The 57,141-nt window shown below is 55.4% G+C and carries 53 protein-coding genes, 1 tRNA gene and 1 pseudogene (2 of these 55 running past the window's edge); 30 read left to right on the plus strand and 25 right to left on the minus strand.

Going from position 1 to position 57,141, the window contains the following annotated elements:
* On the minus strand, positions 1-483 hold the 5' end (the start) of the coding sequence (mtr, locus tag OCH02_RS01300; RefSeq protein WP_261429361.1) for a tryptophan permease. Its footprint begins 762 nt before the window's first position; 483 of the gene's 1,245 nt are visible here — the first part of the coding sequence; it begins with the start codon at positions 481-483; the stop codon falls past the left edge of the window.
* A 283-nt stretch (positions 484-766) separates the two neighbouring features.
* Here mtr and OCH02_RS01305 point away from each other — a divergent pair, with 283 nt between their 5' ends.
* Entirely contained in the window at positions 767-1,021 is a 255-nt protein-coding gene (locus OCH02_RS01305; protein ID WP_261094312.1) for a YkgJ family cysteine cluster protein, read from the plus strand.
* Between the two features lie 7 nt (positions 1,022-1,028).
* Here OCH02_RS01305 and OCH02_RS01310 read toward each other — a convergent pair whose 3' ends face one another.
* The 4 genes from OCH02_RS01310 to OCH02_RS01325 form a co-directional block, all read right to left on the minus strand.
* Positions 1,029-2,207, minus strand: a complete 1,179-nt coding sequence (locus OCH02_RS01310) for a sugar efflux transporter (protein ID WP_261429363.1) — start codon at positions 2,205-2,207, stop codon at positions 1,029-1,031.
* A gap of 223 nt (positions 2,208-2,430) precedes the next feature.
* Complete coding sequence (torA, locus tag OCH02_RS01315; RefSeq protein WP_012145949.1) at positions 2,431-4,911, minus strand: trimethylamine-N-oxide reductase TorA; 2,481 nt, start codon at positions 4,909-4,911, stop codon at positions 2,431-2,433.
* Positions 4,912-4,923: 12 nt separating this feature from the next.
* Positions 4,924-6,084, minus strand: coding sequence for a NapC/NirT family cytochrome c (locus OCH02_RS01320; RefSeq protein WP_261429364.1), 1,161 nt, complete (start codon positions 6,082-6,084; stop codon positions 4,924-4,926).
* Between the two features lie 258 nt (positions 6,085-6,342).
* Positions 6,343-6,765: a nucleotide triphosphate diphosphatase NUDT15 gene (locus OCH02_RS01325; protein WP_261429365.1), complete on the minus strand. Its 423-nt coding sequence runs from the start codon at positions 6,763-6,765 to the stop codon at positions 6,343-6,345.
* Between the two features lie 247 nt (positions 6,766-7,012).
* Between OCH02_RS01325 and fruB the strand changes: the two genes are divergently transcribed.
* The 5 genes from fruB (at position 7,013) to OCH02_RS01350 (ending at position 11,528) form a co-directional block, all read left to right on the plus strand.
* Positions 7,013-8,146, plus strand: coding sequence for a fused PTS fructose transporter subunit IIA/HPr protein (gene fruB, locus OCH02_RS01330; protein ID WP_261429367.1), 1,134 nt, complete (start codon positions 7,013-7,015; stop codon positions 8,144-8,146).
* Positions 8,143-9,084: a 1-phosphofructokinase gene (gene fruK / locus OCH02_RS01335; protein WP_135317278.1), complete on the plus strand. Its 942-nt coding sequence runs from the start codon at positions 8,143-8,145 to the stop codon at positions 9,082-9,084. The genes fruB and fruK overlap by 4 nt, the downstream gene beginning before the upstream one ends.
* A gap of 11 nt (positions 9,085-9,095) precedes the next feature.
* Entirely contained in the window at positions 9,096-10,787 is a 1,692-nt protein-coding gene (fruA, locus tag OCH02_RS01340) for a PTS fructose transporter subunit IIBC (RefSeq protein ID WP_261429368.1), read from the plus strand.
* A 125-nt stretch (positions 10,788-10,912) separates the two neighbouring features.
* Positions 10,913-11,248: a type II toxin-antitoxin system RelB/DinJ family antitoxin gene (locus OCH02_RS01345; RefSeq protein WP_261429369.1), complete on the plus strand. Its 336-nt coding sequence runs from the start codon at positions 10,913-10,915 to the stop codon at positions 11,246-11,248.
* 10 nt (positions 11,249-11,258) lie between these two features.
* Entirely contained in the window at positions 11,259-11,528 is a 270-nt protein-coding gene (locus OCH02_RS01350) for a type II toxin-antitoxin system YafQ family toxin (protein ID WP_261429370.1), read from the plus strand.
* A 78-nt stretch (positions 11,529-11,606) separates the two neighbouring features.
* Here OCH02_RS01350 and nfo read toward each other — a convergent pair whose 3' ends face one another.
* Together nfo and OCH02_RS01360 are read right to left on the minus strand one after the other, a co-directional pair.
* Positions 11,607-12,446, minus strand: a complete 840-nt coding sequence (nfo, locus tag OCH02_RS01355; protein ID WP_261108658.1) for a deoxyribonuclease IV — start codon at positions 12,444-12,446, stop codon at positions 11,607-11,609.
* Between the two features lie 117 nt (positions 12,447-12,563).
* Positions 12,564-13,652: a YeiH family putative sulfate export transporter gene (locus OCH02_RS01360; RefSeq protein WP_261429371.1), complete on the minus strand. Its 1,089-nt coding sequence runs from the start codon at positions 13,650-13,652 to the stop codon at positions 12,564-12,566.
* A 249-nt stretch (positions 13,653-13,901) separates the two neighbouring features.
* On the opposite strand from OCH02_RS01360, the gene yieE reads away from it, so the two are divergent.
* Positions 13,902-14,777: a DNA-binding transcriptional regulator YeiE gene (gene yieE / locus OCH02_RS01365; RefSeq protein WP_261429372.1), complete on the plus strand. Its 876-nt coding sequence runs from the start codon at positions 13,902-13,904 to the stop codon at positions 14,775-14,777.
* Positions 14,778-14,974: 197 nt separating this feature from the next.
* Positions 14,975-16,456 (plus strand): amino acid permease, encoded by a 1,482-nt coding sequence (locus OCH02_RS01370; protein WP_174353807.1) that lies wholly within the window; start codon positions 14,975-14,977, stop codon positions 16,454-16,456.
* Between the two features lie 59 nt (positions 16,457-16,515).
* Here OCH02_RS01370 and OCH02_RS01375 read toward each other — a convergent pair whose 3' ends face one another.
* A complete protein-coding gene (locus tag OCH02_RS01375) occupies positions 16,516-17,613 on the minus strand; it encodes a GGDEF domain-containing protein (protein ID WP_261429374.1) in 1,098 nt (365 codons plus the stop codon).
* A gap of 361 nt (positions 17,614-17,974) precedes the next feature.
* Here OCH02_RS01375 and OCH02_RS01380 point away from each other — a divergent pair, with 361 nt between their 5' ends.
* Together OCH02_RS01380 and OCH02_RS01385 are read left to right on the plus strand one after the other, a co-directional pair.
* On the plus strand, positions 17,975-19,057 hold the full coding sequence (locus tag OCH02_RS01380) for a FecCD family ABC transporter permease (protein WP_261429375.1): 1,083 nt from the start codon (positions 17,975-17,977) through the stop codon (positions 19,055-19,057).
* Positions 19,054-19,842, plus strand: coding sequence for an ABC transporter ATP-binding protein (locus OCH02_RS01385; protein ID WP_261429376.1), 789 nt, complete (start codon positions 19,054-19,056; stop codon positions 19,840-19,842). The genes OCH02_RS01380 and OCH02_RS01385 overlap by 4 nt, the downstream gene beginning before the upstream one ends.
* Before the next feature lie 50 nt (positions 19,843-19,892).
* Here OCH02_RS01385 and OCH02_RS01390 read toward each other — a convergent pair whose 3' ends face one another.
* The 4 genes from OCH02_RS01390 to puuR form a co-directional block, all read right to left on the minus strand.
* Positions 19,893-21,881: a ligand-gated channel protein gene (locus tag OCH02_RS01390; protein WP_261429378.1), complete on the minus strand. Its 1,989-nt coding sequence runs from the start codon at positions 21,879-21,881 to the stop codon at positions 19,893-19,895.
* Positions 21,882-22,135: 254 nt separating this feature from the next.
* Positions 22,136-23,131 carry an ABC transporter permease gene (locus OCH02_RS01395; protein ID WP_261429379.1) on the minus strand — a complete coding sequence of 332 codons (996 nt, stop codon included), beginning with the start codon at positions 23,129-23,131 and terminating at the stop codon, positions 22,136-22,138.
* A complete protein-coding gene (locus tag OCH02_RS01400) occupies positions 23,128-24,639 on the minus strand; it encodes a sugar ABC transporter ATP-binding protein (RefSeq protein ID WP_261429381.1) in 1,512 nt (503 codons plus the stop codon). Before OCH02_RS01400 ends, OCH02_RS01395 begins: the two co-directional genes overlap by 4 nt.
* A gap of 205 nt (positions 24,640-24,844) precedes the next feature.
* The gene (gene puuR, locus OCH02_RS01405; protein ID WP_012145933.1) at positions 24,845-25,402 is read right to left on the minus strand and encodes an HTH-type transcriptional regulator PuuR; all 558 of its coding nucleotides are present in this window, start codon (positions 25,400-25,402) and stop codon (positions 24,845-24,847) included.
* Between the two features lie 394 nt (positions 25,403-25,796).
* On the opposite strand from puuR, the gene OCH02_RS01410 reads away from it, so the two are divergent.
* Positions 25,797-27,215 carry a glutamine synthetase family protein gene (locus OCH02_RS01410; RefSeq protein ID WP_261429383.1) on the plus strand — a complete coding sequence of 473 codons (1,419 nt, stop codon included), beginning with the start codon at positions 25,797-25,799 and terminating at the stop codon, positions 27,213-27,215.
* Positions 27,216-27,748: 533 nt separating this feature from the next.
* Positions 27,749-29,116 carry an APC family permease gene (locus tag OCH02_RS01415; RefSeq protein WP_012145931.1) on the plus strand — a complete coding sequence of 456 codons (1,368 nt, stop codon included), beginning with the start codon at positions 27,749-27,751 and terminating at the stop codon, positions 29,114-29,116.
* A gap of 55 nt (positions 29,117-29,171) precedes the next feature.
* Here the strand turns inward: OCH02_RS01415 and sbcB are convergent, their stop codons facing one another.
* The 3 genes from sbcB to OCH02_RS01430 form a co-directional block, all read right to left on the minus strand.
* Positions 29,172-30,599, minus strand: a complete 1,428-nt coding sequence (gene sbcB, locus OCH02_RS01420; protein ID WP_261429384.1) for an exodeoxyribonuclease I — start codon at positions 30,597-30,599, stop codon at positions 29,172-29,174.
* A gap of 99 nt (positions 30,600-30,698) precedes the next feature.
* The gene (locus tag OCH02_RS01425) at positions 30,699-30,890 is read right to left on the minus strand and encodes a DNA polymerase III subunit theta (protein ID WP_261429385.1); all 192 of its coding nucleotides are present in this window, start codon (positions 30,888-30,890) and stop codon (positions 30,699-30,701) included.
* Between the two features lie 76 nt (positions 30,891-30,966).
* Positions 30,967-31,176, minus strand: a complete 210-nt coding sequence (locus tag OCH02_RS01430) for a hypothetical protein (RefSeq protein ID WP_261429387.1) — start codon at positions 31,174-31,176, stop codon at positions 30,967-30,969.
* Between the two features lie 258 nt (positions 31,177-31,434).
* Between OCH02_RS01430 and OCH02_RS01435 the strand changes: the two genes are divergently transcribed.
* Positions 31,435-32,544: an SDR family oxidoreductase gene (locus OCH02_RS01435; protein WP_261429388.1), complete on the plus strand. Its 1,110-nt coding sequence runs from the start codon at positions 31,435-31,437 to the stop codon at positions 32,542-32,544.
* 42 nt (positions 32,545-32,586) lie between these two features.
* Here the strand turns inward: OCH02_RS01435 and OCH02_RS01440 are convergent, their stop codons facing one another.
* Entirely contained in the window at positions 32,587-33,333 is a 747-nt protein-coding gene (locus tag OCH02_RS01440) for a helix-turn-helix transcriptional regulator (protein WP_261429390.1), read from the minus strand.
* Positions 33,334-33,550: 217 nt separating this feature from the next.
* Here OCH02_RS01440 and OCH02_RS01445 point away from each other — a divergent pair, with 217 nt between their 5' ends.
* The 3 genes from OCH02_RS01445 (at position 33,551) to tmaR (ending at position 35,963) form a co-directional block, all read left to right on the plus strand.
* Positions 33,551-34,318, plus strand: coding sequence for an N-acetylmuramoyl-L-alanine amidase (locus OCH02_RS01445; protein ID WP_261429391.1), 768 nt, complete (start codon positions 33,551-33,553; stop codon positions 34,316-34,318).
* Positions 34,319-34,416: 98 nt separating this feature from the next.
* Positions 34,417-35,484: an FUSC family protein gene (locus OCH02_RS01450; RefSeq protein ID WP_261094332.1), complete on the plus strand. Its 1,068-nt coding sequence runs from the start codon at positions 34,417-34,419 to the stop codon at positions 35,482-35,484.
* A gap of 161 nt (positions 35,485-35,645) precedes the next feature.
* Positions 35,646-35,963 (plus strand): PTS system regulator TmaR, encoded by a 318-nt coding sequence (gene tmaR, locus OCH02_RS01455; RefSeq protein ID WP_012145924.1) that lies wholly within the window; start codon positions 35,646-35,648, stop codon positions 35,961-35,963.
* Between the two features lie 51 nt (positions 35,964-36,014).
* Here the strand turns inward: tmaR and OCH02_RS01460 are convergent, their stop codons facing one another.
* Positions 36,015-36,803 carry an ABC transporter substrate-binding protein gene (locus OCH02_RS01460; protein WP_261429392.1) on the minus strand — a complete coding sequence of 263 codons (789 nt, stop codon included), beginning with the start codon at positions 36,801-36,803 and terminating at the stop codon, positions 36,015-36,017.
* Between the two features lie 36 nt (positions 36,804-36,839).
* Positions 36,840-38,009 carry a M20 aminoacylase family protein gene (locus tag OCH02_RS01465; RefSeq protein ID WP_261429393.1) on the minus strand — a complete coding sequence of 390 codons (1,170 nt, stop codon included), beginning with the start codon at positions 38,007-38,009 and terminating at the stop codon, positions 36,840-36,842.
* A gap of 139 nt (positions 38,010-38,148) precedes the next feature.
* Between OCH02_RS01465 and OCH02_RS01470 the strand changes: the two genes are divergently transcribed.
* The 4 genes from OCH02_RS01470 (at position 38,149) to OCH02_RS01485 (ending at position 41,330) form a co-directional block, all read left to right on the plus strand.
* Positions 38,149-39,102 carry a LysR family transcriptional regulator gene (locus OCH02_RS01470; RefSeq protein WP_261429394.1) on the plus strand — a complete coding sequence of 318 codons (954 nt, stop codon included), beginning with the start codon at positions 38,149-38,151 and terminating at the stop codon, positions 39,100-39,102.
* Positions 39,103-39,348: 246 nt separating this feature from the next.
* On the plus strand, positions 39,349-39,783 hold the full coding sequence (locus OCH02_RS01475) for a MarR family winged helix-turn-helix transcriptional regulator (protein WP_261429395.1): 435 nt from the start codon (positions 39,349-39,351) through the stop codon (positions 39,781-39,783).
* Positions 39,784-39,813: 30 nt separating this feature from the next.
* The gene (locus tag OCH02_RS01480) at positions 39,814-40,548 is read left to right on the plus strand and encodes an NADPH-dependent F420 reductase (protein WP_410001226.1); all 735 of its coding nucleotides are present in this window, start codon (positions 39,814-39,816) and stop codon (positions 40,546-40,548) included.
* Between the two features lie 17 nt (positions 40,549-40,565).
* Positions 40,566-41,330: an NADPH-dependent F420 reductase gene (locus OCH02_RS01485; protein WP_261429396.1), complete on the plus strand. Its 765-nt coding sequence runs from the start codon at positions 40,566-40,568 to the stop codon at positions 41,328-41,330.
* 129 nt (positions 41,331-41,459) lie between these two features.
* Here OCH02_RS01485 and OCH02_RS01490 read toward each other — a convergent pair whose 3' ends face one another.
* The gene (locus OCH02_RS01490) at positions 41,460-42,395 is read right to left on the minus strand and encodes a LysR family transcriptional regulator (RefSeq protein ID WP_261429397.1); all 936 of its coding nucleotides are present in this window, start codon (positions 42,393-42,395) and stop codon (positions 41,460-41,462) included.
* A 99-nt stretch (positions 42,396-42,494) separates the two neighbouring features.
* On the opposite strand from OCH02_RS01490, the gene OCH02_RS01495 reads away from it, so the two are divergent.
* A complete protein-coding gene (locus tag OCH02_RS01495; RefSeq protein ID WP_129938375.1) occupies positions 42,495-42,929 on the plus strand; it encodes a DMT family transporter in 435 nt (144 codons plus the stop codon).
* 9 nt (positions 42,930-42,938) lie between these two features.
* Positions 42,939-43,430 (plus strand): DMT family transporter, encoded by a 492-nt coding sequence (locus OCH02_RS01500; protein ID WP_112348918.1) that lies wholly within the window; start codon positions 42,939-42,941, stop codon positions 43,428-43,430.
* A gap of 158 nt (positions 43,431-43,588) precedes the next feature.
* Here the strand turns inward: OCH02_RS01500 and OCH02_RS01505 are convergent, their stop codons facing one another.
* Both OCH02_RS01505 and OCH02_RS01510 read right to left on the minus strand, forming a co-directional pair.
* On the minus strand, positions 43,589-44,731 hold the full coding sequence (locus OCH02_RS01505) for a phytanoyl-CoA dioxygenase family protein (protein WP_261429398.1): 1,143 nt from the start codon (positions 44,729-44,731) through the stop codon (positions 43,589-43,591).
* A 9-nt stretch (positions 44,732-44,740) separates the two neighbouring features.
* Positions 44,741-45,571: an SDR family oxidoreductase gene (locus OCH02_RS01510; protein WP_112348920.1), complete on the minus strand. Its 831-nt coding sequence runs from the start codon at positions 45,569-45,571 to the stop codon at positions 44,741-44,743.
* A gap of 114 nt (positions 45,572-45,685) precedes the next feature.
* Between OCH02_RS01510 and OCH02_RS01515 the strand changes: the two genes are divergently transcribed.
* Positions 45,686-46,699: a LacI family DNA-binding transcriptional regulator gene (locus tag OCH02_RS01515; protein WP_261429400.1), complete on the plus strand. Its 1,014-nt coding sequence runs from the start codon at positions 45,686-45,688 to the stop codon at positions 46,697-46,699.
* Positions 46,700-46,838: 139 nt separating this feature from the next.
* Here OCH02_RS01515 and OCH02_RS01520 read toward each other — a convergent pair whose 3' ends face one another.
* Both OCH02_RS01520 and OCH02_RS01525 read right to left on the minus strand, forming a co-directional pair.
* Positions 46,839-47,081, minus strand: a complete 243-nt coding sequence (locus OCH02_RS01520) for a winged helix-turn-helix transcriptional regulator (protein WP_261429401.1) — start codon at positions 47,079-47,081, stop codon at positions 46,839-46,841.
* A gap of 236 nt (positions 47,082-47,317) precedes the next feature.
* Positions 47,318-47,393: transfer RNA gene (locus tag OCH02_RS01525), tRNA-Asn, on the minus strand.
* Between the two features lie 606 nt (positions 47,394-47,999).
* Between OCH02_RS01525 and OCH02_RS01530 the strand changes: the two genes are divergently transcribed.
* From OCH02_RS01530 to OCH02_RS01550, 5 genes are all read left to right on the plus strand, one after another.
* On the plus strand, positions 48,000-49,118 hold the full coding sequence (locus OCH02_RS01530; protein ID WP_261429403.1) for a branched-chain amino acid ABC transporter substrate-binding protein: 1,119 nt from the start codon (positions 48,000-48,002) through the stop codon (positions 49,116-49,118).
* Between the two features lie 227 nt (positions 49,119-49,345).
* On the plus strand, positions 49,346-50,260 hold the full coding sequence (locus OCH02_RS01535) for an ABC transporter permease subunit (protein WP_017893418.1): 915 nt from the start codon (positions 49,346-49,348) through the stop codon (positions 50,258-50,260).
* Between the two features lie 10 nt (positions 50,261-50,270).
* Positions 50,271-51,557 carry a high-affinity branched-chain amino acid ABC transporter permease LivM gene (gene livM, locus OCH02_RS01540; protein WP_261429405.1) on the plus strand — a complete coding sequence of 429 codons (1,287 nt, stop codon included), beginning with the start codon at positions 50,271-50,273 and terminating at the stop codon, positions 51,555-51,557.
* A complete protein-coding gene (locus tag OCH02_RS01545) occupies positions 51,554-52,429 on the plus strand; it encodes an ABC transporter ATP-binding protein (protein ID WP_012145916.1) in 876 nt (291 codons plus the stop codon). The genes livM and OCH02_RS01545 overlap by 4 nt, the downstream gene beginning before the upstream one ends.
* Positions 52,426-53,142: an ABC transporter ATP-binding protein gene (locus tag OCH02_RS01550; protein ID WP_261429407.1), complete on the plus strand. Its 717-nt coding sequence runs from the start codon at positions 52,426-52,428 to the stop codon at positions 53,140-53,142. Before OCH02_RS01545 ends, OCH02_RS01550 begins: the two co-directional genes overlap by 4 nt.
* Here OCH02_RS01550 and OCH02_RS01555 read toward each other — a convergent pair.
* Positions 53,139-53,825, minus strand: a complete 687-nt coding sequence (locus tag OCH02_RS01555) for an aspartyl/asparaginyl beta-hydroxylase domain-containing protein (RefSeq protein WP_261429408.1) — start codon at positions 53,823-53,825, stop codon at positions 53,139-53,141. The genes OCH02_RS01550 and OCH02_RS01555 overlap by 4 nt on opposite strands.
* 47 nt (positions 53,826-53,872) lie before the next feature.
* The gene (locus OCH02_RS01560) at positions 53,873-54,904 is read right to left on the minus strand and encodes a LacI family DNA-binding transcriptional regulator (RefSeq protein WP_261429410.1); all 1,032 of its coding nucleotides are present in this window, start codon (positions 54,902-54,904) and stop codon (positions 53,873-53,875) included.
* 321 nt (positions 54,905-55,225) lie between these two features.
* Here OCH02_RS01560 and OCH02_RS01565 point away from each other — a divergent pair, with 321 nt between their 5' ends.
* Both OCH02_RS01565 and OCH02_RS01570 read left to right on the plus strand, forming a co-directional pair.
* Positions 55,226-56,404 (plus strand): Gfo/Idh/MocA family protein, encoded by a 1,179-nt coding sequence (locus OCH02_RS01565; protein ID WP_261429411.1) that lies wholly within the window; start codon positions 55,226-55,228, stop codon positions 56,402-56,404.
* 21 nt (positions 56,405-56,425) lie between these two features.
* A pseudogene (locus OCH02_RS01570) lies at positions 56,426-57,141 on the plus strand (sugar phosphate isomerase/epimerase family protein); it runs 225 nt beyond the window's last position.

A 57,141-nucleotide genomic window follows, 5' to 3' on the forward strand; every position in this document is an offset into this window, starting at 1 on the left:
CACCATGCCGCCGATCAGAATGGTGCTCAGACGATCGACCGCGCGGGTGGACAACCAGACGATAAACGCCACCACGATGGCAAACACCAGCCCGGCGGTGGTCTGCCCGACGCCGACGATGCCTTCCAGCGTGTGGGCGATAATTGAGCCACCGGCGGAAATATAGGCATAAGTCAGGATGTACAACACAAAGGCGATGGAAATGCCGTTAATGGCGTTCCAGCTTTTACCCAGCAGATCCTTGACGATGGTATTGAAACTGGCACCGCTCGGGTAATGCAGTGCAGCCTCGAGGATCATCAGGCCAGAGATCAGCATGCAGGCCCAGGTATAAATCAGCAGCGCGACCGAGCCGCTGAACCACACGCCAGAAGTTACAATAGGAATGGAGAACATGCCAGCGCCGACGGCGGTGCCTGCAATGATCATCGCGCCGCCAAGGACCGAAGGGCGGGAAAGCTTCTGGATGGTGTCCGCGGACATTTTTGCTCCTGAGTGGCCATGGCGGCCGTAAGTTCTTTTGTACTAGCTCAATGGTACATGTGTGGTTGACGCATGTAAAGCCGTGAATATGCTTGTTTCATGCATTAATCGGTGTGGCCAGGGCGGTTTGAAGCGTGTTTTTGCCCGACATGAGTGCAACCCATTTGCGGTTAAAAGGGGGGGATGTAAAGATTGAGCGGCAAACCCGGATTCTGCTGGCGGCGGATGAGCGCGACTGATATTGTCGCGCTTCAATTCTGCCAGCCCACCGAGAGACTCGCTGATGGACTGCCGTGCCGACTGTGGCGCCTGTTGTATTGCGCCTTCAATATCCAGCCCGATCCCCGGCATGCCCAACGGCAAGCCCGCCAATACCCGCTGTATTCATCTTAGCGAGCAGTTACGCTGTGGCCTGTTTCACTCGCCGCTGCGGCCCAAAGTTTGTGGCAGCCTGCAGGCCAGCCGCGAAATGTGTCACGACCACCGTGACCAGGCGCTAATCTATTTGGCCAAGCTGGAAGTGGATACGGCTCCCTAAGCCTGCCTTACGCGTCTTTCAGCCTCCACAAGCAGAGCACTGCGCCGACAACCATCGCCAGTGCGGAATAAAACACCGCGTGATAACTCCAGACTTCCGCCACCAGGCCGGCAATGGAACCGGCTAAAATCCAACCCACGCGAGTGGTGTTGGTAAACAGGGTGGTTGCGGCACCTGCCTGCCCAGGCATCAAATCCTGAAAATAGAGCATGCCGATCCCCGCCAGTACGCCGATAAACGCCGCGTTAAGCAGTTGCAGGGCGATCAGCTGCCAGGTGCCGGTAATAAACAGCAGGCCAACATAAAACAGCAGGCCCGCCGCTACCGCACAGCGCATTAAGAAGCGTTTGCCGAAGCGTTTTGCCACCATGCCCGCAATCAGCATGGTCGGTATCTCCAGCCCGGCTGCCGTGCCCATCAACACCCCAGCCAGCCTTTCCGGCAACTGCAGCTCATGCACCATATACAGCGGCATATTGATCAGATACATGCTGTTGGCGGTCCACATAAAGGTGCAGGCCATAAACAGCAACAGCGTATCGCGACGGTTTTGTCGTGGGGCCTCCAGCGTGGTGCTGGTGGCCACCGGCGTTTTGCGCATCGAGGGCAGCATTTTCCACACCAGCACGCCACACAGGATAAATACCGCTGCGGCGGCCAGATACATCACTTTAAAACCGAAGCCCAGGGCCAGTGCAAAGGCGATGGGCGGCCCGATTACCCAGGCGAGGGAAACCTGCGCCCGCAGGATTGAACTGAACATCACGGCTTCGCGACCGGTGCGATCGGCGTGTTCGCGCGCCAGGGCGAACATCTGTGGGTTAGCGGTAGAGCCGAAACTGGTCAACATTACGCCGACCGCCAGCAGCAGGTAATAATTGCGGTTCCAGGCGAACAGCACGCAGCCCAGCGCACCCAGCATGCAGCAGAGGAAAATCAGTGTTTTACGGTCGCCCTTTTGATCCGAACGGCGGGCGAGAAACTGGCTGACCAAAATGCCAATCACCGCGCTGCCGGTGAAAAATAGCCCGACCATCGAAGGGCGCACCTTCACTTCCGTCGCCAGGAACAGGCTCAACGTCGGGGTCTGTAGCGCCCCGGCAATACCGGTGAGGAACGCCACCACTAAAAAAGCCAGTGAAGTGAGGTCGGGCGAGCGTCGCGTTGCCGTAGTTGATGTAGCCATAGAGGTCAGAAAATAGCCGTAAATGAAGGGGGCGCGCGCATAATACGCCTATACCCGTCATACTTGAAGCTGCATCTGTGTTGGCTGCGCCTGCGCGCCCCGGTCACATAGTTATCTATGCTTCCGGGGACTTACGGGCTTGCCGCCTTGATGCAACTCCAATTATTTAGGGTATATGTCTGTCATAATCGAAGTTGCCTCTGTATTGACTAGGGATCTGCCGTTACGCGCCGGCTGGCACGTCGTGCGCGGTGTTTTTCAGCACCTCACCCTGATACTTCTCGATCTGCAACTGAGCCATCTGCCCACAGTTACCCTGCGCCAGGCTGGAGGAGCCGACGTCGAAGGTCAGGCAGTTGACGTTGCCGTTTTTGCACAGCGAGCCCGGCTGTGAAGGATCGGCCGGATCGAACCAGGCCCCTTCACTGATCCGTACCACGCCAGGGCGCACGTCTTCACTGACTACTGCACCGACCAGGATCTGGCCGCGATCGTTAAAGGCGCGCACCAGATCACCGCTGGCGATGCCGCGAGACTTGGCGTCCTGCGGATGGATCACAATCGCTTCCCGGTCTGCCACCGCATACTTTTTACGCAGCGGCGTATTGTCGAGCTGTGAGTGCAGGCGGTTGATTGGGTGTGCGGTGTTCAGCGACAGAGGATATTTAACCGCCTCCGGCCCACGATACCACTCATGCGGCGGCATCCAGGTCGGGATGCCAGGGCAATCCTGATACTTCATTTTGGCAATGGCGTCGGAGTAGATCTCGATTTTACCGGATGGCGTACCCAACGGATTGAGCAGCGGGTTTTCGCGGTAGTCGGCGAAACGTACCCATTGGGTATTGGCCTCGGGCACCGGGAAACGTACATAGTTGTTGGATGCCCAGAACATGTCGAACGGCGGCAGGGCCACCCGGGCGGCGCGCGCCTGAGTTTTCATGTCGTCGTACATGCCTTTGAGCCACTGAGTTTCATCTTTGCCTTCGGTAAAGGCATCCTGCACACCCAACTTGGCCGCCATGGCCGCGAAGATATCGAAATCGCTGCGCGACTCATGCTGTGGCTCCACGCACTGATGCATTGGGAACACATACAGTTGCGAGTAGTCGCCGCCCATTTCCAGATCGTTACGTTCATAGCTGGTCGTGGCCGGCAGCACAATATCGGCATGTTTGGCGGTGGCGGTCCAGTAAGGTTCGTTCACCACGATGGTGTCCGGCCGTTGCCAGGCCTTGACCAGGTTGTTGGTGTCCTGGTGCTGGTGGAAGGTGTTGCCACCGGCCACGTACACCATTTTCACCTCGGGGTAGGTGACCTGTGTGCCGTTGAAATTAATGGTTTTTCCCGGATTGCTCAGGCATTCGGCGATGCGTGCTACCGGGATCGGTGCCGGTGAGTTTTTCGGCGCATTACCGGCTGAAATACCGGAAATGATGCCGCCTTTCGCCGTCGGGCTACCGCCGGAAGAGTAGTGATAGCTGAAGCCGAAGCCCCCGCCCGGCAGGCCGATTTGGCCGAGCATCGCCGCCACGGTGACCAACAGCCAGTGCTGCTGTTCGCCATGATGCTGACGTTGAATGCCCCAACCGCCCATGATCATGGTGCGATTTTTCGCCATGTCGCGTGCCAGTTGACGCAATACGTCGGCATCGACGCCGCAAACATCGGCGGCCCATTCGGCAGTTTTCGGTGTGCCATCGGTTTCGCCCAGCAGATAAGCCTGGAACTTGTCGAAGCCGGCGGTGTAGGTTTTCAGGAAGTCCGGGTTATGCAACTTCTCGGTCAGCAACGTGTGGGCGATGCCGATCAACATGGCGCCATCGGTATAAGGGCGTGGGGCGATCCACTGCGCATCGATAAATTTTGCGCTGTCGTTATGCACCGGGTCGATGCTGATCACGCGGGTGCCTTTCTTCTTCAGCGCCTCAAAGCCGGTCTGGCCGTAGTGGTCAGGCACGTTCCAGCTGTTTTTCAGCGTGATCATCGGGTTACAGCCCCACAATACGACCAGTTGGCTGTTTTCGATCACGTTTGGCCAGGCGGTTTGCTGTTCGTAAACCTCCATGGAGCCGACCACGTGCGACATGATCACCTGTGCGGCGCCGGTGGAATAGTCACCGGCATAACCGAGGAAGCCCCCGGTCAGGTTCATCAGGCGTTGCAGCAGCGTGCGGCTGTTGTGCAGCATGCCGACGCTCTTCCAGCCATAAGAACCCGCATAGATTGACTGTGGACCATGATCTTTTTGCAGACGGGTGATTTCGCCACACACCAGTTCAATCGCCTTGTCCCAGCTGACGCGTACCCATTCGTCGCGGCCGCGCAGTTCGGTATGGCTGCCGGGGCCGCCTTCCAGCCAGCTTTTACGCACCATCGGATATTTGATGCGGTTTTCGGCATGTACCTGGTAGGGCGCCATGGTGATCAGCTCGTTCGGGTAAGGATCGTCCTTGACCGGCTGCACGCCGACCATTTTGCCGTCCTGCACTATAGCTTCGAAGGCACCCCAGTGCGCGCCGGTCAGAATGCCTTTTTGTGCCTGACGCAGCACCACAAATTGCGGCAGCGCCTGGCTGATGGCCTGCGCCAGCGCTGACTTGGGCCACAGGCCTGCCAGCAACGGGGCGGCGGCCAGTGCGGTGGCGCCGGTCAGGAAGCGGCGGCGGCTCATTTTTAACGCTTGTTGTTGATATTTGCTCATTTCGCTTCTCCCTTAAAGCTTGGCAGGTTTGGCTGGCTGCATGTCACTGGCGTGTTTCTGCACGTACTGTGTCAGAACGCGCAGTTGTTCCTGCGTCAGCGAGGTGCGTGGAGCCATGCCTTTAATAACGCCGATCCACTGGTTGGCGTTGAAGCGATCGAGGGCGGTAAGGCCGTGACAGCCGGTACAGTTGGCCGACATCATATCCGCGGTGTAGCGCCAGATTTTTTGCTGATCGTCGATCAGTTGTTTACGCGGCAGCCAGACCTGCAGAGAAACCTGATGCCACACCAGGCCGGTTTCGGCATCGGTCATGGTGGTGCCGGTTTTCAGCAGTTTGCGAGCGTCTTCCCCCAGCAGCACGCTGAGGATACGCTTGCCCTGTGCGGCGTAGAACACTTCACTGACGCCGTCCTGTTGCCAGCCGGTGACGTTGGCCAGCACCTTGTCGCCTTCTTGTTTCACCACCTGAACTTCGGTGGAGGGCATCAGGTTGCCGGCGTTGTGGCTGTCGTCCGGTTTCAGGAAGAAAGGCTCGGTGGCAATGGTGTACAGCGTGGTGGCGGTCGGTGAGGTTTCAGCCGCGGCCTTCGCCAGTTCGGCAGCACCGGCCTGGGCGGCACCGCTCATGTCCGGCAGAATGTGCGCCACACCTTTATGGCAATCGATGCAGGTTTCACCCTGCTTGATAGCCACCGGATGCTGAATACGCGCTTCCGGCCGTTGAGCGGTGATATCCATGGCGTCAAAGCTGTGGCATGAACGGCAGGTGGCGGAATCGTTTTCTTTTAGCGTTTTCCATACCGACTGGGCCATGGCCAGCTTATGCGCCTCATATTTTTCTGGCGTATCAATAGTGCCCACCATCTCGCCATAAATATCTTTTACCGCGCGGATCTTGGTCCACAGGTAATCAAGCGGTTCGTGTGGGACGTGGCAGTCGGCGCATTCAGCGCGGATCCCCTTGGTATTCTGGAAATGGACGCTGCCCTGATACTCGGCCAGCGGTTGTTGCATGGTATGACAGGACACGCAGAAAGCGGTGTCGCTGGTTTTGTGGAATACGGTGGCGGTACCCGCTAATAATGCTGCCCCGAGGATAATCCCCAACAGCAGCAGCCACAGCCATCCCCAGCGGTGCTTTTTGATCAAGCCAGTGAGTTTATTGGTCATATTGAACCCGCTTATAATTATGAAATACCAAGGAAAACCTTGCCAAAAAAAGTGCCGGCCGAGCGCCGACATACCTGAGGAAGTATAGGTAACATTAGCAATGACATCTAATACTATAGGGTTATTTTTAGCAGGAAAATGCTCATTCGAGGGATTTTGCAGCGTTATATTCTGGTTTATATAACGTATTTTTTATGTGGTTTTATCAGTCCATGCGCAAGATCACGGACAGAGGAGAAAAAAACTGAATGAAAACGGCTACTTCATTGCCTGATAGGTTTGCCCTGTCAACCAGAGATGGATAGCGTTACGGCTGGCTTCGAAGTGGGGTTCCGGCAACTGATTCGGTAAGCACCAACGCCATTCTGCACATTTTTCGGGCTCTTTGAGTTCGGGGGTACCGCCGGGATGTTGCGTCAGCAAGCATATGGATACCGTATGTTTTCCCTCGGCGCGCCAGGTTTGCAGATTATTGCTGATACCGATAAAACTCGGTGGGGCGATCATCAGCCCGGTTTCTTCGGCGATCTCACGCTGAGCGCACTGTTCAAAGGTTTCACCGGCATCCAGATGCCCGCCGGGAATCGACCAGAAAGGGGCGTGCTGACCGCAGCGTTTCCCCAGCAATATTTCCCCTTGTGCATTTACGATGATCACCCCTACGCCCGCCACTACCGTCATGCTGTTCTCCGTCAGCCAAGTTTCAGCACAGTATGTCATTTTAGTGCCGCAACGGATAACCCTTCGGGAAAAGTGTGCGTAAGGTCAAAAATCTATCACATCAATTTTGAGAAAACTTGCTTTCAGCCGGTACAGCTCACACACTCCTTGAAACGTTTCAGCGTTATGGGCGCGATGATTCCGTACCGATAACGCTCCTTTTTCCCAACGAAGCTGAAACGATTCAATTCAGCAGGAGAGGAGAATCATGTTCCAGTTGTCACCGCAAGATATTCACCTGGGCGCGGCTGCCGGCAGCAAGCAGGAAGCCATCCAACAGGTTGCCGCCGCACTGACCGAGGCGGGCTGCGTCAGCGCCGCCTACGTGGACGGCATGTTGCAGCGTGAGCTGCAAACTTCCACTTACCTGGGCAACGGCATTGCCATTCCGCATGGCACCACCGACACCCGTGCGCTGGTACTGAACACCGGCGTGCAGGTATTTCAGTTCCCGCAGGGCATTGAATGGGGCGAAGGCCAAACCGCTTTTGTGGTTATCGGTATCGCCGCCCGTTCCGACGAACACCTGGCGCTGTTGCGCCAACTGACACACGTGCTGAGCGACGACAGCGTGGCCGAACAGTTGGCGAAAACCACCTCGTCAGAAGAGCTGCGCAGCCTGCTGATGGGCGAAAAGCTGACGGCAGAGTTCAAATTTGACGCTTCTCTGATCGCGCTCGATGTGGCCGCCGACAGCCTGATGACGCTGCAGGCGCTGAATGCCGGTCGTTTGCAGAAAATTGGCGCGGTCAACGCCCAGTTTGTCAGCGACGTCATTACCCGCAAGCCACTGAATCTGGGGCAGGGCATTTGGCTGAGCGACAGCACCGAAGGCAATCTGACCAGCGCGGCCACCCTGAGCCGTCCAGTGCAGGCGTTTGACGAAGACGGTGAGAAAGTCGCGCTGCTGCTGACGTTATCGGTGGCTGACCAGCAACCGCTGGCGGTGCTGAACTATCTGAGTGACCTGTTGCTGGCAAATAAAGCTGAACGCTTGCTGAACGCCGATGCCGTCACCCTGCTGGCATTGCTGACCAGTGAAGTAGAAGAAGAAAACACCACCCTGAGTGCCGAGTACGTCATTCGCAACGAACACGGCCTGCATGCCCGTCCGGGGACGGCACTGGTCAACGTAATCAAGAAGTTCGAGAGCGAAATTACCGTTACTAATCTGGATGGCAGTGGCAAACCGGCCAACGGACGCAGCCTGATGAAGGTTGTGGCGTTGGGCGTGAAGAAAGGGCATCACCTGCGCTTTACCGCCAAGGGTGAGGATGCTGAAACGGCGCTGAAGGCGATCGGTGAGGCCATTAACGAAGGACTGGGCGAGGGCGCAGCATGAGCAGAAGAGTAGCAACAATTACCCTGAATCCGGCTTACGATCTGGTGGGCTTCTGCCCGGAGATCGAGCGCGGTGAAGTTAATCTGGTCAAAACCGCTGGTCTGCACGCCGCCGGAAAAGGCATTAACGTCGCCAAGGTGCTGAAAGATTTGGGCATTGATGTCACTGTGGGCGGTTTCCTGGGCAAAGATAACCAGGATGGCTTCCAACTGCTGTTCAGCGATCTGGGCATTGCCAACCGCTTCCAGGTGGTGCCGGGCCGCACCCGCATTAACGTCAAGCTGACGGAAAAAGACGGTGAAGTGACAGATTTCAACTTCTCCGGCTTTGAGGTGAGTGGTCAGGATTGGGAACGTTTCGTGACCGACTCCCTGAGCTGGCTCGGTCAGTTCGATATGGTGGCCGTGAGCGGCAGCCTGCCGGCCGGGGTTGATCCCGATGCCTTTACCGACTGGATGGTCCGCCTGCGCGCTCAGTGCCCGTGCATTATTTTCGACAGCAGCCGTGAAGCCCTGGTTGCCGGCTTGAAAGCCGCGCCATGGTTGGTGAAACCCAACCGTCGCGAGCTGGAAATCTGGGCCGGTCGCCCATTGCCCCAGCTGGCTGACGTGGTTGAGGCCGCCCATGCGCTGCGCGATCAGGGCATTGCTCACGTGGTGATTTCCCTCGGTGCGGAAGGGGCGCTGTGGGTCAATGCTTCCGGCGCCTGGATCGCCAAGCCACCGGCCTGCGAAGTGGTCAGTACCGTCGGTGCCGGCGACTCGATGGTCGGCGGCCTGATTTATGGCCTGCTGATGCGCGAATCCAGTGAACATACTTTGCGTTTGGCTACCGCCGTAGCTGCACTGGCCGTCAGCCAGAGCAACGTTGGCGTGACCGACCGTCCACAGTTGGCCGCGATGATGGCGCGTGTCGACCTGAAACCTTTTAATCAATAGCGGGAGGCAGAATGAAAACACTGCTGATGATAGACAGTTCGCTGGGGCAGGCGCGTGGTCACCTGGCGAAACGCATGCTCGGCGCTGCTGCGGCGAAAGCCGGCCTGACGCTGGTGGAGTCCCCGGCCGAGGCTGAACTGGTGGTGGTGGCGGGGCAATCTGCGCCTGCTGACGCCCAGCTGAACGGCAAGCGGGTTTATGTGGGCGATGTGGAGCACGCGGTGCGTGAACCTGAAGCCTTCCTGACGCAGGCTGTCGCCGAAGCAAAAACCTGGCAGGCACCTGCGGTGGCAACGGGTGCGGCGGTTAAAGCAGCCGGTCAAAAACGCATTGTGGCAATCACCGCTTGCCCAACCGGTGTGGCGCACACCTTTATGGCGGCAGAGGCGATTGAGAGCGAAGCAAAAAAACGCGGCTGGTGGGTGAAGGTAGAAACCCGCGGTTCCGTGGGGGCCGGTAATGCCATTACGCCTGAAGAAGTGGCGGCGGCGGATCTGGTGATTGTGGCGGCCGACATCGAAGTGGATCTGGAGAAATTTGCCGGCAAGCCGATGTATCGCACCTCTACCGGACTGGCGCTCAAGAAAACTGCGCAGGAACTGGACAAGGCGCAGGCAGAAGCCGAGATTTTCCAGCCGCAAAAAAGCGGTGCTCCGGCCGCAGCCGGCAAGAAGAAAGAGAGTGCCGGGCCTTATCGTCACCTGTTGACCGGTGTGTCTTATATGCTGCCGATGGTAGTGGCGGGCGGCCTGTGTATTGCACTGTCATTCGTATTCGGTATCAAGGCGTTTGAAGTCAAAGGCACGCTGGCGGCTGCGCTGATGCAGATCGGTGGGGGTTCGGCCTTTGCACTGATGGTGCCGGTACTGGCTGGTTTTATCGCGTTCTCTATTGCTGACCGTCCGGGCCTGACGCCAGGGTTGATTGGCGGCATGCTGGCCGTGAGCACCGGAGCCGGTTTCCTCGGCGGTATCATTGCCGGTTTCCTGGCGGGTTATGTCGCCAAATTTATCAGCACCAAACTGCGTTTGCCGCAGAGTATGGAAGCGCTGAAGCCGATCCTGATCATTCCGCTGGTTGCCAGCCTGATCGTTGGTCTGATCATGATCTTCATCGTCGGCACGCCGGTGGCGAAAATCATGGAAGGTCTGACCCACTGGCTGCAGTCGCTGGGTACCGCGAATGCGGTGCTGCTGGGGGCGATACTCGGTGCCATGATGTGTACCGACATGGGCGGTCCGGTCAACAAGGCGGCCTATGCCTTTGGCGTGGCGTTGCTGAGTTCTTCGGTGTATGCACCGATGGCGGCGATTATGGCTGCCGGTATGGTGCCACCGCTGGCGATGGGGCTGGCAACGCTGCTGGCGCGTCGCAAATTCGACAAGTCACAACAGGAAGGCGGGAAAGCGGCGCTGGTGTTGGGCCTGTGCTTTATCTCTGAAGGCGCGATCCCGTTCGCAGCCCGTGACCCGATGCGTGTGCTGCCATGCTGCATCGCTGGTGGCGCGCTGACCGGTGCGTTGTCCATGGCGTTTGGTGCCAAACTGATGGCACCGCACGGCGGGCTGTTTGTATTGCTGATCCCTGGCGCTATCACCCCGGCACTGCTGTATCTGGTGGCGATTATCGCCGGTACGCTATTGGCTGGCGTGTCTTACGCGCTGCTGAAACGTGCTGATGTTCCGGCGGCCAGCGTGGCTTAAGATTAGCGTTGGTAATAAAAAACCATTTCAAGGGGCCCATTGGGTCCCTTGTTCATTTCTGCATCTTAAGATTGTGATAATAGTTTTGTGTGACTACAATGTGACTACAAACCCGAGGGGGGATTATGGAAACTTATGTACGTGCACGCATCGACACTGACCTTAAAGATGCCGCTACCGCTGTTTTGAAAGATTGCGGTCTTACTGTCAGTGCTGCTTTCAGAATCTTTCTGAGTGAAGTCGTTGCAACCAAGGCAATGCCAATAGAAATAAAGGCCCATACGCCTAACGCACGCCTTCGTGCGGCCATTGAAGAAGCTGATGCTTTAGCGGCAGGGAAGCCGGAGCACTTTAACAGTGTTGAATCCATGATGGAGAGCCTGAAAGTTGGTAAAAAAACCACTATCGAAAGCCAAGACCAAGGCAAAATCAGCGAGGGTGGCACGTCCAACGGGGATTAGGCCGCGAAAATTGGACTACACATCTCGTTTTGACAAAGATTGGGCCCGCTACGATAAAACTGGCCGCCATGACATGTCACTCATCCAAACCGTCAGTGCTCTCTTGGTCGCACGGCAAATGATACCTGCTGAATATCTTGATCACCCCTTGACGGGGGAATGGTCTGATAACAGGGAAATGCACCTGGGAGGGGATTTTCTGCTGGTCTATAAAATTTACGAGGAGAAGGATCTCATCATGCTGGTAGCTTTGGGCACACATGCTGAATTATTCAAATGAACCACCTCGTTAGTTGGATGGGCTAGAGTCCCCCCACCCAGTCAGCCTGAGGCTCACCGGGTAGGGTGTCACTGGCAACTACTGCTGGGCTTTCAGCCAGGCTATCTCTTCCGCCCAGATATCCGGGTTCACCGTTTCCAGGATCAGCGGGATATTGTCGAAGCGCGAGTCGCGCATGATGTAGCTGAACACCGTTTTACCGATGTTGCCCTCACCCAGGCTGTGGTGGCGGTCGACGCGGCTGTTGAATTCGCTTTTGGCGTCGTTCAGGTGCATACCGCGCAGATAGTTGAAGCCCACCACCTCACCGAGTTCCTTAAAGGTCTGTTCGCAGGTTTCCTCGGTACGCAGATCGTAACCGGCGGCAAAGGCGTGACAGGTGTCGATGCAGACACCGACACGGCTTTTGTCTTCCACGCCGTCGATAATCGCCGCCAAATGTTCAAATTTAAAGCCCAGATTACTGCCCTGACCGGCGGTATTTTCGATCACCGCCGTCACACCGCTGGTTTTATCCAGCACCAGGTTGATGGATTCGGCGATGCGTGCCAGGCATTTGTCTTCGTCAATTTGCATCAGATGGCTGCCAGGGTGGAAGTTCAGCAGCGTCAGCCCCAGCTGTTCACAGCGTTGCATTTCATCAAGAAAGGCTTCGCGGGATTTTTCCAATGCCTCGGTTACCGGGTGGCCGAGATTAATCAGATAGCTGTCGTGCGGCAGGATCTGACCTGGGCCGTAACCGTACTGCGCGCAGGCGCTTTTGAATTTATCAATCACATCGGCAGGCAACGGGGCGGCCTTCCATTGACGTTGATTTTTAGTGAACAGGGCGAATGCGGTCGCCTCTAATTCGTGCGCGCGGATAACCGCTTGATCCACGCCGCCTGACGCGCTGACATGTGCACCGACAAACTTCATTTTCATTCTCCTGTGTAATCGGCGTCATTATGGCATTGATAGCGGAAGGATTGAATGGCTGAAAAAGTTCAGGCCCGCGAGCGCGGGCCTGAGGTCGAGGAAACATTGCGGGGTGAATCAGAGGAAATGTTGCACCAGCAGATTAATCGCACCGCCGCCGACAATCAGCCAGATGAACAACAGGGTGGCCAGCAGAATCGGTTTTACCCCCGCCTGGCGCACTGCGCTGATGTGGGTGGTCAATCCCAGAGCCGCCATGGCCATCGCCAGCATCCAGGTGTCCGCAGTAATCAGATGTTTTACCAGCGTAGCCGGGATCAGGTTGAAAGAATTCAGCCCGGCGACGGCGATAAACAACACGGCAAACCAGGGAATGGTGATGGCAGATTTTTCTGCTTTCGCACCGCTGTTGCCAGCGCTACGGCTGCGGCTGATAAACCCTGAAAGTATGACCAGGAAGGGTGCCAGCATCATTACGCGGATCATTTTGGAGATCACCGCAGCGTTTTCGGCATCCGGCCCGATGGCATGCCCGGCGGCGACGACCTGAGCCACTTCATGGATGGTCGAACCGGTGAAGATACCGAAGCTTTCCTGATTAAACGGCAGCCACTGGAACTGTTCGTTCAGATGGTACAACCACGGATAGGCAAAGATCGCCAGCGTGCCGAACACCACCACGGTGCTCACGGCGACTGCCACCTTATTGGCATCGGCTTTCAGTACCGGTTCGGTAGCCATAACCGCTGCCGCACCGCAGATGCTGCTGCCGGCACCGATCAGCATGGTGGTATGAGTGTCGAGGCCAAACACTTTCTTGCCCAACCAGCAGGCGAGCAGGAAAGTGGTGGTTAGCGTTAACGCATCAATGATGATACCGGTGGTGCCCACGTCGGCAATTTGCTGAAACGTCAGGCGGAAGCCGTAAAGGATAATGCCCAACCGCAGCAGGCGCTGTTTGGCGAACTGAACGCCGCTGTGAGAGCTCGGCTGTAACCAGGGATACAACGTATTACCCACCACAATGCCGAGTAGAATCGCCAGCGTCAGGGCTCCCAACCCCAATCCGGCCACCCATGGAATATCACCAATCCAGACGGCTAACGCGGTGATAGCCCCGGTCAACAGCAGTCCAGGTATCAGGTGAGGTAAACCGAACAGGGCAAATTGCCGAGTGGGGAAATTATGTGTGGTATTGGTCGCCATAAGTCAGCCCTTTTAATCAAAATCTTAAGCACAGACTACGTTCTGGCTGTATAAAAGAGAAATTGATTATATGGTTATAACCTATCTGAATAAGTGGTTAACCGACCGCGGGCGGCTTTCATGCTGATTTCTGCAAACGTGGTACCATTAAGAGTATTCACCCTGTGCGTTGTTGCCGGTCAGCAGCGCAGATTTTGCATTAATTTCAGTGACTTTTTCGATGTCACCTTTGATTAAAACCGAGACGCTATGCATATCACCTTACGTCAATTGGAAGTGTTTACCGAAGTGCTTAAGAGCGGGTCGACCACGCAGGCCTCGGTAGTTCTGGCGTTATCACAGTCGGCGGTCAGCGCAGCGCTGGCCGATCTGGAAGGGCAATTGAGCGTGCAGCTGTTCGATCGCGTGGGCAAGCGTTTGGTCATTAATGAACACGGTCGGTTACTGTACCCGAAAGCGCTGGCGCTGCTGGAGCAGGCGGGGGAGATTGAACAGCTGTTTCGCCATGATGGCGGTGCGTTGCGCATCGGTGCCAGCAGCACCATTGGCAACTATATGCTGCCGGAGATGATCGCCCATTATCGGCATGATTTCCCCGCTTCGCCGCTGGAACTGAACGTCGGCAACAGCCAGGATGTGATCGGCGCTGTGGCGGATTTCCGTGTCGATCTGGGGCTGATTGAAGGCCCCTGCCACATGCCGGAGCTGATCACCCAGCCGTGGCTGGAAGATGAGTTGGTGGTATTTGCCGCGCCGGATAACCCGTTGGCCGGGCAACCGCTGACCCTGGAAATGCTGGCCACGGCCCCCTGGATCCTGCGTGAGGGGGGGTCGGGTACGCGCGAGGTACTGCATCATCTGTTGCTGGCGCACTTGCCGCACTTCCAACTGGTGATGGAACTGGGCAATTCAGAAGCGATTAAACATGCGGTTCGCCACGGTATGGGGATCAGTTGCCTGTCGCGGCGGGTGATTGGCGAGCAGTTGGCCAGCGGCGTGCTGGTGGAACTGAACATCCCGTTACCGCCGTTGATGCGCACCCTTTATCTGATCCATCACCGGCAAAAGCATCTCTCCAACGCGCTGCAGCGTTTTCTCGGCTACTGCGGGTTTCAGCCTCAATAACGTCTCCGAAAGGAGTAAAAAAGCATAAAAAGCTGCTCCCTGTCACATTAATGACAGTAAGTAAGGTATTCTGGCCTGCCGCTAATAATTAGCCCTGAATTATGAAGCTATCTTATATCAGTGGAATGTTACTAGTTCGCCGGCGGGTATTTGTTACAATCCGCCCTCGTTTTTTTTGACCAGCAGATAGGGTAAGAATGGCTCAGCAGGATATAAAAACAACATCGGGGCAAGCAGCACCCGGATTGCGCCGCGAGCTGAAAGCTCGGCACTTAACCATGATTGCTATTGGTGGCTCTATCGGTACCGGTCTGTTTGTCGCCTCTGGCGCTACGGTTTCTCAGGCCGGTCCGGGCGGGGCACTCCTGTCTTACGCGCTGATCGGACTGATGGTTTACTTCCTGATGACCAGCCTGGGCGAATTGGCAGCCTTTATGCCGGTGTCCGGCTCTTTCTCCACCTATGGTGCCAAATACGTAGAAGAAGGCTTTGGTTTCGCGCTGGGCTGGAACTACTGGTACAACTGGGCGGTGACCATCGCCGTTGACCTGGTGGCCTCGCAACTGGTGATGACCTATTGGTTCCCGGATACGCCGGGCTGGATCTGGAGCGCACTGTTCCTCTGCCTGATGTTCCTGTTGAACTACATCTCGGTTAAAGGCTTTGGTGAAGCGGAATACTGGTTCTCGCTGATCAAAGTGACCACCGTCATTATCTTTATCGGTATCGGCGTGTTGATGATCTTCGGCATCCTCAAGGGGGGCGAGCACGCGGGCTGGCAGAACTGGACTATTGGCGATGCGCCGTTTGCCGGAGGGTTCTCGGCGATGATAGGTGTGGCGATGATAGTCGGCTTCTCGTTCCAGGGTACCGAGCTTATCGGCATCGCGGCCGGTGAGTCGGAAAACCCGGGCAAAAACATCCCGCGCGCAGTGCGTCAGGTGTTCTGGCGTATCCTGTTGTTCTATATCTTTGCCATTCTGATTATCAGCCTGATCATTCCTTATACCGATCCGAGCCTGCTGCGTAACGATGTAAAAGACATCAGCGTCAGCCCGTTCACGCTGGTATTCCAGCACGCCGGTCTGCTGTCGGCTGCGGCGGTGATGAATGCGGTGATCCTGACGGCGGTGCTGTCCGCCGGTAACTCTGGGATGTACGCATCCACCCGTATGCTGTTCACCCTGGCATCGGAAGGCAAAGCACCGCGTATCTTCGCCAAGTTGTCGAAGGGGGGAGTGCCACGCAACGCACTCTATGCCACTACCGTGGTTGCGGGTCTGTGCTTCCTGAGTTCGATGTTCGGCAACCAGTCGGTTTATCTGTGGCTGCTGAACACCTCGGGGATGACCGGCTTTATCGCCTGGTTGGGGATTGCCATCAGTCATTACCGTTTCCGTCGCGGCTATATGATCCAGGGGCGTGATCTGAACGATTTACCTTACCGTTCCGGTTTCTTCCCGCTGGGCCCGATCTTTGCGTTTGTCCTGTGCCTGATTATCACGCTGGGGCAGAACTATCAGGCGTTCCTGCAAGACCGAATTGACTGGTATGGCGTGACCGCAACTTATATTGGGCTTCCGCTGTTCCTGATTATCTGGTTTGGCTACAAGCTGACGCGCGGCACCCGTGTCGTGAAGTACAGCGAAATGGAATTCCCGAAAATGGACGTGAAGTAATTCCTGTCTATACCCGTTAAATTTCAAGCTGCAGCTGACCCTTTGGCTGCAGCTTGAAACTAATCCTTTCCTTTTATCCCCAGCGCTTGCTGCGCCGCCGTCATCAGGCTTTCAACCGTTTTATAATCCTGGGTTAACGCCAGGACTCCGCTATTCAACCGCAACGTCACCTCACCGAATGCGCCAAAGTCGTAAGGCACCTCCAACGGCGGAACGATACGCGCCAAAAACTCGCCTTCGGAACCGTATGGCAGGCCGTGCACCAGGATCAGAAACTGACCACCGCTATAGCGGCAGACAAAATCGCTCGGGCGCACCAGCATTTTCAGGCGTTCGCCGATGGTACGCAACACGTCATCGCCGATCAGTACCCCGTGGCTCTGGTAGAGCGCCGCCAGGGGAGTAAATTCAATAATAAACAGGTGTGACAGGGGATGCTGCGTCGGGGAAGGGCGGCAAATATCCTGCATTACCGCTTCCCCGCCCGCACGGTTAAGAAAGCCGGTTAAATGGTCTTGATGGGCCGCTTGTTGTTTTTCTGTGGTTAAAGTGACCTGTTGCGCCACCTGATGATGGTAAAACGCGATCAGTCCATAAGCCAGCAGCAGCCACAGCGGGATGATATCCGCCAGTAAAAACAGATTTTGCACGCGTGATAACGGTGCGGCCAACAGATAGGGCAGCGTCAGCAGCATGACCTCCAGCAGGGCAAAGCGCGGGGCGGCGGCATGACGTTGCATCAGCCAGAATGCCAGCGCGGTGATCAACAGGCCGGCGGACAGGATCAGGACCATACGGCCTGAAAGCATCGCCAGCAGTGCAGTTGCGCCCACCAGTGAACACCACAGCAGTACCGTCACCAGCATGGCTGTTGGCCTGAGAGGAGGAGTGGCGCGCGCCAACCACCAGCGCCCGGCGGTCAGTAATGCCAGCAACGCCAGCAGTGCGGCCGCGATCGCCAGGTTGCACAGCCAGCCATACGCCAGCAGCAGCAGTGCCACCCCGGTGGCATTCAGCCAGGGAGTAGCGGGGGACGGCACCAGAGTCAGCCGCATTTGGCGCTGAAATTGGGCGTTATCAGCCTGATGTGGACTTTGTACCAGCCAATGCAGTAGCGCAGGTTTTTTAGGCGTTAACATTGGGGAGCGACTTCGCATTGCGACCTCTTTAGTAAATGCCCGCTAACGGGCCCTAAATGTCTGGCATAGGAGGGTGTTTGGCCCGCCCTTTGCCGGTCTGGCTTTGGATTCTATGTGGTTTTGTTGCAATTTGTCATAGTCGGGCGCGGGGCGGCCAAACTTTCGGAATTATTAACCCTGCGCGCCATTGGAAGCTTGTCGGACCTGTTTGGTTAATAGCCTTATAAAATAAAGCGTTACATATTAACATGACAGGTAATAGCTATTGGTATGATTGATAAGTATTATCGTTTGCTTTATTGTTATCGGCTGCTTATCCGCTTCCAGGCGGCCGTCTGGCACCCTGCCAGAGTCATCGTCGTAACAGGTATCCGAAATAATGAGCGTATCCACCGATCCTCTGTCTGCCACCAAGGGGCAACCCGACGTCAACGTTATGGGGCGTTATCACCATATTCTCCGCCACCGTTTATTGATGATGGGGGTATTGGCATTGGCGATTTTGGGTTCGCTGCTGCTGGATTTTACCCTGGGGCCATCCGGACTTTCGCTGTCCTCCCTGTGGCAAACGCTGATGGACCCTGCGGCGGCGGATGCCGGTACGCGGGTGATTGTCTGGGATATCCGTTTACCTTACGCCTTGATGGCCGTGGTGGTGGGTTTTGCGCTTGGCCTGGCCGGGGCAGAAATGCAAACTATCCTGAATAACCCGCTTGCCAGCCCCTTTACCCTCGGGGTGTCTTCTGCCGCCGCTTTCGGCGCGGCATTGGCCATTGTGCTGGGTATTGGTGTGCCGGGCATTCCTGACCAGTGGTTTATTTCCGCCAATGCGTTTATTTTCGCCTTGTTTGCCGCATTGATGCTGGACGGCATTACACGCTGGACAAGGGTTGCCACCTCAGGGGTGGTGCTGTTCGGGATTGCGCTGGTGTTCACCTTTAACGCGCTGGTCTCCATGATGCAGTTTATTGCCAGCGAAGACACGTTGCAGGGGCTGGTGTTCTGGACGATGGGTAGCCTGGCCCGCGCCTCCTGGGACAAACTGGGCATCCTGCTCGGCGTATTTGCCGTGCTGCTGCCGTTGTCGATGATGAGTTCGTGGAAGTTGACCGCGCTGCGTCTGGGTGAAGATCGGGCGGTGAGCTTCGGCATCGACGTGCGCCGCCTGCGCCTGACCACCTTGCTGCGTATCAGTATTCTTTCCGCATTAGCGGTGGCATTTGTTGGCCCTATTGGTTTTATCGGCCTGGTAGCGCCACATATTGCCCGTATGATTTTCGGTGAAGATCATCGTTTCTATCTGCCGGCCAGTGCGTTGATTGGCGCACTGGTGCTGTCGATGGCCTCAGTGGCCTCGAAAAACCTGATCCCGGGGATCATCATTCCGGTCGGCATCGTCACCTCGCTGGTGGGCGTGCCGTTCTTCCTGAGTATTATTCTGCGTCATCGGGGGAATGTATGAGCCAGGGATTGCGTATCGAGCATTTCTCCGCCGGTTATCCGAAGCGTCAGGTGATAAGCGATCTGGCGGTGCCAATGTTGCCACGTGGCCAAATCACCGTGCTGCTGGGGCCGAACGGCAGCGGCAAGTCGACGCTGCTGCGCTCGTTGGCCGGGCTGAACCCGGCGCAGGGGCAACTGTGGCTCGATGATATCGATCTGATGCAGATGCCTTTTGCCCGTCGGGCCGAGAAAGTGGTGTATTTGCCGCAATCGTTGCCTGCCGGAGTGCATTTGCACGTGTTGGAGTCGATCATCGTGGCGCAACGCGCCTCGGGCGGCCGCAGCAACGCCGGCAGCGAGTCGGAGGTGATGGCATTGCTCGAGCAGCTTGGCATCGCACATTTGGCGCTGAGCTACCTCGACCAGCTTTCCGGCGGCCAGAAACAGCTGGTTGGCCTGGCGCAATCACTGATCCGCCAGCCTTCGCTGCTGTTGCTGGATGAACCGCTGAGCGCGCTCGATCTCAACTACCAGTTCCACGTGATGGATTTGGTGCGCAAAGAGACGCGTAAACGCAATATCATCACAGTGGTGGTGGTGCATGACATCAATATAGCCCTGCGCCATGGTGACCATGTGCTGATGCTGCAGGACGGTGAGTTGATTGCCGACGGTACGCCGGAAGAGGTGATCACGCCGCAGAGTTTGGCGCGGGTGTATGGCGTTCGCGGGCGTATTGAGCGTTGTTCGCAGGGCACCCCGCAGGTGTTGATCGACGGGTTGGTGAACCAGCCGGTGGTTTGAAAAAAACTGAAAAATCATAAGGCCCCGATCTCGGGGCCTTTTTTATCGCATCAGAAGTTGTAGGTCATGCCGAGGGTGTAACGACGGCCATCCAACACGGTATTGTAGTTGTCGTAATCCACGGTTTTGTCGAGGATGTTGTAAACCCCGCCGGTGACCTGCAGGTTTTTGTTCGCCTGGTAGCTCAGGCCAGCGTCAACAAAGGTGTAAGACGGGGTGCTCTTGGCCATTGACGTGCGGCTGAGGTATTCCGATGTTTTGCTGCGGAAGTTAACGCGTGACCACAGGCTGACGTCCTCAGTTGCCTGCCAATCCAGCACGCTGTTAATCATATGTTTTGGCATCTTGTTCAGCGCCTGGCCCTGGAATTCCCCACTTTTCTGTTCAGATGAGGTATAGGTGTAGTTGGTATTCCACTTCCAGTCTTTGCTGATCTGCCAGCCAAAGGTGGTTTCTATGCCGCGCATATTGGCTTTATCAACGTTGGTACGGTCGCTGATAAAGTCATACTGTTCACCGCCAATGTTACAGTCCGGGGTCTCTTCACAGCGTCTGACTTCGGTGATCTTGTCTTTGAAATCGGTGTTAAACAGGGTCACGCCGGCGTTCAGGCCTTGCTGGTTATCCCACATAACGGCGATTTCTTCGCTCAGGCTTTTCTCTGGCTGCAGATCCGGGTTGCCGACAATAATCCCTTTACGTGAGCCACCGCCAGTTTCCTGGCCCCAGCCGGCGGAGGATTGGCGCAGATCCGGCGAGCGATAGCCGGCGGAAACGCCGCCTTTCAGCGTAAATTGTTCGGTCAGGTGCCAGACGCCGTACATGCGCGGTGTCCAGTGATTACCGTAGTTCTGGTCCTGATCCATACGGATACCGCTGGTCAGGCTGAAGTCGTTGGTCATCGCCCATTCGTCTTCGGCAAACAGCGCCCAACTCCAGCGAGTTAGCTGGTTCAGGCCTTGAGCCGCCTTAAGCTTGTTGCCGCTGTCGCTCAGTTTTTCGTAACGGTACTGGCCGCCCAGGTTCAGCATATGGGCGCCCAGTTCAAACTGGTTTTGGGTATTGAAGAGGGTGTTATACATCTTCATATTGCGGCCCGGGTTATTGGTTTCTTCACGCTGGATGTAGCTGGTGGTATTGCCAAAATCGTAATAACCGTTATGCGTCAGGGCATAGTTGGTGCGGGTATACTTGCTTTCGCTGACTTTGTTTGGGTTGCATTTTCCTTTGCTGCAACGCTCTGCAGCCACCGACATACCCGGCGTACTGTTACGGTCCTGCAGCGAGCGACCAACTTCAAAGTCGAATTCGTTTTTATCATCCGGTGTCAGGCTAAACACCGCGGTGCCGCTGCGCATGCGCTGTTCGTTGAAGCCGTTGACGATTTTATCCTCGGCGCGGCGCGACAGCAGGCCGTTGACCCGCAGGCCCAGCAGGCCGTCAATCAGCGGACCGGAAGCGTAGGCGTTGGTCTGGAACAGATCGCCGGAGTCGCTGCGTTCCTGGAAGGTGGCGTCACCATGCAGTGAGCCTTTCCATTCCGTTCTGGAAGTCTTGCGGGTGATGACGTTGATCACGCCGCCCATGGCATCGGAGCCGTACAGCGAAGACATCGGGCCGCGCACCACTTCGATGCGTTCAATGGCTTCCAGCGGTGGCAACCAACCTTGTTCAATGCCTGAGTTGTCGCTGTTCGGGCGGGTGCCACGGGTGTCTACGCGTTTGCCGTCGACCAGGATCAGCGTGTATTTGGAGGACATACCGCGGATGCTGATATCGCTGCTGCTGGCACCGCCGGTCACCACCACGCCCGGTACGTCTTTCAATGCATCGGTAATGTCGCGGTAGGCTTTGTCTTCAATTTGCTGACGTGGGATCACCGAGATAGAGGCGGCGGAATCCTGGATTTTTTGCTGGAAACCTGAGGCGGTCACCACCATGGTGTCCTGAGCGTCATTCTGTGGTGCGGCGAACGCGCCGGCGCTGCCGAGTGAGGCAATAATCAGTGCGGTGAGCGGGTTATAACGTGGCTTTTCCATGAGGCAAACCTTTCCTGGTCTGATGTAAATCGACAAAGTTTCGATTTAACGTTTTGAATAATAAGTAGAAACGGAGCCTCGTCGTTGCGAGGTTCATCGTTCCGTCAGTATTTCGTCAGGCCATTGTAAGGATTTCAAACAAAATGTAAACGCAAATGATAATTCGTATCATTTGTATGTCTATGGTGGGGAGGGGATTAACCGTATGAATTAAAGGGAAAACCGGTGCGACAGGACGTGCACCGGTGGAACCATCAGCGCTTCTGGATGTAGGTGATCGCCAACGCCAAAGCGAGCACCAGGCCTTTGATAATGTCCATGGCGTAGTAGGGGACCGAGAGCATAACCAGGCCGTTTTGCAGTACGCCGAGGATCACCGCACCGACCAGCGTGCCGAGCGCGTTGGGCTTGCCGGAGCCGGCCAGCGAAAAACCAATGTAGGCGGCGGCGACCGCATCCATCAGATAACCGCCGCCGGCGTTCACCTGCGAGGAACCGATACGTGACGCCAGCAGTATGCCGCCAAGCGAGGCCAGCAGCGCTGAAATGACATAGGCGGCAACCCTGTAACGTACGGTGCGAATGCCCGACAGGCGTGCCGCTTCCGGATTACCGCCGATGGCGTACATGCGGCGGCCATGCTTGGTCAACGACAGGAAAAGCTGCACCACCAGGGTGACCGCCAACATGATCAACACGATCACCGGTACCTGACCCAGAGACGAGAAGATGTCTGGGATCAGGCCTTCCGCCATGTCACCGCTCGGCAGCAGCATATTCTGGGTGATGGATCCGCCGTAGCTGTAGGTCATCGCCACCCCCTGGATCACGAACAGACTGGCCAGGGTTGCCAGCATATCGGGGATTTTCAGCACCACGATCAGGAAGGCGTTGAACAGGCCAACCAACGTACAAATCAGCAATGTCAGCACGATCGCACCGGTAGTCCCGAAGCCGTACCAGACAAACAGCGAAACCACCAGGGCGTTGGCCAGTGACGCGGTAGAACCGACGGAAAGGTCAAATCCGCCGACCGACAGTGAGATGGAGACCCCGATGGCGATTACCGTGACGATGGCTATCGAACGTAAGATATTGATGATGTTGTTAGGATCGAGAAAGTTGTCCGACGCCAGTCCGAACAGGGCAATCAGCGCGACAACGGTGAGTAACATCCCCCATTTGTAGAGAAACTCAAACAGCTGATGGCGCCTGGGCTGCGTATTCTGCAGGGATAATTCTTTACTCACGCTGGGGTTCCTCCGGTGGAATACAGTAATAGGGTTTCTTCATCAATCTCGGCGGCGTCAAGTTCCGCCACTATCCGGCCATCCCACAGCACGCAGATGCGATCGCATAAACCGACCAGCTCCGAAAATTCGCCGGAAGCATAGATAATGCCTTTACCCTCGCGTGCCAGACTGTCGATCTGGGTGAATAATTCCTGTTTGGCCTTGATATCCACGCCCTTGGTCGGCTCATCGAAAATCAGGACCTTAGCGTCGCCGCGTAACCATTTGCCAATGGCCACTTTTTGCTGGTTACCGCCGGAAAGCCTGGCCAGCCGCTGCTGTGGGCCGGAGGCGCGAATGTTCAGGCGTTGCATGATATCCAGAGCCCAACGCAGTTCCTGACGACGACTGAACAGGCTCCAGCGCGAGAAGCTGTCGTCGGCGCTGACGCTCAGGTTCATCGGAATGGCTTCATCGATAAAAATGCCTTCTTTGCGCCGCTCTTCCGGCACCAGTGCCAGCCCTTGTTCAACGCTGAGATGCGGCGCACGTGGGGCCCAGGATTGACCCAGCAGTTCGCCTTGTGCAACCCGTGCCGGCGTGGCGCCGAACAGCGCCTTGCACAGCTCGGTTTTGCCCGCCCCGGCCAGCCCGGCAATGCCGAGGATTTCCCCCTGATACAGCCGCAGGTTGACGTCGCGCAGCTTGTGACGATCGCTCAGGCCCTCCACCTGCAGCAGCGGGCGGGAACCGTGCGGTGGGCGTGGCGGCGGGAAGATATCATGCAATTGATGACCGAGCATTTTCTCGACTATCTGTTCACCGCTCAGCCCCTGCATGGCATCCTCGCTGACGTGGCGACCATCGCGCAGTACGGTCAGGCGGTCGCAGATCTCGCTCAGTTCATGAATGCGGTGTGAAATAAATACCACGCCGATGCCTTCGGACTTAAGGCGACGCACCACGCGGAACAGCCGTTCGCTTTCGGCGCGATCGAGCGGGGCGGTAGGTTCATCAAGCACCAGAAAGCGACAGCGATGGGAAAGCGCGCGCGCCAGCAGCACCTGCTGTTTTTCCGCCAGCGTGCACTCGGCCAAACGTTGGCGAAGGTTAATGGTGAGATCCAACTGGGCCAGTAACTGCGCCGCCTGGCGGTACAGTTGCGCCCAGTTCAGCAAATGCCCTGGCTCATTTAGCCAGTCGAGCATGATGTTTTCCGCCACCGACAGCGTGGGGATCAGCGCCACATCCACTTCCTGCTGCACCACGTGGATCCCATGCTGACGAGCCTGCAGCGGCGAATGAATTTCCACTTTTTGCCCGTCGATAAAGATCTCGCCACGGTAATGATGGTGCGCGCCGGAGAGGATCGCCATCAGCGTGGATTTGCCTGCGCCGTTAGCGCCGACCAGTGCATGGGTAGAGCCGCCCTGCAGGGTGAAGTCGACGTTTTGCAGTGCGTTGAAGCCGGCAAAAGCGATCGAGATATTGCGCATCTCTAAGCGCGAGGGCGTATGGGTTGGCATAGTGTGATTAAAAGACGTTTAGGTGTTTAGATGGCCAAGGTAACTCTTTTGTAACACAGATTGCGTTTTTCGCAACAAACTAAATGGCATAACCAGGAGGAAAATAATCTTTCGCCGATGAGGCGCCCGTTCGGAGGCGATGGCAAAACTGAACGGAAAGCCGCGGCAAGGGAATAGCTGCCAGCGCCATCCCCTTGTCGGTTTATCAGAAGGTCGTCGGGGTGTGGGCGCTGACAATGCGGCAGACGCGCGCCGAAGTATTGCTGAAACTGTGGGGAATGCCGGTGTTGATGGCATAACTCTGACCGGCGGTCAGGCAGTGAGTCTGACCGTTGATGGTCAGCATGATCTCGCCTTCCAGCAGGGTACCGATCTCCTCGCCCTGATGCTTGATTTTCTCGCCGGTGGTGGTGCCGGGCTGGTAGGTTTCCAGCATCATCGCCAGGTTGCGGGTTGGGTTACCGTTGTGCACCAGCTTCATCGAGACCCCCTGGCTGCCGATTTCGATCAGATCTTCGGCCTCGATCACCACTTTGGGTTCATTGGCGGCCTCTGGTTCGGCAAAGAATGCAGACAGCGACAGCCCATAGACCTTCAGCAACTTTTGCAGCGTACTGATGGCCGGACTGACCTTGTCCTGCTCGATGGTGCTGATTGCGCTGTGGGTTAACCCGGACAGTTCGGCGACCCGGCGCTGCGACAAACCCAATTGCAGACGGATCTGTGACAGGCGCTTACCCGGCGCCAAGCTGACTTCGCTCATAGTGGTACATCCTTCTGGTAGGGACAACAGGCAGAAATGAATATCGGTGTCAGGTGCCTGTCTGAGTGAGTTGGACACGGCATGATATCGGTAGTTGCGACCAATTTGGAAAATATATTGCCCATCACCACCCCCGTTCTGGCGGAAGAAATTCTGCACACAAAAAAGCAGTTAACGCCTTTTCGGTCAATATTTTATCAATTTAGCAGTCGGTGGCGAATAATCAAACAGGATTGTAACATTTGCAAACCATTTGTGTTAAGGCTATGTTTCATATTATGGATGTTATTTTGAGCGCCAGTTCTGGCGCAGTCTACAGAGAAATCAGACCATGTGTTGAACCTATCGGCAGGCGAACGCGAACGCGTTCTCAGAGCATAATGGCGGGTGATGTATGCAAACCAATATCGCAGCAGTTGAAAATTTTGCACAGCATAATGAAGAGAGGCGAAGTAGCGCGTTCCAACGTGAGGTTGCTCATTATTTGGAACGCCACCCCTCAACGCAGTATATCGATATCCTTCTCACTGACCTGAATGGTTCCTTCCGCGGTAAACGCATCCCTGTCTCCGGACTGAAAAAATTGGAAAAAGGCTGTTACTTCCCCGCCTCGGTATTCGCTATGGATATTTTGGGTAACGTGGTGGAAGAGGCGGGTCTGGGCCAGGAATTGGGTGAACCGGACCGTGTATGCATGCCAGTATCGGGTTCGTTAACCCCCTCAGCGGCGGACCCGGATAATATCGGTCAGGTATTACTGACCATGCTGGATGAAGATGGCACTCCCTTTGACGTTGAACCCCGTAATGTCCTGAATCGAGTGTGGCAGGCGTTGCGCCAGCGCGGCATGTTCCCGGTGGTAGCGGTAGAGTTGGAGTTCTATCTCATTGACAGACAGCGAGACGCTGAGGGGTATTTGCAACCCCCCTGTGCGCCCGGTACCCAGGAACGCAACATGCAGAGCCAGGTTTACTCGCTGGATAACCTGAATCATTTTGCCGAAGTGCTCAACGACATCGACACGCTGGCGCAGATGCAGGGCTTACCGGCGGACGGTGCGGTGGCGGAAGCGTCACCCGGCCAGTTCGAGGTGAATCTGCAGCATACCGATAACGTGTTGCTGGCCTGTGACCATGCGCTGGGGTTAAAGCGCCTGGTGCGCATGGTGGCGGAAAATCATCATTTGCACGCCACCTTTATGGCCAAACCTTATGAAGAATACGCCGGTAGCGGCATGCACGTGCATATCAGCATGCTGGACGGCAACGGCAACAACCTGTTCGCGCAAGCGGACGGCGAAGATTCCCCCTTGCTGCATCGCGCGCTGGCCGGGATGATCACCTTAATGCCGGCCTCCATGGCGCTGCTGGCACCCAATGTGAATGCTTTCCGCCGTTTCCAGCCGGGCATGTATGTGCCTACCCAGGCTTCCTGGGGACACAACAACCGTACCGTGGCACTGCGCATTCCCTGTGGCGAACCGGAAAATCATCGGGTGGAATACCGCGTTGCGGGTGCCGATGCCAACCCTTATCTGGTGGTGGCGGCGATACTGTCAGGCATTCTTTACGGCCTGGACAACGAGCTGCCCTTGCCTGAGCCGGTGACCGGCAACGGGCTGGAGCAGGAAGGGTTGCCGTTCCCGATCCGTCAAAGCGACGCCTTGTACGAGTTTGAGCATCAGCATGAACTGACGCAGTATCTGGGCGAACGTTTTGCCCACGTTTACCACGCCTGCAAGCTGGACGAACTGATGCAGTTTGAGCGGCTGGTGACGGAAACCGAGATCGACTGGATGTTGAAAAATGCCTGAAGGGGCGTAAAATGTGCCTCATTAACTTGATAGGCGATAAAACGATAGCGGATTAATTCACCTGTAAGGGTTGTTTTCCGAACGATCGCGAAAAGAATTTGTGTAACAGGCCTTCCTGAACTTGTCATCAGGAGGGTTTCTGGTGCAAAATATCCCTAATGCAGATAGCCGACGTTTTAACGCGTCGGTTATTTTTTTTGCATTTGTGTTTTACAAACTGTGCGTTTCATACACCAAGCGAGGCCGGACACCGATCCGGATAGATAAATAGTTTCGTGCGCGATCAAATAAAACTTTATGGTCGTGACTCATGAGGATAAGAAAGATGGGGCAATTTTTCACTTTAGCACCGGTGCCCGCCGGTTTCCGCTGCGGTCGCAGCGATTATGGAGCAGCCAAGGCCGCCTTGACTCGTTATCCAGCTTCCAATCCCCTTCTTTTTGAATTCAGTCGCAAGTTGCGAAGTTTCCCCGCAACCTTAAGTCTTGGTGTGTCTACGCTCCGCAAGACTGAAGGTAAGGGGGGGCTGCGTCATGTCCGATAACATCATCAATGCCGCTCCGGCTGAACGCGCACAGCTGCGTAAAACCCTGACTTTAGTTCCGGTAGTGATGATGGGGCTGGCTTATCTGCAGCCAATGACCATCTTCGATACCTTTGGCATCGTATCCGGCCTGACCGATGGTCACGTCGCGACTGCGTACGCCTTTGCTCTGCTGGCGGTCCTGTTCACCGCACTGAGCTACGGCAAACTGGTTCGTAAATTCCCGTCCGCCGGCTCTGCCTATACCTATGCCCAGAAAGCCATCAGCCCGCACGTCGGCTTTATGGTGGGCTGGTCGTCGCTGCTGGACTACCTGTTCATGCCGATGATCAACATCCTGTTGGCCAAAATTTACCTGGAAGCCATTTTCCCGGGCGTGCCTTCGTGGATCTTTGTGGCGGCACTGGTCGCGCTGATGACGCTGTTCAACCTGCGCGGCATCAAGCTGGTGGCGAACCTGAACTCCATTATCGTGGTGGTGCAGGTGGCGATCATGATCGTGTTCCTGTTCCTGGTAGTGAACGGCATTTCACATGGTGAAGGTGCCGGTACGCTGATCAGCAGCCGTCCGTTCTGGTCTGAGGGTGCGCACGTGGTGCCGATGATTACCGGCGCGACCATTCTGTGCTTCTCGTTCCTCGGTTTTGACGGCATCAGTTCGCTGTCTGAAGAAACCAAAGACGCAGAGAACGTGATCCCGAAAGCCATTTTCCTGACGGCGTTGATCGGCGGTATCATCTTTATCGTGGTGTCCTACTTTGTGCAGTTGTACTTCCCGGACATTTCACGCTTTAAAGATCCCGATGCGTCCCAGCCGGAAATCATGCTGTACGTGGCCGGCAAGTTCTTCCAGTCGGTGATCCTGGTGTTCTCCTGCGTGACCGTGCTGGCTTCTGGCATGGCATCGCACGCCGGTGTTTCGCGCCTGATGTATGTGATGGGCCGTGACGGCGTATTCCCGGAGCGTTTCTTCGGTTATGTGCACCCGAAATGGCGTACCCCGGCACTGAATGTGCTGCTGGTCGGCGTGATTGCGTTGTCTGCGGTTTCGTTTGATCTGGTTACCGCAACGGCGCTGATTAACTTCGGTGCGCTGGTGGCGTTTACCTTCGTGAACCTGTCGGTTATCTCGCAGTTCTATATCCGCGACAAGCTGAACCGTACCGTTAAAGACACCTTTAACTACCTGATCCTGCCAATTATGGGTGCGCTGACCGTGGGTGCGCTGTGGCTGAATCTGGAAGCCAGCTCAATGACGCTGGGCCTGGTGTGGGCGGCAATTGGCCTGATTTACCTGGCCTTTGTCACGCGCAGCTTCCGCCTGCCGGTACCACAGGCTAGCGAAGACGTGGCCTAAGCTTTATTCGGTAAGTATTAAGAAGGGCGCCTTGGGGCGCCCTTTGTTGTTTTTGTCAGCCGACCAACTCTTTGCCGTATTCAAACAGCGCTTTCAACAGCGCGGTCTTTTCTTGATCGCCTTCATGCAGGTTATACAGCGACTCCAGTTGCAGAACATAACTCTGCACCCGCTCGGCGCTCAACACCTCCTGACGATGCTGCAACCAGCGGCGTTGCTCGGTTTCATCGAGCGTATTGGGGTAGTTGCGGGCGCGGAAACGGAACAGCAGCGCTTTCAGACGGCTATCGCTGAAGGTCAAATCCAGCGCCGGCAGGTTCTGCGGCTTGGTTTGCTGGATAATTTTCATCGTTGCCTTGTCGGCATCGCTGAAGAAACCGTCGTACAGTCGCGCATCGACATCATCAGAGCCCTTGAAAGGCTCTGCATCGGCGAACAGGGCGACAACTTTTTCGCGCACTTGCGGATGCTGGCGCAGCAATTGCAAGTTTTGCAGGCAGGCCTGGCGATCGATACCCAGCCGTTCGGCGTTTTCCGGCAACAGGGTTTTCGCCGGTGCCAGCACCGGACATTTGTTGATATGGACCAGTTTGATCGGCACCGGCGCTTGCCCTGGGGCCAGATCCTCACGGCGGGTATACAGCCGTTCACGCAGCTCGTCGGCGCTCAGCGTCAGCAATGGCGTCATATCACCGGCCAAATCGCACATGATCACCGCGTTCTTGTTGTCCGGGTGCCAGGCCAGCGGCGATACCCAACTGGTGTTGCCACGTGCCGCGCCGAACATGCCGGAAACGTGTACCAACGGCGTCATTTCTGCGATGTCGATCAGCGCGTTCAGCTTATGTTTGTTGCGGTGCTGCAATAGGAAATCAAACAACCGTGGCTGTGCCTGCTTGACCAATTTGGCCATGGCAATGGTGGCATAAACGTCCGACATGGCGTCATGGGCATGTTCATGTTCGACGCCGTTGGCGCGGGTCAGGTGTTCCAGACGGAAGCTGGGGAAGCCATCTTCGTTCTCCGGCCAGACGATGCCGTCCGGGCGCAGTGCATAACAGGCACGCATAACGTCAAGCAGATCCCAGCGTGAGTTGCCATTTTGCCAACTGTAAGCATAGGGATCGTAGAAGTTGCGGTAGAAAATATTACGACTGACTTCGTCATCGAAGCGGATATTGTTGTAACCCAGAATACAGGTGCCGGGCACGCTGAATGCCTGATGAATTTGCCGTGTAAACTCGGCTTCGTTAACACCTTTGGCCAGCGCCAGTTGCGGAGTAATACCGGTGATCATCACCGCTTCGGGATCGGGCAGGTAGTCATCGGCCGGGGTGCAGTAGATGACCAGCGGCTCTTCGATAATATTGAAATCCATGTCGGTACGCACGCCGGCAAACTGCGCCGGGCGGTCCATCGATGGGCTTATGCCGAAGGTCTCGTAGTCGTGAAAGTAGAATGTGGCCGGTGCCTTGCTGCTCAAAATCGCATCTCTCGCGTGCGTAGGGAATATTCCTCTATTGTAACGGCGAGATGAACGATGCCAAGCGGTCGTTAGTGTTTATCACCGAAATGCGCTGTATTACGCACCGCGGTAGTAGTTCAGGCGTAAATGAAAGTAGGGGCGTAAATAATCGGGCAGCTGTTGTTCGGCGTTGCTGGCGTCATTGACGGTAATGCCATAGCGTTCGTTATAAATGACGCTGAGGGCCAGTAAATCGACTTCAATTTTTTCACGTTCTGCTTGCGGTAAGCTATCCAGCTTTCGACCCATATTATTCTCCCTGTGAATCAAAGGGCATCATAGGATCCTTCGCCGTGCTTGTCCCTACCCCATTCAGGGGGGAACCTCAAGAGGTGTGCGACTGTGCCCGGAGGCTCTGGCCTGGGGCCGCTGCACCCTGAACATGTTGCGAGTATCTGACCGTAAAATCCTGCTGATTTTGCAGTTCCGTCCGCTCTAAGGCCCTATGGGCCGAGAAAATACCGCCGATCACCGCCAGCCAGAAAACGCCGCACAGGACCAAGGCGCCCAACCAGACTTTTTGGTTATAGCTCATAAATACTCCTGATGAGAAAAGGTAATAACATTCACCAGGAAATTAAATCAGAGTTAATATCAATGCTATGTCAACGGACTCGTTTATCCTGAGGTATTCCCTATTAATGTTGTTACCAAACCCCATCACGATGTTTCAAGATATTCCTTAAGATAATATTAAGAAAAGATAAATAGGCACCACTGAGTTTTATTTAGTATTCGTTTAAATATCTCCACATACAATCAGCAACATTCAATACCAATGTGGATGCGTATTATGAAAACTCTGCTGTTAACCGGTGCTACCGGCTTTCTCGGTGGTGCAGTTCTCGAGAAATTAATTAAAGAAAATCAGTCTATTAACTATCTTCTGTTAGTGCGGGCTGAAAATGCACAGCAGGGACTGGAACGTATTCGACTGAATATGGAAAAGTTTAATATTGATGCTGGTTTATTTTCAAAGATCACGATAGAAAATATATTGTTGGGTGATTTAAGTGAGCCTGCTGACTTTTTGGCGGACACACGAATTAACAATGTAACGCACGTTATTAATTGTGCCGCAGTAGCCTCGTTTGGCAATAACCCTCTTATTTGGAAGGTGAACGTCGAAGGTACGCTGGCCTTTGCCGAGAGAATGGCGCAGGTGTCTGGATTAAAACGTTTCCTGCACGTAGGTACCGCAATGTCCTGTGCGCCGGAGCCGGGTTCTCTGGTGGCAGAGAGCGGTGAATTTGAAGAAACCGCCGAGCATTTGGTGGAATACACCCGCTCCAAATCGACCATCGAGCAGCTAATGCGTCAACGCTGTCCGCAACTGCCGCTGGTGATTGCCCGTCCTTCGATTGTGGTGGGACATACTCGTCTGGGTTGTCAGCCTTCCAGCAGTATTTTTTGGGTGTTCAGTATGGCGCTGATGCTGCGCAAGTTTATGTGTTCACTGCAGGACAACATCGACGTCATCCCGGTCGACTACTGTGCCGATGCGCTGGTGATGCTGCTGAACAGCGAAACGCTGGATAATGACGTGTACCATATCTCGGCCGGTGAAGAGAGCAGCGTCAGCTTTGCGGATATCGACCGTGCCATTGCCGCCGCGCTGGAAAAACCGCCGCTTGGCGATCATTACGCGCAGGTCAGCTACGAAGCGCTGCTGAAGATGCGTAAGCAACTGAAGGATATTTTCGGGCCTTGTAACGAACGACTGATGCTGAAGGCGATGCGTTTGTACGGATCCTTCGCCATGCTTAACGTGCGTTTCAGTAACGATAAAATTCTTAAGCTGGGCATGCCGAAACCACCGCGCTTTACCGACTACATTGACTGTTGCGTACAGTCGACCCGCGGTTTGTCTATCCAGCAGCAAATGGTGGTAGATTTCAAATAACAGCACGGCGCCGATTGGCGGCGCCTGACGGTATCCGGCTCATTACCAGGACGAAGACGACCAGAAAACGCGGCCCAGCACCACCAGTTGGTCTTTGCGCTGCGGGTAACTCAGGTGTTCGTCCTGGTACTCTTCCCGGTTCAGGGAGCGAATAGTGACACCGCCGTCGGGCTGTTCGATCAACACCTTTACCCGCAGCAGATTGCCATGCCGAATAGCGTAGGTTTTGCCTTCGCGAATACGGATGTCATCGGTATTAATCCCCACTACATCACCGTCTTGCAGGCGCGGTTCCATACTGGAGCCGGAAATGCGGATGATGCGTGCGGCGTTCACCGCCACCCCCATTTTGTGCAGATAGTAGCGACGGAAGATCAGCGAAAACTCTTCGCGATCGACGATTTCGTAACAACCGTCGCCAGCCGAGAAATTAATATCCAGCAGGGGAATTTCCACAAACTCTTCCTTGTCCTGTTCGGTATCTTCCCATACCACCGGCTTGAGGCGGGCAGGTTGAAAATCCGACTCTGCCGCTACGTTATCAAACGGCCGCACCAGCTCTTTTTCATGGAAAACGTCAAACCAGCCCTTGGGCAGGCTCAGCTTGGCTTCGATCCGTCTGGCGAGGTTATCCCCCAGATTACGCGAAGATTTTTCACCGCTGATTTGGCTCAGCGTCGGCGAAGAAGACTCTACCAGCAGCGCAAACTCGCTCTGGTTGACACCCTGTCGGGCGTAGCTGGCCATCAGCTCGCGCAAATTATTGCGTCTTATTTCTTTGGTTTCCATAATCGAATGATCGCACTCTTTAGCAAAAAGGTAAATATCGCTTTAGCTAAATATTCCTTGCTTTAACTTTAGCAATTAGCTAAACATTAACGGGTGGACAAGATCCACGATGGCATTGTAGGGTCGCTGCATGTTGCGGCCGCTTGAGCGGGACGGATCCTGCAATGATTTCCTGCAATGATTGTGGCACGCGAGTTTAACCAACAAGGAATCTATTATGTTCAGTATGGATTACAACAGCTACCGTTCAGTAGCCAGCTTTGGCCACCGGGTGCGTTTTCTGGTGATGCATTATACAGCGCAAAATTTCGCCGATTCGGTGCAGTCGCTGACCGGCAAGTCGGTCAGCGCCCATTATCTGGTGCCGGATCCTGAAGATCAAAGCTATCAAGCGGCCGGTTTCAACGGCGTGCGCATTTTTAATCTGGTTGATGAAGTGGAACGCGCCTGGCATGCCGGGGCCAGTCAGTGGGGCAATCGCAATAATCTCAACGATACGTCCATTGGCATTGAGATCGTCAATCTGGCCAGCGGCGATGGCGAAGACATTACCTTCCCGCCGTTTAACCCGCAGCAGATTGCGGCGGTCACTCAACTGGCGCAGAACATCCTGCAGCGCTATCCGGATATCACGCCAGTCAACGTGGTGGCGCATTCTGATATTGCTCCGGGCCGTAAAAGCGACCCTGGCCCGCAGTTCCCATGGCACCAGCTTTATCTGGCCGGCGTCGGGGCCTGGTATGACGAAGCGGTGAAGCAGCGTTATCAGCATGAGTACCAATGCCAGTGCGTACCAGCACAGAAGGATTTGCTGGCGCTGTTCGCTAAATACGGTTACGACACCTCGGCGGCGACCGATGCCGAAGGCTATCGCCAACTGGTGCGGGCCTTCCAGCTGCATTTCCGTCAACGACAGTATGACGGGGTGATGGATGTGGAAACCGCCGCCATTTTGCGTGCGCTGGTGGATAAATATGCCGCTTAACGTCTGACTGCGGATAGGGGACGCCTTATCCGCTTTTCTCTGCCTGCCTTCCTCCGCTAAACTGATGTTCTTTCTCGCCATCGATAACGGGATGCATTGTGCGCCTCGACAGAAAAATATCGTCGTTTGAACGTCTGACTTACCGCCATTACCGCATTGTGCATGGTGTGCGCATCGGGCTGGCGTTTATCCTGACCTTCCTGCTAATTCGCCTGCTTGAAGTGCCGGAAGGCACCTGGCCGTTGATTACGCTGGTGGTGGTGATGGGGCCGATTTCATTCTGGGGCAACGTGTTGCAAAGGGCGCTGCAGCGTATTGCCGGCACGGTGTTTGGTGCCGCCTCCGGTCTGATTGCCCTGTATCTTGAGCTCTATTCGCTACCGCTAATGCTGGCGTGGTGTGGCGTAGTGATGTTTTTCTGCGGCTATCTGACGCTGGGCAAACGGCCTTATATGGCATTGCTGGTGGGCATTACGCTGGCGGTGGTTTGTGGCGCGGGTGCCGGTGATATGCATACCGCGCTGTGGCGCAGCGGCGACGTGATTTTTGGCTCATTACTGGCGCTGTTGTTCACCAGCATTTACCCGCAGCGGGCCTACATTCTGTGGCGCATGCAGATGGCCGATTGCCTGCAAAGCGCGGGCAAGATCTACGGCGCTTATTTGTCCCCGAATATGATAGAAAGACCGCGGCTGGAGCCGCAGCTGAAAGACTTGCTGAATCAGGTGGTCAAATTGCGCGGGCTGATTGTGCCCAGCAGCAAAGAAACGCATATTCCCAAAGCGGTATTTGAAGCGGTGCAGACGCTGAGCCGCAATCTGGTCTGTACCCTGGAGCTGTTGGCCGACGCTTACTGGGCCTCGCGTGAAACCCACTTTATTATGCTGAATGCCAAAACCCTGCGCAGCGCGCAACTGTTGACGCTACGCTCATTGGAAGCGCTGGCGGAGACCATGCGTAACGGCCCACAGGCGCAGCAGGCGGTGGCGGCAGGGCAACTGAGCGAAATCGCTGCGGAACTGAAAACCCTGATGCAGGAGGCCAGCGTCAGCCAGCATGGTGAAGCGCCCATTTACGGCTACGTATGGTTAAGCATGGAACTGACGCAGCAGTTGGAAGAACTGGGTGACTTGCTCAAGGTGTGTACCGCCGGCGAGCGTGAATAGGGGGCCAGATCATGAAGCAGGCGCTTCGGGTTTTTGTCGCGGCGGTAAAGTGGGTAAGATAGGGCGATGAGTGTTGTGTCTGAGCGCCACAAACCTGTATCTTGGTCTCATTGTGGCCGTAAGCCAATGAATCTGTGTATTACTAAAGCAAGGGTATGAAGATGGAAAATGCAAATAAGCCGAGTTTCCAGGACGTTCTGGAGTTTGTGCGTATGTTCCGACGTAAAAATAAGCTGCAACGCGAAATTATCGACAACGAGAAGAAAGTCCGCGACAACCAAAAGCGCGTGCTGCTGCTCGATAACCTGAGTGAGTACATCAAGCCGGGCATGAGCATTGAAGATGTTCAGGGCATCATTGCCAACATGCGCAGCGACTATGAAGATCGCGTTGATGACTACATCATCAAAAATGCCGATCTGTCTAAAGAACGTCGCGAACTGTCCAAAAAGCTGAAGGCTATGGGCGAAGTGAAGTAACCGTTTTTATCGGGCCAGGCGCTCGCCTGGCCCTTTTAATCTGCCCCGCAGTTATTGCCCTTTACCGTACATATCAAAATTAAAGTATTTATCGTTCACCTTCTTATAGGTGCCGTTGGCGATAATGGCTTTCAGCGCCGCGTTGAAGGCATCAAGTAATGCGCGGTCCTCTTTACGCACGCCAATGCCATCGCCAATACCAAAGTATTTGCTGTCGCTCAGTTCCGCACCGGTAAAGGCAAAATTCTTGCCGCCTGGGGTTTTGAAAAATTCGCTGGCGCTGACGCTGGCCAGCAACGAAGCGTCCAACCGGCCGTTGGCCAAATCCTCATTCACTTCCTGTTGGCTCTGATAGGCAATCACGTTGACGCCGGCCTGGCGCCACATTGCGTTTGCGTAAGCTTCCTGGCTGGAGCCTTGTTGCACGCCAATCGATTTGCCTTTCAGCGAAGCCACCGTGGGCTGCAGGTTGCTACCCTTGCGGGCCACCAGGCGTGCCGGGGCGTTAGACACCTTGTTCGAGAAGGCGATCTGCTTTTCGCGCTGCGGCGTAATGGTCATTGACGAGGCGATGGCGTCAAACTTTTTTGCCTGCAACCCCGGGATCATCCCGTCCCAACTGCTTTCGACCCAAACGCACCTGGCCTGCATCTCATTGCACAGCGCCTGAGCGATATCCACACCGAACCCGGTCAGGGTTCCTTGCGCAGTTTTGTATTCCAGCGGCGGGAAGGTGGGGTCTATGCCCAACTTAATCACCTTGCCGCTAAATTCACCGCCAAGGGCGGCGAAACTGAACGCCAGTGGCAGCAATAAAACCAGGCTACTTTTTGTTTTCATTTTGTTTTCCTCAGCGTAGTGGTGTTCAAAAAGGGATTAAGCCAGGAAGCGTTCTGCCAGTTTGACCCAGTAAGTGGCGCCAATCGGCAAACACTCGTCGTTAAAATCGTAACCGGCGTTATGCAGCGAGTTACCGGGCGTGCTTTCCCCGTTGCCAATCGAGATATAACTGCCGGGGCATTTCTCCAGCATAAAAGCGAAGTCCTCACTGGCGGTAATCGGGCGCAGGTTGGCGATAACCCGGCTTTCACCGGCCCATTCCAGCGCGACCGAACGCGCCAACTCGGTTTCCGCAGCGTGGTTTACCAGCACCGGATAACCCTGTTGGTAATCAATCTCTGCCCGGGCACCAAAACTGACGGCCTGCGCTTCCACCAGTGCCGTAATGCGGTCTTCCAACCGTTGACGGACATCGGCATTCAGCGCACGCACGCTCAGCGTCATGGTGGCGGTAGACGGGATAACATTGCTTGCATGACCGGCTTGGATCGCACCCACGGTCACAATCGCCGTTTCCTGCGGATCGATATTTCTGGAGACGATGGTCTGCAGGCTCATCACGATGGCGGCGCAGACCACCACCGGATCGACGGTGTGCTGTGGTACCGCGCCATGGCCGCCGTGGCCATGCAGGGTGATGTTGACGGTATCGGCCGAGCACATGAAAGGGCCGCTGGCAAAGCCCAGTTGGCCGACCGGGAAGCCGGGCACGTTGTGCATGGCGAACACCGCATCGCAGGGAAAACGCTCGAACAACCCGTCTTCCATCATCACTCGGGCACCGCCACCGCCTTCTTCCGCCGGCTGAAATATCAGGTGCAATGTACCGGTAAAGTCAGAGTGGTGTGCCAGATAACGCGCCGCCGCCAGCAGCATGGTGGTGTGGCCATCATGACCGCAGGCGTGCATCACGCCGCTGTGAGTGCTGGCATAGGGCAGTCCGCTGGTTTCTTCAATCGGCAACGCGTCCATATCGGCCCGCAGGCCAAGCGTTTTCCCCACGCCGCGTTGCAGCGTGGCGACAACTCCGGTTTGTCCTATATGGCGCGTGACCTGATAACCCCATTCGGACAGCAGTTTTGCCACCAAATCGCTGGTGGCAAACTCGTTAAATCCCAGTTCGGGATGCGCATGAATATGGTGGCGAATGGCGACCATTTCGTGTTGAACGGCAGCTATTTCAGGTAAAACCAGCGAATGGGTCATCAGGGTTTCCAACTGGAGTATTCGGTTCCCGATGTAATCAATAACCGGGAACAAGGTACTTCGGAGACTAACAAACAACCTTTTGCCCGGGGAGCCGTCGTTCGGTTATGCTGACAACCTTTGATTGTCAGGGGGCGTGATGAAACTACATCAGTTACAGGCCTTGGTCACCAGTGCCGACGGTGGCAGCATCCGCGCCGCCGCACGCCAACTGGGGCTTTCACAGGCGGCGGTCACGCGCGCCCTGCGCGAGCTGGAACAGCAGCAGGAATTACCCTTGCTGATCCGCACGCCGGCCGGACTGGGTTTTACGCCTTACGGGAAAACGCTGTTGGTACATGCCCGGCTGGTGCTGAATCAACTGGAGCAGGCCAACAACGAAATGGCTGGCCTGCGCGGGCTGGCGCAAGAACAGGTGAAGGTAGCGATCACGCCCTGGCTGATGTTGACGGTGTTACCGGCGGCGGTGGTGGCTTTTCGCAAAAAGATGCCGAGGGTAAAACTGGAGCTGTTTGAAAGCCTGATGGCCAACGCCCAATCCCAACTGCGAGAGGGCACGATGGATTTTGCCATCACGCCGCTTCCAGCCTCGATGGCACCGCAGGAGTTTCATTGCGAACCCTTGCTGGATTACGAAACGGCGGTAATGGTGCGCCACGGGCATCCGTTGGGCCAAAGCACCTCAGTCCACCAATTGCTGGAGCAGGACTGGGTGCTGAACTCTACCCCAGAAAATTATGACGATTTAATCCAGCAACTGTTCAGCCGACATGGCGCTCAGCTTGATCCGAACCGCATTATTCATGCGCATTCCCTCGGCATGTTGCAGGCAATGGTAGAGTCGGCAGACATGTGCACCTGGTGCCCGGCACCGTTGCTCGGGCTACCGCAGTTTGCCGGCCGCCTGCAACCGCTGGCGCTGCAAGAAGGTTGCGACCTGGCGCGGCTGAATATCGTCACCCGGCGCAACAGCATACTCAGCACCGCTGCTCATGCGCTGATTGATAACCTGATCCGTACCCTGCGCCAGCACGCCCGCTCCGCGCGGCTCGAGGACCGACTGATTTATGATCGGGTGAAGTTGTTGATTTAGGGGGAGGGGACGGGGTTTCTGGGGGCTATTCTGGGGTCATCTTGAGCGTCTGCTTTGTGCCAGAAGCGGACCTCCTTTTATCGCCCGGATGCCCGTATTCTTCCGTCGGAAAACGTTTCGGTATGATTTGTTGTTATTGTCATACCGCACGAATTACTTATTCATCACTCTTTAGCCAACGAAAAGTTTACTATATGCTTTTATCTAGTGCGCTAGATAATCAACAGCTAGATAATGAGTTGGCATATGAACAAGCAGTCACGGCAAGAAATAGGGACACAACTTTCTTTTGCGTTATATGGTGCGGCGAGCCGAATGAACCGGTTACATAAGCCGTTCCTGGACCCGCTGGGACTTACCTTCCCACAGTATCTGGTCATGCTGGAGTTGTTTAATTGCACCCCGCGCACCGTGGGGGAAATCGGGAATAAGCTTGGCATGGATACCGGCACCATTACGCCCGTCCTCAAACGCCTTGAGGCTGCCGGACGCATAATCCGCACACGTGACCGCGCAGACGAAAGACGAGTTCTCATTACCCTTACGGATGAGGGGCTCGCTTTGCAAAGTGAGCTGTGGCTCGTAACCGAAAGAATCAAATCAGCCTGTCAGCTATCGGATGGAAAGCTCGAGGAGTTACGGGATACCCTGAATGGCTTTGCCCATCCCGCTGATAACTGATCATCCTCCACTCATACAAAAGGTACTGCTATGAAAATGGGCATTATTGGCGCCGGAAATATTGGTGCGACGCTGGCAAACAGGCTCTCTGTGCAGGGCCATGAAGTCAAACTGGCGAATTCAAGAGGACCGGAAAGCATTGCAGAGCTGGCGCGAAAAGTGGGTGCACTGGCGGTTGATCGCCAGGAGGCCGTACGAGAAGTGGACGTCATCATCCTCTCTATACCCTTTGATAAGCACACCGAACTTGCTGAGTTAATGCGCGACGTCCCTGAAAGCGTGATCGTCATTGATACGTCTAATTATTATCCTTTCCGTGACGGGGACATTATTGAGATCCGTGAAGGTAAGCCTGAAAGCGTGTACGCCAGTGAAACAGTTCAGCGCCATCTCATCAAAGCCTGGAATGCTGTTCTTGCCGAGACGCTTAAAGAGAAAGGGCAGGATGCAGGTTCTCCGTCCCGTATTGCTATTCCTGTTGCGGGCGACGACTCCGCAGCAAAGTCTGTTGTGATGGAGCTGGTCAGTCAGAGTGGTTTCGATGCATTTGACGCCGGTATGCTTAGCGAATCATGGCGGCAACAGCCCGGTACCCCAGCCTACTGCACTGAGCTTGACGCCGCAGAACTTAGAGCGGCCCTTCAGGCGGCGAATAAAGCCCGCGCACCACTGAACAGAGATGCGTTGATCAGGGAATTCATGTCCGCAGGCGATCATCTAACACATGATGTGATCGTCAAACGTAACCGTGCAGTAACGGCCTGAGTTAAAGAAGAGAGCTTATGACACATAGAGAAAAGTACCGGATTGCTGTCCTGGGAACTGGTCATATCGGTAAAACACTTGCCCGCAGTCTTGCAACTGCCGGTCATTTCGTAAAAGTCGCAAATTCACGCGGATCAGAAACAATAGACCCCGACGTGCTTGAAACGGGCGCTGAAGCATCTGATACAGCCAGTGCCGTGCAGGACGCGCAGGTAGTCATCCTGTCCATACCTATGGCGAAGCTTGCGGATATCGCGCCTCTGATACGCAATCTGCCTCAGGATGTTATCGTTGCTGATACCTCCAACTACTATCCACATCGTGATGGCATCATTGACAATTTCTCAGATGGTGAGGTTGAAAGTCAGTGGGCGGCACATCTCCTGAACCGTCCCCTGATCAAGGCATGGAATGCCATAGGTTCAGATTCTCTCGCCAGGAAAGGTACAACAGCGGGATCGCCAGTGCGTATTGCAATTCCGGTGGCAGGGAATATGGAAGAGCACAAGATAGTGATCGTTGATTTTGTCAATGATACGGGATTCGATGCCTTTGATGCGGGTAACCTTGAGGAGTCCTGGCGCCAACAGCCAGGTGCTCCGTGCTACTGCACGGACCTCACATATGGACAAATGAAATCCGCGCTGGCTTCAGCGGAAAAGGTACGATTACCCGTGCGCCGGGATATTGCAGTTCAGGCAATACAGGAGCGTATGGGTGATAAACGCACAAACCCTAATGCCGATTATATTGTTCGTTTACACAGAGCGCTTTTCATGTAATTTGAAAGTCGTGTTACTCCCTCCTCAAATGACTGCTCTGTTATATCGAGATTTTCGCTAAAACCATTTTTCATTTGCTGATGTATGAGCGAAAAGCAACTTCCGCTTCTCGCTCATGGGAGAGATTCGTCAGTCGAATTGCCAGTAAGGCTTGGAGCCATAAACCTCCAGAAAGTAATCAATAACCGCTCTGACATTCAGAGGGGGATGACGGACATTCGGATAAATCGCTGCAATATGTTGCGGCTCTGTTTTTATGGCGGCGTCAAGATTGGGCATAATTCTGACCAGTTCCCCTTTATGAATGCTGTCTCCTATCAGCCAGTCCGGGAAAAGCACCATCCCCATTCCACCTAAAGCGGCTGTAAGAAGCGTTTCCGCATTGTTAGAAATCAGCAATGCAGATATCGGGTAGTGAACCCAGTTGTCATTCTTTTCTCTGAATAGCCATCGATTAGGACCGGATGATCCCGCATAAACCAGACATTTATGCTGTGCTAAATCTGAAGGAATAACTGGCACTCCCCACTTTTGAACGTATTTAGGAGACGCAACCAGGTGGTAGCGCTGGGTGCAGAACACGCGTGCGTGAAATGATGAGTCGGTAAGAGTTCCAATGCGAAAAATAATATCTGAAGCATCGCGGTGGGGATCGATATAGTCATCTGTCTGCGCCAACTCGATCAACAGCTTAGGGTAGCGCTCGGAAAGGCCAGTTAACCAGGGCGCAATATGCCGCTGCCCAAAAAAAACCGGCGCATTGATTCTTATCAACCCTGAAGGCTCAAGTGATCTGTCCTGAAGTTCTTTTCTTGCCTCGCTGAGTTGCTCACTCATTATTCGGGCATATTCTACGAACAATCGTCCAGCTTCGGTCGGAATGACAGCGCGGGTATTACGATAGAACAGCTGCTGTCCGAGAGTATCCTCTAGCTGCAGAATCACTCGCGATACCATCGACGCAGATACTCCCTCTCGCCTGGCAACCTCAGAAAAACTCTGCGAGTCAAAAACTCCAATAAAAAACAATAGACTACGGAAGTTTATTGAACTGGCATTATACATTATCTCGATTCCTGCAAAGGTGTTTCACAGATTATACTGTTTTTCATTACTTTGAGCGTCTTTATCATCAGCCTCCTAAACCAAGTTGGAGACTGTTTTATGCAGCTTTTATTTATATTACTCGTCGTTGCTGGCGGGATGGGATTATCCGTTGAAGCTGGATTATTAGGGCCGTTGGGAAGTGAAGTGGGTGATTTATGGGCCACATTCAGTATTTTTGGTGTCGGTGCAGCGCTGACATTCATGCTGATGCTTTTCTTCAGTCCGCGTAATAGCCCCTCTTTTTTCTCGCAACCTGCATGGACATTAGTAGGCGGTATTCTTGGACCAGTATATGTGGTGATTCTCACCATAGCTGTTCCCATTATTGGTATTGCAATGACCATGATCGGCATTCTTGCAGGACAGGTATTTAAAAGTCTGGTGATTGACCACTACGGACTTTTTGGCACCGCCCAACGCAAAATTGACCAGAAAAGAGTCATTGCGCTTATTTTTATTGTTGCTGCACTGGCACTTGTGGCAAAAGGCTGAGGTGAAATTATGAATATTTTGATGATCATTCTTGCAGTGGTAGGTGGAGCGTTTCTGAGTATGCAGGCCGCAATAGGTGGAAAGTTGGGCAGCAATGTCGGCGTTTTCCGGAGTGCATTCCTGACCTTCTCTACCGGGGCATTGGTTACCGCTCTGCTGATCTTTTTCTTTGAACCAAAGCATGCCCTTACACTGCTTGATGTACCCAAATGGCAGTTACTGGGCGCGCTCTGTGGTGTGCCTTATATCGTTATCATGGTTATCGCAGTACAGCGAATCGGCTCAGCTGTAGCAACCGTTGCGGTTATTTTTGGGCAACTGGCAATGAGCATGCTGATCGATAACTTCGGTTGGTTAGGAAATGAAGCAATTCACTTCTCGTCAACACGACTGGGAGCAGTGATGTGTTTAGGTATTGCGCTATTCTTTATCTACTCGAGTAGTAAGTCCAAAGCAGCGCCGGTGGAGCAGTCAATGAAGAAAGCTATCGTACGAGACTGAGAAAACAGCAGCGAGTCAGGCACTATTGCATAACTCACATGACCGGATTGGCGGCTCAGGATGTATTGCTAATCCGGTTTATCAGATCAAATACAAACTCAAGGATATGAAGTAATGCCCAACGTTATGGCATTACGTCATCCCGTTGAAAAATACGCTTACGCTTTTCTCTTACTCTCATGGTTGTCTAATTGGCGGGTAAACTCTTCCGCTGAACAACATTGCTGTAATGCTTCCAGTAACAGCTGCTGTTGCGTTTTGGGTACCAGGCCACCCAGCGGTGGATCGGTATCCAGATTGGTCGGGAAGGAGTAGCCTTCACCGCTCGCCGCCACAATTGCCTGTAACTCTTCATCGCTCAGATGTTTACTCAGCAGGGTTGGATAAATCGCTTCCATCACTTTAACGTGATTCACTTTCTCCATGGTTTTGCCAAAAGCGGATGAGACCTGCAGCAGATTGGCCGTACGTACATGATCCTGCGTTACGTTATTGCCGGCGGCATGGAACAGGGCAGGATTGAAGAACAGCCCGTCACCTTTTTTCAGCGGCAACTGAATGGCATGCTGCTGGAAGAATTCAATAAAGCGCGGATCGCGCCATGCCAGATATCCCTCAGCATACTGCTGCGACCAGGGTAATAGTTGCGTCGGACCTGATTCAATCGGCATATCACTGTGAGCAACCGCCCCCTGTAGCGTCAGATATTGCGACAGAATCTGCAACGGCAGCGGGAAGCGAGCAACCACGTCATTTACCTGGAAACCGAGATGATAATCCCGATGCGGCTGCTGCGCTTTGCCGCCGGGACGCACCTGATTCACCTGAGCCGTAATTTCATATCCAGGTCCAACCCAGGCTTCACAAATCAGCGCCAGCAAAGGATTGCTGTAGTAATCAATAAAGGCATCCGCATCCCGCTCCGCCACTTTTTGCAGCGCATTCCAGATACGCCCATTGCCGCCCGCTTTGGCAAAGTGATCGCCACCGCCGCCATTTGCCGCTTCACTGGCAAGGATATCCTCAAAGACTTTACTGCTGCGATCAACGGCTGATACATCGCCATATAAGCCCTGAAACACCAGGACACCGGGCCCGCTGGACAATGCACGATGCAGTTCACCCAGCATGTTTTGACGGTCTGCTTTTGCTGCCGCCAGCAGGTCGTCACGATGATAAATCAGCACATTTTTATCAGCCGAACGTGCCAGCGGGAAATCGTCTTTACGCAGGGTTTGCGCGCAAATCGTGGCGAAATCATCGAGAGAAATGTGGCTGTCATTAATGTAGATATTCTTCATTTTTTTGCCTCACAGAGTCAGAGCATGTGATGGCTGGAAGCCACCGTTATCACCACAACCAACCACACTTTGATCGAAATCGATCACCGCACCCGTCATCATTCCTGATTCCTCAGAAAGGAGAAATGCTACGCCACGCGCGACTTCGGCTGGTTTCAGCAGGCGACCAAAAGGCTGCGCTTGCTCAGCTTTGCTAAGCCAGTTTTCATCAGCGTCATGATATTGCCGCTGGATGTCGTGCTCATGTGGCGTATCCATCCAGCCAATATTCAGACCGTTTACCCGAATGCGATTACGCATTGCGCTGAAGGCCACATTTTTGGTCAGCGTGACCAGTGCACCTTTGGATGCGGCGTATGCCGTTAAGAAGCTCTGGCCGCCATGTGAGGTCATGGTGATGATATTGACGATGCTGCCTTCAATGCCTTTGGCAATCATCAGTTTGATCGCTGCCTGCATCAGGAAAAAAGGCGCGCGAACGTTGACGGCCATAATCGCGTCAAATAATTCCGGAGAAGTGTTGAGGATAGTGCCGCGATCGGACATGCCTGCGCAGTTCACCAGCCCGTGCAGGGTTCCAAACGCGGTTTCTGCGGTCGCCACCACTTTTTCGCAGGCTTCTGGCGAACTGATATCCGCTTCAACAAATATCACTTCACAACCGGTTTGGCTGAGGGTATCCACCTGTTCGTGTCCGGCTTTAACGTTACGACCGCAAATTACAATGCCCCGGGCTCCGCGATTTGCCAGAAGACTGGCAACAGCTGCGCCTAATCCCTGGGTTCCGCCGGTCACGACGAACACTTTGTTTTTAAATCTGCTGCTTTCACTCAGGCTCATTCGTTGTCCTTTCTTATTTTGGGTGAGATAAGGTCTGTCCGCTTGCTCACAATGACCTTAGCAATTACATTCGATTAACAATACGGCGGCATAACCTCAAAAAGACCTCAATTTATGACAAGGTCATTCTCCATTAAGCAAATCGCGGCACAGTCTGGCGTCAGCAAAGCCACGGTTGACAGAGCATTGCATCAGCGCGGCAGCGTGAGTCCACGCACTGCCCGACGCATTGCTCAGGCAATCCGCGACCTGGAATTGCAGCAGCGCGCCAGCCTGGCAAGCGGTCGCACGTTACCGCTCGATCTGGTGATGCACGCGCCAGAGCGATTCAGTTCGCTGACGGTGGCGGCATTGCTCAGTCAGATTAAAAGCTTCGCGCCTTTCCGACTGACGCTGCGCTGCCACATTTTTGAAGAAATCTCCCCTGAAGAGCTGCAACGTGAGCTGCGCCGCTGTGCCAATGACAGTTATGGCGTGCTGCTCAAGGCAAGCGATCACCCTTTGCTGCAGAGTTCGATTGCGGAGCTGGCGGCGCTCAACGTGCCGGTGGTGACGCTCGTTACTGACTTGCCACGCAGCGAACGCATCCGCTATGTCGGGATGGATAACGAAGGTGCCGGTCGAACGGCGGCCTGGCTGATGTCGCGGTGGCTACCTGTTGAAGTGCAGACGGTCGCCATAGTGATTAGCAGTACTGGCTTTCGCGGAGAAGAGCAGCGAATGGAGGGCTTCATTCAGACGTTGAGTCAGCGGGCCCCTTACTTGCAGATTAAAGCGGTCAGTGAAGGTTACGGCATCGATACACTGACGTTTAAGCAGATGTGTACCGCGCTGGAGCAGGATCATTCGATTCATTCTGTTTACAGCGTGGGCGGAGGAAATAGTGCCGTTTTGCAGGCTTTTTCAGCGATGCAACGAGAGATAAATGTCTTTATTGGACACGACCTTGATGAAGAGAATCGCAAGCTACTGGCTGCTGAAGATATGGATGCGGTGATTGACCATGATCTGCAAGAGGATGCGCGAGCTGCATTTGGCGCAATCCTGCGTTTTCATGGTTTTTTGCCAGAAGCAGAAGATGAAACGGCATCATCTCGGGTAATTGTTGTGACGCCGTTCAATATTTAAATCACTTGCGATTACGACTAAGTAAGACGAAATCATTGTTGCGAGTTTCGCTAAAAGTAATACGGCAAACGATACGGACATAAAAAATGGATCAACGTGGATATATTCATCATTAAAGTATTTTTTAACCTTCAATATATTACTCCCTGGATGTTTTCTCCCCAATTTCAATAGACCTGTCTTCAGCCTCATCGTAAGCGCGTCGTGAAGCTTCTATATCCTGCCATGTGTCGCGAATCCAGCGGGTAAAGCCCGCCAGCGGTTCCAACATGGATCGCCCTCGTTCGGTCAACTCATATTCGACGCGAGGCGGCAGTTCAGGATAGTAGAGGCACGAGACCAGACCATTCCTTTCAAGGTTGCGCAAGGTCAACGTCAGCATGCGTTGCGAGATGTCCGGGATACCCCGGCTTCAGCCTCGCGGAGAATACTGATGATCTGTTGGTCGGAAAAACGCTTCTTCATGGGGATGTCCTCATGTGGCTTATGAAGACATTACTAACATCGGGGTGTACTAATCAACGGGGAGCAGGTCATCCGCTGTTCGCTCATACCAGCCATCCACCAAACCAAAAGCAAAAAGCCCGCTCAGGTTTCCCTGAGCGGGCTTCTCTAATATGGCTCCTCTGACTGGACTCGAACCAGTGACATACGGATTAACAGTCCGCCGTTCTACCGACTGAACTACAGAGGAATCGTGTGAACGGGGCGAATAATAGCGGGGTGGTGTGGCTTTGTCAAAGCACTAAACTGCAAGAAAAGCGCGTTTGCTGATGGAATGAGCATGTTGCGTTGTTTTTCGGCACTCATCCTGCTTAAGCGCGCTGTTTATCGCCACAAAATCCCCGACTTCCTGGTTGCACCTGCCATTGCACGCTTCTGGTGCGCAAGGGGAGAGGGCCTTGGCGAACGGCAGAAAATTTTTGCCGTGAGTTTGCTACCAGATCCCCCCACAGCGCCTCCTCGCGGCAGTGAATCCCTGCGTTTTGCCACTGATATGTAGGATGAATGAACAGAAAATATGTATTGGCCGTCACAATGGCTGGATTTTTGCTTAGCTAAATTCGGGTAATGCGACTGCGCTCTCGCGCAAATTATTTTCCCCGTCTACACATAAAGTGACTGGTCCACGCCCCTGGGCGTTTCGCTATACCCGTCATACTTGAAGCCGTATCGGTGTTGGTTGCGAACACCCACTCCAGTCACTTACATGAGTAAGCATCCTGGGGATGGATGTTCTTGCCGCCTGGATACAGCTCCAATTATTTAGGGTCTAAAAACAGTGCTGAGGAATACAACAATGTCATCGAAATTGATTAAAAGTCCGCTCGCTGCTCTGCTTATCGGTTGTTTAGGTTCTGCTTTTTATGCTCAGGCGGATATTGTTATTGGCGTCGCCGGGCCGTTCTCCGGGCCGAATGCGACCTATGGCGATCAGTACTGGCGTGGTGCCTCACAGGCGGCAGCGGATATCAACGCCGCCGGTGGGATTAAAGGGGAAAAAATCAAACTGGTGCAGGGGGACGACGCCTGTGAACCCAAACAGGCGGTCGCGGTCGCCAACCGGTTAGTGGATCAGGACAAGGTCGCGGCGGTGGTCGGGCACTTCTGCTCCTCCTCCACCATGCCGGCCTCCGAGGTGTATGACGAAGCCGGCATTATCGCCATCACCCCCGGATCCACCAACCCGCAGATCACCGAGCGCGGCATGACCAACATGTTCCGCATGTGCGGCCGTGATGACCAGCAAGGGGTGATCGCCACCAACTACATGCTCAATACCCTGAAAGCCAAACGCATCGCGGTGATCCACGACAAAGACACCTACGGCCAGGGGCTGGCAGATGCCGCCAGGGCGGAAATGAACAAGCGCGGCGTGAAGGAAGTGCTGTATGAAGGGCTGTCACGCGGTGAAAAAGACTTCAACGCGCTGGTGACCAAAATCGCCTCGGTCAAACCTGACGTGGTCTACTTCGGTGGTTGCCATCCAGAGGCTGGGCCATTGGTGCGCCAGATGCGTGAGCAGGGCGTGACCGCCAAGTTCTTCTCCGGTGACTGCATCGTGACCGAAGAGCTGGTGACCGCTGCCGGTGGGCCGCAGTACACCAACGGCGTGCTGATGACCTTCGGCAACGATCCGCGCCAAATTCCGGAAGGTAAAGCGGTGATCGCCAAGTTCCGCGCCAGCGGTTTTGAGCCGGAAGGCTACACCCTCTACTCCTACGCCTCGATTCAGGCGATCGCCGACGCCTTCAGCGCTACCGGCGGCAAAGACAGCGCCAAGGCCAGCGAATGGCTGAAATCGCATGATGTGGATACCGTGATGGGCAAAAAGGCCTGGGACAAGAAAGGCGACCTGAAGGTATCGGATTACGTGGTCTATCAGTGGGACGACAAGGGTAAATACCACCAACTCTAATTTTCTCCTGCGTCTTTCAAGCGGCAGCGTTGTTGGCTGCACACGTTCACCCCAGTCACTTAGTGGGTCTAAGTTCCTGGGGACTCACGTGTTTGCCGCCTGGCTGCAACTTGAAATCCATTGGAGAAATACTGGTTACGGATCCGCGCATTGGGCGGATCCGTTCCGATACTTCCTTGGGCCGCGTCTGCACCAGCTTGCGGTCCCACCAGGCGAGACTGCTCATTATGGATGTTTTCTTTCTGCAACAGTTGATCAACGGCCTGACGCTCGGCGCGGTTTACGGCCTGATCGCCATCGGCTACACCATGGTTTACGGCATTATCGGCATGATTAACTTCGCCCACGGCGAGGTGTACATGATCTCCGCCTACCTGTGCGCCATCGGGTTGGCGTTGCTGTCGTTCTTCGGTCTGCAATCCTTCCCGCTGCTGATCCTCGGCACGCTGGTGTTCACCATCGTGGTCACCGGGGTGTATGGCTGGGTGATCGAGCGTATCGCCTACAAACCCTTGCGCAATTCCACGCGTCTGGCACCGCTGATCTCCGCCATCGGCATGTCGCTGATTTTGCAAAACTACGCGCAAATCAGCCAGGGGCCGCGCCAGCAAGGGATCCCGACGTTGCTGGACGGCGTGTTCCGCCTCAACTTCGACGGTGGGGTGATCCAAATCACCTACACCAAGGTGTTCATCCTGGTCGCCTCACTGCTGGGCATGGCCATCCTCACTTACATCATTCAGCACACCCGTCTGGGGCGCATCTGCCGCGCCACCCAGCAGGATCGCAAGATGGCGTCCATTCTGGGCATCAATACCGACCGGGTGATCTCCCTGGTGTTCGTGATTGGTGCCGCCATGGCCGGGCTGGCGGGGGTGTTGATCACCATGAACTACGGCACCTTTGATTTCTACGTCGGCTTTATTATCGGCATCAAAGCCTTTACCGCCGCGGTGCTGGGGGGCATAGGTTCGTTACCCGGCGCGATGCTGGGCGGGCTGCTGCTGGGCGTGGCGGAGGCGCAGTTCGCCGGCATGGTGAACTCGGATTACAAAGACGTGTTTTCCTTCGGTTTGCTGGTGGTGATCCTGATTTTCCGCCCCCAGGGCCTGCTCGGTCGGCCAATGGTCGCTAAGGTTTGAGGGGAAAACTATGTCGCAATCTAGGGTTCACCCAGGGCTGAACGTTAAACGCAGCCTGCTGGATGCGGTGCTGGCCGGGCTGATCGCGTTGATCGTGTTCGGGCCGATCGTCGGTATCGTCCTCAACGGATACAGTTTTAACTTTGAACCGCGCCGCCTGGCGTGGATTATCGCCGCGGTAATGGCCGGGCGGCTGTTGCTGAGCCTGTTCCTGCAAACCGCGCCGGGGCGCAAACTGTTGACGCGCTTTGACGGCGGCAATGACGGGGTCTATGTCCGGCCTATAGGGGCCAAAACCAGTCTGCGTTGGATTATTCCGTTAATGGCCGCGATCGCGCTGCTGTTCCCGTTTGTTGCCACCAAGTACCTGCTGACGGTGGCGATACTGGGGCTGATTTACGTGTTGCTTGGGCTGGGGCTGAACATTGTCGTCGGGCTGGCCGGGCTGCTGGATCTCGGTTATGTGGCGTTCTACGCCATTGGCGCTTATGGCCTGGCGCTGGGCTACCAGTATCTCGGGCTGGGGTTCTGGGCGATGCTGCCGCTGGGGGCGCTGATGGCGGCACTGGCCGGCGCGCTGCTGGGGTTCCCGGTGCTGCGCATGCACGGCGACTATCTGGCGATCGTCACGCTGGGGTTCGGGGAAATTATCCGCCTGGTGCTGAACAACTGGATGTCGCTGACCGGCGGTCCCAACGGCGTCTCGGTGCCTGCGCCGACGATTTTTGGCCTGGAGTTCGGCAGGCGGGCGAAGGACGGCGGCGTGCCGATCCACGAATTCCTCGGTATCGCCTACAACCCCAACCTGAAGTTTATCTTTATCTATGCGGTGCTGTTCCTGGTGGTGCTGCTGGTGCTGTACATCAAGCACCGGCTGACGCGCATGCCGATCGGCCGCGCCTGGGAGGCACTGCGTGAGGATGAAATCGCCTGTCGCTCACTCGGGCTGAACCACGTTCTGGTGAAGCTGTCGGCCTTTATGATGGGTGCTTCCACCGCTGGGCTGGCCGGGGTGTTTTTCGCCACCTATCAGGGCTTCGTCAACCCCACCTCATTCACCTTTTTTGAGTCGGCGCTGATCCTGGCGATCGTGGTGCTGGGCGGCATGGGGTCGACCATCGGCGTGGTGCTGGCGGCGTTTGTGCTCACGGTGGCACCTGAGCTGTTGCGCAGCTTCGCCGAGTACCGGGTGCTGCTGTTCGGCGTGTTGATGGTGGCGATGATGATCTGGCGGCCACGTGGGCTGGTGCGCATCAGTCGTTCCAGCTTTGCTCCGCGCAAGGGGGTAGAACCATGAGCGACGCTATCTTGCAGGTTGAGCATCTGATGATGCATTTTGGCGGCATCAAGGCGCTCAATGACGTGAATCTGGCGGTAGAGCGCGGTTCCATCACCGCGCTGATCGGCCCCAACGGTGCCGGGAAAACCACGGTATTCAACTGTCTGACCGGTTTTTATCGGGCCACCGGCGGCGCGATCCTGCTCAATACCCACAAGCGGCCGACCGACGTGATCCAGGTGCTGGGGCAGAAATTCCACGCCGGTGACTGGGTTAACCCCAAACGCCTGGGCTCGCGCGTTTACTACAAAATGTTTGGCGGCACCCATCTGGTCAATCGCGCCGGGCTGGCGCGCACCTTCCAGAACATCCGTTTGTTCCGCGAAATGTCGGTGGTGGAGAACCTGCTGGTGGCGCAGCACATGCTGAGCAACCGCAATCTGATCGCCGGCGTGCTCAATACGCCGGGTTACCGCCGGGCAGAAAACCAGGCGCTGGATCGCGCCTTTTACTGGCTGGAAGTGGTGGAACTGGTGGACTGCGCCAACCGGCTGGCGGGGGAGATGTCCTACGGCCAGCAGCGGCGGCTGGAGATTGCCCGGGCGATGTGTACCACGCCGGAGATGATCTGTCTCGATGAGCCCGCCGCCGGGCTGAACCCGGTAGAGACGGCGACGCTGAGCCGCATTATCCGTTTTCTGCGTCAGCACCACGGCATCACGGTGTTGTTGATTGAACACGATATGGGCATGGTGATGGAGATCTCCGATCGGGTGATTGTGCTCGATCACGGCGATGTGATCGCCGAAGGCACGCCGAAAGAAATTCAGCACAACGATACGGTGATCGCCGCTTACCTTGGCGCGGACGAAGAGGAACTGGCGGGATGAACAATGTGATGTTGGAGTTTCGCAACGTAGACGTGTTTTATGGCCCGATCCAGGCGTTGCAGCAGGTCTCGCTACAGGTGAATGAAGGGGAAACGGTGGCGCTGATTGGTGCCAACGGCGCGGGCAAGTCGACGCTGCTGATGTCCATCTTCGGTCAGCCGCGCATCAGCGGCGGGCAGATCCTGTTTCGTGGCGAAGATATCAGCCAGCGTTCCACCCATTACGTTGCCAGCAGCGGCATCGCTCAGGCTCCCGAGGGGCGGCGTATCTTCCCGGATATGAGCGTGGAGGAAAACCTGCTGATGGGCACCATTACCATTGGCAATCGCTATGTAGGGGAGGATTTATTACGCATGTTCGACCTGTTTCCACGCCTGAAGGAACGGCGCAACCAGCGGGCGATGACCATGTCCGGCGGCGAACAGCAGATGCTGGCGATTGCTCGGGCGCTAATGAGCAGGCCCAAACTGCTGTTGCTGGACGAGCCGAGCCTGGGGCTGGCGCCGATCATCGTCAAACAGATCTTCAGCATTTTACGGGAGCTGACCCGTGGCGGCATGACGTTGTTTCTGGTGGAGCAGAATGCCAACCACGCGCTCAAACTGTCCGATCGCGGCTATGTGATGGTTAACGGCCAGATCCGCCTGACCGGCAGTGGTTCGGAGTTGTTAAACGATCAGGAGGTGAGGAAAGCCTATCTGGGCGGGGCCTAGAACTGGCGCTGGATCCAGCGCACGTTCAGCCGCACCAGGGCAATAATGCCGTTGGACAACATCCGCAGCCCGGTGGGTAAGTCGCGGCGGCGGATATCCAGCAGCAACACGGTGCGCACCTGGTCGCTGTCGTTCCACACCTCGTGTTCGAAGGTATCGTCCCACAGCATAAATTCCCCCTCATTGAGCCGGTATTCCTGCCCGTCGACTTTCAATACGGCGGCGGGCAGACCATCGGCACCCTTAGGCATCGACAGCACCAGATAACCGCGCAGAATGCCACGGAACGGGCCACGGTGCGCCGGCACCTGTTTACCGGGGGCCAGGAAAGACAGCGAGGCGGAAAGCACATCCGGAGAGGAAGCGATCAGGCTGGCCAATAATGGGCAGCGTGCAAGGTTACGCGTTATCGGCTGGCCGTAGGCCTGCATGATAAACATACGCCAGTCACGCGCGTCATTGGCGGAGATCGACGCCTGTTCACTCATGATTTCGTGAAATCGCGGAATATTGTGCAGATCTTGCGTCAGGGTCAGTGCCTCATCACGGATCTGCGGCCACTGGGCGGTAAAACGCTGGGCGTCAGGGAACAGTTGGGCACTGTCGAGCACCGGCGCACTGTTGATGCGGCGATCGTAAATACGGCGTAATACCAACACTGACCAATCATAGATAGCTGACATATGACCTCAATTAGCCTTACCAAAGCTCTCGCCGTCCGTTGATATTATTATTGTTTAATATGCGACTGCCGGACGATTAATTCACCGTTATACAAACGTTGGCCGCCCGGTTCAAAAGCCTGCGTCAGGCAATGAATGCCATCGGCAATCAGCGACTGCATCGGCTGGCGATAGGTGGTCAGTTGATAACTGGGGGAGGCGGCCAGTTCAATGTCATCAAACCCCACCACGGCAATCGGCGCGCAGTCAGGCGTGGCGCGTATGGCGTCGATAACCCCCACGGCCAGAATATCGTTCTCACAAAAAATCGCCTCAACCCGTTGCTCCACCGGAGTGGTTGCCAGGTAGGCCGCGAAGGCTTCCATGCCGCACTGACGTTGATAATGCGGGGCCTGCAGCACCAGGCTGACGTCGCGTTGCTTTTCCGCCAGTGTAGCGCGGAAACCGTCAAGGCGGCGTAACTGGGTGGACTCGCTCACCGGCCCGGCCAGATAGCCCATGCGCTGATAATTTTGCGTCAGCAACAGTTCGCCAATTTCACGCCCGGCCTGATAGCCGTTGGTGGCCAACACCTGGATATAGGGGCTTTCGCTATAGCGATACAGCACCACCAGCGGAATATGGTGAATATCCTGTGCCAGCGTGATCAGCCTGTCGTTGAGCAGGGTGCCGAGAAACAGCAGGCCATCCACCTGCATTTGATCGGCCAGCGTCAGCACCGATTCATAGTCGTGTTCCGAGGTGATATTCAGCAGCAAGGCCATATAACCGCGGCTTTGCAACTGCCGGGTGACTTCGTCCAGCAGCGTGAAAATATGCGGGTTTTTTAGCTCGTCCGCCACCAGCCCGATGATGCGGGTGCTTTTTTTCGACAGGCTGCGCGCCAGCAGATTAGGGCGATAGCCCAATTCTCTTGCCGCGGTCTGAACGCGCAGCATCGCATGGGGCGAGATCGACGCCCCCTCGGTAAAGGCACGCGATACCGTCCATTTGGACACGCCGGCGCGGGCAGCCACATCACTGGCGGTCGCCTTGCGTGCAGTGGGCGCAGGGTGAGCGCCGGGTTTCTTCGTCATCATCTTTGCTCGTGATGAAAAAACGGTATGGGTTCAACAGATTAGCACAGCCTTGCCGGATGCGGGAGTTGCTGCAGTCAGCGGTGGGATCCCTGATGCAGGACAGGTCGCTATATTGATCCTTTGATCGGCAAATTGTGATCCTGAGCGGCAGATTTATCATGGCGTATTTGACTTATTTTTAACCCTCTCCAATAGTCCATCGCAAGTGGCATTTGTTTCGCGGTCAAGTTGCCACCCAATTTTGCACCCGGTTGCATTTAAAATTTGCACCCGGGTGCAGTACGGCGGAAAGATCAGAAACTTTGAGCTTCGGGAGCAACTATGTTGAATGGTGAAAGAAAAACGCCACGGCCTCTGCGTTGGGCGATGGTTGGCGGCGGGCGGTTGGGGCAGGTGGGTTATAAACACCGTTGCGGCGCATTGCGGGATAATACCGCCTTTGCGCTGGTGGCTGGGGCGTTTGATATTGTGCCGGCGCGCGGCCGCGAATTCGGCGTCAATCTGGGGGTGGCTGCCGAACGCTGCTATGACGATTACCGCACGCTGTTTGCTCAAGAGGCCGGGCGAGAGGACGGCATAGAAGTGGTCTCAGTGGCCACGCCAAACGGCACCCATTACGAAATAACCCGTGCGGCACTGCTGGCCGGGCTGCACGTGATTTGCGAGAAGCCGCTGTTTTTTACCAGCCGGGAAGCCTATGAAATCAAGGCGCTGGCAGCGGAAAAAAACCGCATCGTCGGCGTGACCTACGGTTTCTCCGGCCATCCGTTGCTGCTGCAGATGCGCGCGATGATTGCCAACGGGCAGATTGGCGAAGTGCGCATGGTAGATCTGCAATACACCCACGGTTTTAATGCCACCGACGAAGTCGATCGTCTCAGCGATGCGCAGAAATGGCGCATTGATCCCCAAATCTCAGGCCCGAGCTTTGTGCTGGGTGACATTTCCACCCACACCTATTACCTGTCCCAACTGGTGATGCCGCAGATGCAAATCAGCGAACTGCTTTGCGATCGGCAGAGCTTTATTCCCTCGCGTGCGCCGCTGGAAGACAACGCGCTGGTGATGATGCGCTATGCCAACGGTGCGGTGGGGCGCATGTGGGCCTCATCGGTCAATGCCGGTGCCATGAGCAGCCAGCGTATTCGCATCGTCGGCTCGAAGGCCAGCCTGGAATGGACCGACATCAACCCCAGCGAGCTGAGTTACCAGGTGCAGGGGCAACCCAATCAGACGCTGTATCGCGGCATGCCCTATCTGGACGAAACCTGCAACGCCTGGGAGCGGCTGGGGGCGCTGCATACCGAGGGGCTAACCGAGTCCTGGGCCAACATCTACCTGAAATTCGCCCTGGCGATTGATGCCTGCAACCGGGGCGATCGGCAGGCGCTGGATCAACTGGTGTATCCGGACATCGACGCCGGGATCGACGGTGTGCGCTGGATTGAAAACTGCGTGCGCTCGGCCGATCAGGGGGCTCGCTGGGTAGCCTTTGAATAAACCTTTTTGTGGAGACATAACATGAAGCTTTCTTTTTGTACCGATAGTCTGGGCCATCTGCCGTTTGAAGCCATGCTGGACAGGCTGGGCGAACTGGGGGTGTTTGGCGTGGAAATGACCACCGGTGGCTGGTCTTCGGCACCGCATCTGGATACCGTTGCGCTGTTGCAGGACGCCGGTAAGCGCCGACGGTTACTGGCGGCACTGGAAAGCCGTGGCATGAAGATTGCCGCGCTGAACGTTTCCGGTAACCCGCTTGAGCCGGGTGTTCTGGGTGAAAAGCATCGCCACGATACCGACAACACGCTGGCACTGGCCGCCGGCCTGGGGGTGAAGAAAATCGTCATGATGAGCGGATTGCCGCCCGCGGCCCCCGGCGACAGCATCCCCAACTGGATCACCTACACCGTCAGTTGGCCGCCGACGCTGAAAAACTGCCTGGACTATCAGTGGAATGAAGTGGCAATCCCCTACTGGCAACGGCTGGTGGATAAGGCGCAGGCGTTTGGCATCGAGAAGTTTGCACTGGAAAACTTCAGTTCGATGCTGGTGTGGAACCCGGACACCTTGTTCAGGCTGCGTGATGCGGTGGGGCCGATGGTCGGGCTGAATCTTGATCCCAGCCACCTGATTTGGATGGGGGCCGATCCGATAGCGGTGGCGCGTCGCCTGGGGACGCAATTCACCACGTACACGGCAAGGACGTAAGGCTGGAAAGGGGCATGGTGGCCGTCAAC

The organism is Serratia quinivorans (assembly GCF_946227985.1).
Classification (GTDB): Bacteria; Pseudomonadota; Gammaproteobacteria; order Enterobacterales; family Enterobacteriaceae; genus Serratia; species Serratia quinivorans_A.

Coding starts and splice junctions, on each gene's coding strand:
- OCH02_RS01305 (WP_261094312.1), top strand. CDS start 767: ATGGACTGCCGTGCCGACTGTGGCGCCTGTTGTATTGCGCCTTCAATA.
- OCH02_RS01310 (WP_261429363.1), bottom strand. CDS start 2,207: ATGGCTACATCAACTACGGCAACGCGACGCTCGCCCGACCTCACTTCA.
- torA (WP_012145949.1), bottom strand. CDS start 4,911: ATGAGCAAATATCAACAACAAGCGTTAAAAATGAGCCGCCGCCGCTTC.
- OCH02_RS01320 (WP_261429364.1), bottom strand. CDS start 6,084: ATGACCAATAAACTCACTGGCTTGATCAAAAAGCACCGCTGGGGATGG.
- OCH02_RS01325 (WP_261429365.1), bottom strand. CDS start 6,765: ATGACGGTAGTGGCGGGCGTAGGGGTGATCATCGTAAATGCACAAGGG.
- fruB (WP_261429367.1), top strand. CDS start 7,013: ATGTTCCAGTTGTCACCGCAAGATATTCACCTGGGCGCGGCTGCCGGC.
- fruK (WP_135317278.1), top strand. CDS start 8,143: ATGAGCAGAAGAGTAGCAACAATTACCCTGAATCCGGCTTACGATCTG.
- fruA (WP_261429368.1), top strand. CDS start 9,096: ATGAAAACACTGCTGATGATAGACAGTTCGCTGGGGCAGGCGCGTGGT.
- OCH02_RS01345 (WP_261429369.1), top strand. CDS start 10,913: ATGGAAACTTATGTACGTGCACGCATCGACACTGACCTTAAAGATGCC.
- nfo (WP_261108658.1), bottom strand. CDS start 12,446: ATGAAGTTTGTCGGTGCACATGTCAGCGCGTCAGGCGGCGTGGATCAA.
- OCH02_RS01360 (WP_261429371.1), bottom strand. CDS start 13,652: ATGGCGACCAATACCACACATAATTTCCCCACTCGGCAATTTGCCCTG.
- yieE (WP_261429372.1), top strand. CDS start 13,902: ATGCATATCACCTTACGTCAATTGGAAGTGTTTACCGAAGTGCTTAAG.
- OCH02_RS01370 (WP_174353807.1), top strand. CDS start 14,975: ATGGCTCAGCAGGATATAAAAACAACATCGGGGCAAGCAGCACCCGGA.
- OCH02_RS01375 (WP_261429374.1), bottom strand. CDS start 17,613: ATGCGAAGTCGCTCCCCAATGTTAACGCCTAAAAAACCTGCGCTACTG.
- OCH02_RS01380 (WP_261429375.1), top strand. CDS start 17,975: ATGAGCGTATCCACCGATCCTCTGTCTGCCACCAAGGGGCAACCCGAC.
- OCH02_RS01385 (WP_261429376.1), top strand. CDS start 19,054: ATGAGCCAGGGATTGCGTATCGAGCATTTCTCCGCCGGTTATCCGAAG.
- OCH02_RS01390 (WP_261429378.1), bottom strand. CDS start 21,881: ATGGAAAAGCCACGTTATAACCCGCTCACCGCACTGATTATTGCCTCA.
- OCH02_RS01400 (WP_261429381.1), bottom strand. CDS start 24,639: ATGCCAACCCATACGCCCTCGCGCTTAGAGATGCGCAATATCTCGATC.
- puuR (WP_012145933.1), bottom strand. CDS start 25,402: ATGAGCGAAGTCAGCTTGGCGCCGGGTAAGCGCCTGTCACAGATCCGT.
- OCH02_RS01410 (WP_261429383.1), top strand. CDS start 25,797: ATGCAAACCAATATCGCAGCAGTTGAAAATTTTGCACAGCATAATGAA.
- OCH02_RS01415 (WP_012145931.1), top strand. CDS start 27,749: ATGTCCGATAACATCATCAATGCCGCTCCGGCTGAACGCGCACAGCTG.
- OCH02_RS01425 (WP_261429385.1), bottom strand. CDS start 30,890: ATGGGTCGAAAGCTGGATAGCTTACCGCAAGCAGAACGTGAAAAAATT.
- OCH02_RS01430 (WP_261429387.1), bottom strand. CDS start 31,176: ATGAGCTATAACCAAAAAGTCTGGTTGGGCGCCTTGGTCCTGTGCGGC.
- OCH02_RS01435 (WP_261429388.1), top strand. CDS start 31,435: ATGAAAACTCTGCTGTTAACCGGTGCTACCGGCTTTCTCGGTGGTGCA.
- OCH02_RS01440 (WP_261429390.1), bottom strand. CDS start 33,333: ATGGAAACCAAAGAAATAAGACGCAATAATTTGCGCGAGCTGATGGCC.
- OCH02_RS01445 (WP_261429391.1), top strand. CDS start 33,551: ATGTTCAGTATGGATTACAACAGCTACCGTTCAGTAGCCAGCTTTGGC.
- tmaR (WP_012145924.1), top strand. CDS start 35,646: ATGGAAAATGCAAATAAGCCGAGTTTCCAGGACGTTCTGGAGTTTGTG.
- OCH02_RS01460 (WP_261429392.1), bottom strand. CDS start 36,803: ATGAAAACAAAAAGTAGCCTGGTTTTATTGCTGCCACTGGCGTTCAGT.
- OCH02_RS01465 (WP_261429393.1), bottom strand. CDS start 38,009: ATGACCCATTCGCTGGTTTTACCTGAAATAGCTGCCGTTCAACACGAA.
- OCH02_RS01470 (WP_261429394.1), top strand. CDS start 38,149: ATGAAACTACATCAGTTACAGGCCTTGGTCACCAGTGCCGACGGTGGC.
- OCH02_RS01475 (WP_261429395.1), top strand. CDS start 39,349: ATGAACAAGCAGTCACGGCAAGAAATAGGGACACAACTTTCTTTTGCG.
- OCH02_RS01480 (WP_410001226.1), top strand. CDS start 39,814: ATGAAAATGGGCATTATTGGCGCCGGAAATATTGGTGCGACGCTGGCA.
- OCH02_RS01485 (WP_261429396.1), top strand. CDS start 40,566: ATGACACATAGAGAAAAGTACCGGATTGCTGTCCTGGGAACTGGTCAT.
- OCH02_RS01490 (WP_261429397.1), bottom strand. CDS start 42,395: ATGTATAATGCCAGTTCAATAAACTTCCGTAGTCTATTGTTTTTTATT.
- OCH02_RS01495 (WP_129938375.1), top strand. CDS start 42,495: ATGCAGCTTTTATTTATATTACTCGTCGTTGCTGGCGGGATGGGATTA.
- OCH02_RS01500 (WP_112348918.1), top strand. CDS start 42,939: ATGAATATTTTGATGATCATTCTTGCAGTGGTAGGTGGAGCGTTTCTG.
- OCH02_RS01505 (WP_261429398.1), bottom strand. CDS start 44,731: ATGAAGAATATCTACATTAATGACAGCCACATTTCTCTCGATGATTTC.
- OCH02_RS01510 (WP_112348920.1), bottom strand. CDS start 45,571: ATGAGCCTGAGTGAAAGCAGCAGATTTAAAAACAAAGTGTTCGTCGTG.
- OCH02_RS01515 (WP_261429400.1), top strand. CDS start 45,686: ATGACAAGGTCATTCTCCATTAAGCAAATCGCGGCACAGTCTGGCGTC.
- OCH02_RS01520 (WP_261429401.1), bottom strand. CDS start 47,081: ATGCTGACGTTGACCTTGCGCAACCTTGAAAGGAATGGTCTGGTCTCG.
- OCH02_RS01530 (WP_261429403.1), top strand. CDS start 48,000: ATGTCATCGAAATTGATTAAAAGTCCGCTCGCTGCTCTGCTTATCGGT.
- OCH02_RS01535 (WP_017893418.1), top strand. CDS start 49,346: ATGGATGTTTTCTTTCTGCAACAGTTGATCAACGGCCTGACGCTCGGC.
- livM (WP_261429405.1), top strand. CDS start 50,271: ATGTCGCAATCTAGGGTTCACCCAGGGCTGAACGTTAAACGCAGCCTG.
- OCH02_RS01545 (WP_012145916.1), top strand. CDS start 51,554: ATGAGCGACGCTATCTTGCAGGTTGAGCATCTGATGATGCATTTTGGC.
- OCH02_RS01550 (WP_261429407.1), top strand. CDS start 52,426: ATGAACAATGTGATGTTGGAGTTTCGCAACGTAGACGTGTTTTATGGC.
- OCH02_RS01555 (WP_261429408.1), bottom strand. CDS start 53,825: ATGTCAGCTATCTATGATTGGTCAGTGTTGGTATTACGCCGTATTTAC.
- OCH02_RS01560 (WP_261429410.1), bottom strand. CDS start 54,904: ATGATGACGAAGAAACCCGGCGCTCACCCTGCGCCCACTGCACGCAAG.
- OCH02_RS01565 (WP_261429411.1), top strand. CDS start 55,226: ATGTTGAATGGTGAAAGAAAAACGCCACGGCCTCTGCGTTGGGCGATG.